General features: G+C 67.2%; 57 protein-coding genes and 1 pseudogene (1 of these 58 only partly in view). 26 read left to right on the forward strand and 32 right to left on the reverse strand.

What is annotated here, in order from left to right:
- From GC106_RS41885 to GC106_RS41900, 4 genes are all read left to right on the forward strand, one after another.
- Positions 1-1299, forward strand: a 1299-nt coding sequence (locus GC106_RS41885; RefSeq protein ID WP_246368047.1) for a glycogen debranching protein, incomplete at its 5' end; no start/stop codon positions are given.
- 37 nt (positions 1300-1336) lie between these two features.
- Positions 1337-1516, forward strand: a complete 180-nt coding sequence (locus GC106_RS41890; RefSeq protein ID WP_173141755.1) for a hypothetical protein — start codon at positions 1337-1339, stop codon at positions 1514-1516.
- Positions 1517-1525: 9 nt separating this feature from the next.
- Positions 1526-2338 carry an MBL fold metallo-hydrolase gene (locus GC106_RS41895; RefSeq protein WP_173141756.1) on the forward strand — a complete coding sequence of 271 codons (813 nt, stop codon included), beginning with the start codon at positions 1526-1528 and terminating at the stop codon, positions 2336-2338.
- Between the two features lie 247 nt (positions 2339-2585).
- Positions 2586-3080, forward strand: coding sequence for an ATP-binding protein (locus GC106_RS41900; RefSeq protein WP_173141757.1), 495 nt, complete (start codon positions 2586-2588; stop codon positions 3078-3080).
- A 6-nt stretch (positions 3081-3086) separates the two neighbouring features.
- Here GC106_RS41900 and GC106_RS41905 read toward each other — a convergent pair whose 3' ends face one another.
- Together GC106_RS41905 and GC106_RS41910 are read right to left on the reverse strand one after the other, a co-directional pair.
- The gene (locus tag GC106_RS41905; RefSeq protein WP_246368049.1) at positions 3087-3584 is read right to left on the reverse strand and encodes a DUF6098 family protein; all 498 of its coding nucleotides are present in this window, start codon (positions 3582-3584) and stop codon (positions 3087-3089) included.
- A gap of 31 nt (positions 3585-3615) precedes the next feature.
- Positions 3616-4143, reverse strand: a complete 528-nt coding sequence (locus tag GC106_RS41910) for a hypothetical protein (RefSeq protein ID WP_173141758.1) — start codon at positions 4141-4143, stop codon at positions 3616-3618.
- 182 nt (positions 4144-4325) lie between these two features.
- Here GC106_RS41910 and GC106_RS41915 point away from each other — a divergent pair, with 182 nt between their 5' ends.
- The 3 genes from GC106_RS41915 (at position 4326) to GC106_RS41925 (ending at position 6778) form a co-directional block, all read left to right on the forward strand.
- Complete coding sequence (locus GC106_RS41915; RefSeq protein WP_173141759.1) at positions 4326-5150, forward strand: glycerophosphodiester phosphodiesterase family protein; 825 nt, start codon at positions 4326-4328, stop codon at positions 5148-5150.
- A gap of 79 nt (positions 5151-5229) precedes the next feature.
- Positions 5230-5790, forward strand: coding sequence for a hypothetical protein (locus GC106_RS41920; RefSeq protein ID WP_376777820.1), 561 nt, complete (start codon positions 5230-5232; stop codon positions 5788-5790).
- Between the two features lie 70 nt (positions 5791-5860).
- On the forward strand, positions 5861-6778 hold the full coding sequence (locus GC106_RS41925) for a ribonuclease Z (protein ID WP_173141760.1): 918 nt from the start codon (positions 5861-5863) through the stop codon (positions 6776-6778).
- A gap of 341 nt (positions 6779-7119) precedes the next feature.
- Here the strand turns inward: GC106_RS41925 and GC106_RS41930 are convergent, their stop codons facing one another.
- From GC106_RS41930 to GC106_RS41945, 4 genes are all read right to left on the reverse strand, one after another.
- A complete protein-coding gene (locus GC106_RS41930) occupies positions 7120-7335 on the reverse strand; it encodes a threonine/serine exporter family protein (protein WP_173141761.1) in 216 nt (71 codons plus the stop codon).
- Between the two features lie 10 nt (positions 7336-7345).
- Complete coding sequence (locus GC106_RS41935; RefSeq protein WP_173141762.1) at positions 7346-7888, reverse strand: hypothetical protein; 543 nt, start codon at positions 7886-7888, stop codon at positions 7346-7348.
- 94 nt (positions 7889-7982) lie between these two features.
- Positions 7983-9347, reverse strand: a complete 1365-nt coding sequence (locus tag GC106_RS41940; protein WP_173141763.1) for an ATP-binding protein — start codon at positions 9345-9347, stop codon at positions 7983-7985.
- Positions 9334-10041 (reverse strand): response regulator, encoded by a 708-nt coding sequence (locus GC106_RS41945; RefSeq protein WP_173141764.1) that lies wholly within the window; start codon positions 10039-10041, stop codon positions 9334-9336. Before GC106_RS41945 ends, GC106_RS41940 begins: the two co-directional genes overlap by 14 nt.
- A gap of 145 nt (positions 10042-10186) precedes the next feature.
- On the opposite strand from GC106_RS41945, the gene GC106_RS41950 reads away from it, so the two are divergent.
- Positions 10187-10567, forward strand: coding sequence for an SPW repeat domain-containing protein (locus GC106_RS41950; RefSeq protein ID WP_173141765.1), 381 nt, complete (start codon positions 10187-10189; stop codon positions 10565-10567).
- A 784-nt stretch (positions 10568-11351) separates the two neighbouring features.
- Positions 11352-11840 carry a MarR family winged helix-turn-helix transcriptional regulator gene (locus GC106_RS41955; protein ID WP_173141766.1) on the forward strand — a complete coding sequence of 163 codons (489 nt, stop codon included), beginning with the start codon at positions 11352-11354 and terminating at the stop codon, positions 11838-11840.
- A gap of 268 nt (positions 11841-12108) precedes the next feature.
- Here GC106_RS41955 and GC106_RS41960 read toward each other — a convergent pair whose 3' ends face one another.
- On the reverse strand, positions 12109-12540 hold the full coding sequence (locus GC106_RS41960; RefSeq protein ID WP_173141767.1) for an SRPBCC family protein: 432 nt from the start codon (positions 12538-12540) through the stop codon (positions 12109-12111).
- 165 nt (positions 12541-12705) lie between these two features.
- Positions 12706-13308: a TetR/AcrR family transcriptional regulator gene (locus tag GC106_RS41965; protein WP_173141768.1), complete on the reverse strand. Its 603-nt coding sequence runs from the start codon at positions 13306-13308 to the stop codon at positions 12706-12708.
- A 35-nt stretch (positions 13309-13343) separates the two neighbouring features.
- Here GC106_RS41965 and GC106_RS41970 point away from each other — a divergent pair, with 35 nt between their 5' ends.
- Positions 13344-14654 (forward strand): MFS transporter, encoded by a 1311-nt coding sequence (locus tag GC106_RS41970; RefSeq protein WP_376777821.1) that lies wholly within the window; start codon positions 13344-13346, stop codon positions 14652-14654.
- A gap of 31 nt (positions 14655-14685) precedes the next feature.
- On the opposite strand, the gene GC106_RS41975 is transcribed toward GC106_RS41970, so the two are convergent.
- Complete coding sequence (locus GC106_RS41975) at positions 14686-14895, reverse strand: STAS domain-containing protein (protein WP_173141769.1); 210 nt, start codon at positions 14893-14895, stop codon at positions 14686-14688.
- A 20-nt stretch (positions 14896-14915) separates the two neighbouring features.
- Here GC106_RS41975 and GC106_RS41980 point away from each other — a divergent pair, with 20 nt between their 5' ends.
- Positions 14916-15323, forward strand: coding sequence for a MerR family transcriptional regulator (locus tag GC106_RS41980; protein WP_312873318.1), 408 nt, complete (start codon positions 14916-14918; stop codon positions 15321-15323).
- Between the two features lie 117 nt (positions 15324-15440).
- Here GC106_RS41980 and GC106_RS41985 read toward each other — a convergent pair whose 3' ends face one another.
- The gene (locus GC106_RS41985) at positions 15441-15896 is read right to left on the reverse strand and encodes a GbsR/MarR family transcriptional regulator (protein WP_173141770.1); all 456 of its coding nucleotides are present in this window, start codon (positions 15894-15896) and stop codon (positions 15441-15443) included.
- Positions 15897-15976: 80 nt separating this feature from the next.
- On the opposite strand from GC106_RS41985, the gene GC106_RS41990 reads away from it, so the two are divergent.
- From GC106_RS41990 to GC106_RS47230, 3 genes are read left to right on the forward strand one after another with little or no spacing between them, the layout of a single operon-like run.
- Positions 15977-16840: an ABC transporter ATP-binding protein gene (locus tag GC106_RS41990; protein ID WP_173141771.1), complete on the forward strand. Its 864-nt coding sequence runs from the start codon at positions 15977-15979 to the stop codon at positions 16838-16840.
- Positions 16837-17547, forward strand: coding sequence for a fluoroquinolone export ABC transporter permease subunit (locus tag GC106_RS41995; protein WP_173141772.1), 711 nt, complete (start codon positions 16837-16839; stop codon positions 17545-17547). The genes GC106_RS41990 and GC106_RS41995 overlap by 4 nt, the downstream gene beginning before the upstream one ends.
- Position 17548: 1 nt before the next feature.
- The gene (locus tag GC106_RS47230) at positions 17549-18277 is read left to right on the forward strand and encodes an Rv2686c family ABC transporter permease subunit (protein WP_217281627.1); all 729 of its coding nucleotides are present in this window, start codon (positions 17549-17551) and stop codon (positions 18275-18277) included.
- A gap of 42 nt (positions 18278-18319) precedes the next feature.
- Here the strand turns inward: GC106_RS47230 and GC106_RS42000 are convergent.
- The 7 genes and pseudogenes from GC106_RS42000 to GC106_RS42030 all read right to left on the reverse strand — a co-directional run.
- Positions 18320-19222, reverse strand: a pseudogene (locus GC106_RS42000) (UDP-glucuronic acid decarboxylase family protein); the annotation flags it as partial.
- 26 nt (positions 19223-19248) lie between these two features.
- Positions 19249-20289 (reverse strand): phosphotransferase enzyme family protein, encoded by a 1041-nt coding sequence (locus tag GC106_RS42005; protein ID WP_173141773.1) that lies wholly within the window; start codon positions 20287-20289, stop codon positions 19249-19251.
- A gap of 25 nt (positions 20290-20314) precedes the next feature.
- Positions 20315-22060 carry a B12-binding domain-containing radical SAM protein gene (locus GC106_RS42010; protein ID WP_173141774.1) on the reverse strand — a complete coding sequence of 582 codons (1746 nt, stop codon included), beginning with the start codon at positions 22058-22060 and terminating at the stop codon, positions 20315-20317.
- A gap of 206 nt (positions 22061-22266) precedes the next feature.
- Positions 22267-23547 (reverse strand): glycosyltransferase family 2 protein, encoded by a 1281-nt coding sequence (locus tag GC106_RS42015; RefSeq protein ID WP_312873319.1) that lies wholly within the window; start codon positions 23545-23547, stop codon positions 22267-22269.
- Entirely contained in the window at positions 23484-24011 is a 528-nt protein-coding gene (locus GC106_RS42020) for a phosphoribosyltransferase (RefSeq protein ID WP_173141776.1), read from the reverse strand. The genes GC106_RS42015 and GC106_RS42020 overlap by 64 nt, the downstream gene beginning before the upstream one ends.
- 3 nt (positions 24012-24014) lie before the next feature.
- Complete coding sequence (locus tag GC106_RS42025) at positions 24015-25145, reverse strand: radical SAM protein (RefSeq protein WP_173141777.1); 1131 nt, start codon at positions 25143-25145, stop codon at positions 24015-24017.
- A gap of 439 nt (positions 25146-25584) precedes the next feature.
- Positions 25585-26556: an aldo/keto reductase gene (locus GC106_RS42030; protein WP_173141778.1), complete on the reverse strand. Its 972-nt coding sequence runs from the start codon at positions 26554-26556 to the stop codon at positions 25585-25587.
- A gap of 55 nt (positions 26557-26611) precedes the next feature.
- On the opposite strand from GC106_RS42030, the gene GC106_RS42035 reads away from it, so the two are divergent.
- Positions 26612-27454, forward strand: a complete 843-nt coding sequence (locus GC106_RS42035) for a TauD/TfdA family dioxygenase (RefSeq protein ID WP_173141779.1) — start codon at positions 26612-26614, stop codon at positions 27452-27454.
- A gap of 26 nt (positions 27455-27480) precedes the next feature.
- Here the strand turns inward: GC106_RS42035 and GC106_RS42040 are convergent, their stop codons facing one another.
- On the reverse strand, positions 27481-28290 hold the full coding sequence (locus tag GC106_RS42040; protein ID WP_173141780.1) for a tetratricopeptide repeat protein: 810 nt from the start codon (positions 28288-28290) through the stop codon (positions 27481-27483).
- A 133-nt stretch (positions 28291-28423) separates the two neighbouring features.
- Here GC106_RS42040 and GC106_RS42045 point away from each other — a divergent pair, with 133 nt between their 5' ends.
- The 3 genes from GC106_RS42045 (at position 28424) to GC106_RS42055 (ending at position 31111) form a co-directional block, all read left to right on the forward strand.
- A complete protein-coding gene (locus GC106_RS42045) occupies positions 28424-29248 on the forward strand; it encodes a sulfotransferase family protein (protein ID WP_173141781.1) in 825 nt (274 codons plus the stop codon).
- 78 nt (positions 29249-29326) lie between these two features.
- A complete protein-coding gene (locus GC106_RS42050) occupies positions 29327-29980 on the forward strand; it encodes a TylF/MycF/NovP-related O-methyltransferase (RefSeq protein WP_173141782.1) in 654 nt (217 codons plus the stop codon).
- Between the two features lie 117 nt (positions 29981-30097).
- Complete coding sequence (locus tag GC106_RS42055) at positions 30098-31111, forward strand: TerC family protein (protein ID WP_173141783.1); 1014 nt, start codon at positions 30098-30100, stop codon at positions 31109-31111.
- Between the two features lie 57 nt (positions 31112-31168).
- Here the strand turns inward: GC106_RS42055 and GC106_RS42060 are convergent, their stop codons facing one another.
- Positions 31169-32020, reverse strand: coding sequence for an MmyB family transcriptional regulator (locus tag GC106_RS42060; protein ID WP_173141784.1), 852 nt, complete (start codon positions 32018-32020; stop codon positions 31169-31171).
- Between the two features lie 126 nt (positions 32021-32146).
- Between GC106_RS42060 and GC106_RS42065 the strand changes: the two genes are divergently transcribed.
- The 3 genes from GC106_RS42065 (at position 32147) to GC106_RS42075 (ending at position 34435) form a co-directional block, all read left to right on the forward strand.
- Positions 32147-32887 carry an SDR family oxidoreductase gene (locus GC106_RS42065; RefSeq protein WP_173141785.1) on the forward strand — a complete coding sequence of 247 codons (741 nt, stop codon included), beginning with the start codon at positions 32147-32149 and terminating at the stop codon, positions 32885-32887.
- Between the two features lie 132 nt (positions 32888-33019).
- Positions 33020-33229: a tautomerase family protein gene (locus tag GC106_RS42070; RefSeq protein ID WP_173141786.1), complete on the forward strand. Its 210-nt coding sequence runs from the start codon at positions 33020-33022 to the stop codon at positions 33227-33229.
- Positions 33230-33376: 147 nt separating this feature from the next.
- Positions 33377-34435, forward strand: coding sequence for a Kelch repeat-containing protein (locus GC106_RS42075; protein ID WP_173141787.1), 1059 nt, complete (start codon positions 33377-33379; stop codon positions 34433-34435).
- Positions 34436-34580: 145 nt separating this feature from the next.
- Here the strand turns inward: GC106_RS42075 and GC106_RS42080 are convergent, their stop codons facing one another.
- From GC106_RS42080 to GC106_RS42095, 4 genes are all read right to left on the reverse strand, one after another.
- Positions 34581-35600, reverse strand: a complete 1020-nt coding sequence (locus GC106_RS42080; RefSeq protein ID WP_173141788.1) for an NADPH:quinone reductase — start codon at positions 35598-35600, stop codon at positions 34581-34583.
- Between the two features lie 43 nt (positions 35601-35643).
- The gene (locus GC106_RS42085) at positions 35644-36537 is read right to left on the reverse strand and encodes an aldo/keto reductase (protein WP_173141789.1); all 894 of its coding nucleotides are present in this window, start codon (positions 36535-36537) and stop codon (positions 35644-35646) included.
- Positions 36534-37091: a TetR/AcrR family transcriptional regulator gene (locus tag GC106_RS42090; RefSeq protein ID WP_173141790.1), complete on the reverse strand. Its 558-nt coding sequence runs from the start codon at positions 37089-37091 to the stop codon at positions 36534-36536. Before GC106_RS42090 ends, GC106_RS42085 begins: the two co-directional genes overlap by 4 nt.
- Before the next feature lie 217 nt (positions 37092-37308).
- The gene (locus GC106_RS42095; RefSeq protein WP_173141823.1) at positions 37309-38151 is read right to left on the reverse strand and encodes a helix-turn-helix transcriptional regulator; all 843 of its coding nucleotides are present in this window, start codon (positions 38149-38151) and stop codon (positions 37309-37311) included.
- A 104-nt stretch (positions 38152-38255) separates the two neighbouring features.
- On the opposite strand from GC106_RS42095, the gene GC106_RS42100 reads away from it, so the two are divergent.
- Positions 38256-39749, forward strand: coding sequence for an MFS transporter (locus GC106_RS42100; RefSeq protein WP_173141791.1), 1494 nt, complete (start codon positions 38256-38258; stop codon positions 39747-39749).
- Between the two features lie 9 nt (positions 39750-39758).
- Here GC106_RS42100 and cysC read toward each other — a convergent pair whose 3' ends face one another.
- From cysC to GC106_RS42120, 4 genes are all read right to left on the reverse strand, one after another.
- The gene (cysC, locus tag GC106_RS42105) at positions 39759-40310 is read right to left on the reverse strand and encodes an adenylyl-sulfate kinase (RefSeq protein ID WP_173141824.1); all 552 of its coding nucleotides are present in this window, start codon (positions 40308-40310) and stop codon (positions 39759-39761) included.
- A gap of 5 nt (positions 40311-40315) precedes the next feature.
- Complete coding sequence (locus GC106_RS42110) at positions 40316-41581, reverse strand: MFS transporter (protein ID WP_173141792.1); 1266 nt, start codon at positions 41579-41581, stop codon at positions 40316-40318.
- 28 nt (positions 41582-41609) lie between these two features.
- The gene (locus tag GC106_RS42115) at positions 41610-43358 is read right to left on the reverse strand and encodes a condensation domain-containing protein (protein ID WP_173141793.1); all 1749 of its coding nucleotides are present in this window, start codon (positions 43356-43358) and stop codon (positions 41610-41612) included.
- Between the two features lie 142 nt (positions 43359-43500).
- On the reverse strand, positions 43501-44805 hold the full coding sequence (locus GC106_RS42120; protein WP_173141794.1) for a helix-turn-helix domain-containing protein: 1305 nt from the start codon (positions 44803-44805) through the stop codon (positions 43501-43503).
- Between the two features lie 112 nt (positions 44806-44917).
- Between GC106_RS42120 and GC106_RS42125 the strand changes: the two genes are divergently transcribed.
- The gene (locus GC106_RS42125; protein ID WP_173141795.1) at positions 44918-45499 is read left to right on the forward strand and encodes a GNAT family N-acetyltransferase; all 582 of its coding nucleotides are present in this window, start codon (positions 44918-44920) and stop codon (positions 45497-45499) included.
- Here the strand turns inward: GC106_RS42125 and dpgD are convergent, their stop codons facing one another.
- Genes dpgD through GC106_RS42150 form a run of 5 tightly spaced genes read right to left on the reverse strand, consistent with a single transcriptional unit; the run spans position 45500 to position 50204 of the window.
- The gene (gene dpgD, locus GC106_RS42130; RefSeq protein ID WP_312873320.1) at positions 45500-46288 is read right to left on the reverse strand and encodes an enoyl-CoA-hydratase DpgD; all 789 of its coding nucleotides are present in this window, start codon (positions 46286-46288) and stop codon (positions 45500-45502) included.
- A complete protein-coding gene (gene dpgC / locus GC106_RS42135) occupies positions 46281-47609 on the reverse strand; it encodes a (3,5-dihydroxyphenyl)acetyl-CoA 1,2-dioxygenase DpgC (RefSeq protein WP_173141797.1) in 1329 nt (442 codons plus the stop codon). Before dpgC ends, dpgD begins: the two co-directional genes overlap by 8 nt.
- Before the next feature lie 4 nt (positions 47610-47613).
- Positions 47614-48288 (reverse strand): enoyl-CoA-hydratase DpgB, encoded by a 675-nt coding sequence (dpgB, locus tag GC106_RS42140; RefSeq protein ID WP_173141798.1) that lies wholly within the window; start codon positions 48286-48288, stop codon positions 47614-47616.
- Between the two features lie 54 nt (positions 48289-48342).
- Positions 48343-49398: a 3,5-dihydroxyphenylacetyl-CoA synthase DpgA gene (gene dpgA, locus GC106_RS42145; RefSeq protein ID WP_312873321.1), complete on the reverse strand. Its 1056-nt coding sequence runs from the start codon at positions 49396-49398 to the stop codon at positions 48343-48345.
- A gap of 56 nt (positions 49399-49454) precedes the next feature.
- A complete protein-coding gene (locus GC106_RS42150) occupies positions 49455-50204 on the reverse strand; it encodes a HalD/BesD family halogenase (RefSeq protein ID WP_415830218.1) in 750 nt (249 codons plus the stop codon).
- A 324-nt stretch (positions 50205-50528) separates the two neighbouring features.
- Between GC106_RS42150 and GC106_RS42155 the strand changes: the two genes are divergently transcribed.
- The 3 genes in view from GC106_RS42155 to GC106_RS42165 are tightly spaced (at most 54 nt apart) and all read left to right on the forward strand, a layout consistent with a single transcriptional unit that may run on beyond the window.
- Complete coding sequence (locus GC106_RS42155) at positions 50529-54197, forward strand: non-ribosomal peptide synthetase (RefSeq protein WP_173141801.1); 3669 nt, start codon at positions 50529-50531, stop codon at positions 54195-54197.
- A gap of 14 nt (positions 54198-54211) precedes the next feature.
- Positions 54212-55660: a condensation domain-containing protein gene (locus tag GC106_RS42160; protein WP_173141802.1), complete on the forward strand. Its 1449-nt coding sequence runs from the start codon at positions 54212-54214 to the stop codon at positions 55658-55660.
- A gap of 54 nt (positions 55661-55714) precedes the next feature.
- Positions 55715-56466, forward strand: the 5' portion of a protein-coding gene (locus GC106_RS42165; RefSeq protein ID WP_173141803.1) for an AfsR/SARP family transcriptional regulator. It continues 85 nt past the right edge of the window; the window shows 752 of its 837 coding nt (coding positions 1-752); its start codon is at positions 55715-55717; its stop codon lies beyond the right edge, outside the window.

Consider the following 56466-nt stretch of genomic DNA (forward strand, 5'->3'; position numbering starts at 1 on the left):
TACTACCGGCTGGTGGACGACGACCGCCGGTTCTACATGGACTACACCGGCACCGGCAACTCGCTCAACGTCCGCAACCCGCACACCCTCCAGCTGATCATGGACTCGCTGCGGTACTGGGTGACCGAGATGCACGTCGACGGGTTCCGTTTCGACCTCGCCGCCACGCTGGCGCGTGAGTTCTACGACGTGGACCGGCTGAGCGCGTTCTTCGACATCGTCCAGCAGGACCCGGTGATCAGCCAGGTCAAGCTGATCGCCGAGCCGTGGGACGTCGGCCCTGGCGGCTACCAGGTGGGCAACTTCCCTCCACTGTGGACCGAGTGGAACGGCAAGTTCCGGGACACCGTCCGGGACTTCTGGCGCGGTGAACCGGCGACGCTGGGCGAGTTCGCGTCCCGCATCACCGGTTCGTCGGACCTGTACCAGGACGACGGCCGCAGGCCGTTCGCGTCGATCAACTTCGTCACCGCGCACGACGGCTTCACGTTGAACGACCTGGTGTCGTACAACGACAAGCACAACGAGGCCAACGGCGAGCAGAACCGTGACGGCGCCAACGACAACCGGTCGTGGAACTGCGGAGCCGAAGGACCGACCGACGATCCCGAGGTGCTGGCCCTGCGGGCCCGGCAGCGCCGCAACATGATCGCCACGCTGATGCTGTCGCAGGGCGTGCCGATGCTGCTGCACGGTGACGAGATCGGCCGCACCCAGAACGGCAACAACAACGCCTACTGCCAGGACAACGAGCTGTCCTGGGTGGACTGGTCGGCGCTGGACGAGCACCGCGACCTGCTCGACTTCACCGCCGCGGTCATCGATCTGCGACACAGCCACCCCGTGTTCCGTCGTCGCCGGTTCTTCGCCGGGCGGCCGATCCGCAAAGGGGAGGAACTGCGCGACATCGCCTGGTTCACGCCGTCCGGCGAGGAGATGACCGAACAGGACTGGGAGTCCGGGTTCGGGCGGAGCATCATGGTGTTCCTCAACGGTGACGCGATCCCCGACCTGGACGCCCGCGGGCTACAGGTGCGGGACGACTCTTTCCTGCTGTGTTTCAACGCCCACGACGGCGAAATCGCGATGACCGTCCCCGGCGACAGCTACGGCCACGAGTGGTCCGTCGTCCTCGACACCCACACGGGTGAAGTATTCGCTGACTCGGCCAGTGGTGTGCTGATCGACGTCGTGGCCGACGAGCAGCTCACGACGCCCCGCACGCTGACCGGCGGCGAAAAGCTCACAGTTCCCGAGCGTTCGCTGATCGTGCTGCAGCGTACACAGAACGGCGAATGACTCGGTTTTGATCAACCCGTGCGGGGTAGCCGAGCGCATGGACGACAAGACTCGGCGCGACGACAGCGACCAGGATCTGACGGCTTCCCTGGCCGAGGACAGCGACGACCCGACGGAGGAGAACACCACTCCGGGACGTGCGCAGGTGATGGGCGACACCGGCCGAGAGGCCAATCCCACCGGCACCATCGGCCAGAACGACTACCCGGTGGAGTAGGCACAGGCCATGGGACACCGGATAGCCGACGAGTCGTTGTTCTTCGTGGGCAACGCGACCGCGGTGCTGAGGCTCGGGCCGTTCACTGTGCTGACCGACCCGAACTTCCTGCACCGCGGCCAGTGGACCCACATCGGTCAGGGCGTGGTCTCCCGCAGGCGCACCGAACCGGCGATCCAGATCGGTCAACTGCCCGGCCTGGACGCCGTGGTGCTGTCGCACATGCACGGCGACCACTTCGACCGGATCGCCAGCCGCGAACTGGACCGTGATCTGCCGATCCTCACCACACCGCACGCAGCACGACGACTGACCAAACGCGGCTTCCGTGCGCCTGTGTCCCTGCGGACGTGGTCGGACTTCACGATGACGAAGGACGGTGCGACGCTCACCGTGACCTCGCTGCCGGGCAAGCACGCGCTGGGCTTCGCGGCACGGGTGCTGCCGCCTGTGATGGGCAGCATGGTGGAGTACCAGGCCGCCGGCGACCCGGGCCCGCCGTTGCGCATCTACCTCAGCGGCGACACCCTGGTGCACAACGAACTACGCGAGATCCGGGAACGCTACCCGCGGATCGACCTGGCCATCGTCCATCTCGGCGGCACGAAGGTGCTCGGCCTGTTGCTCACCATGGACGCCAAGCAAGGGGTGGATCTGGTGGAACTGCTGGCGCCCCGGCACGTGATCCCGGTGCACTACGACGACTACGGCGTGATGAAGTCGCCGCTGTCGGACTTCGTGGTCGAGATGACCGAACGGCGGCCGTCCGCCGAGGTGACATACCTCTACCGCGGTGACTCGTTTCCCTGGGCCCGGCTCTGACCGGCCGACCACGGCGGACAGTTCACCGGCTGGCCGGGCGCGGTGACCGTTACGTTGCCGCACACGAGGGTTCCCGTCGGTCCATCGTCCGAACAGGACTGTGCGCCGCCCGGAACCGACCGAGCACCCACGCCGGCATACCGCGCCGTCACGCTTCGAAACATCGTTCGGAAACAGCATAGGGACACCGGCCACGGGTATCCGATGACTGGCCAGCGGACCGAAATGGTGACCGGGGATCGAGCCAATGCAGAGGCACGAACACGGAGGACCACTTCCGGCACCCCTGCGGGCGTGGGCGGCCACCCTGCCCGATCTCGCCGGGGACGTCGTCACCGACGCCGACTTGTCCGAACCGTACCTGCACCTGTCGGCACCGGCGACGCCATCCCAGCTCGCGCCGATCCGCGACCGTGTTCTGGAATGGACTTATGCGGTCCGCCTGCTCGAGGACGAGCGCCAGGACATCGTGATGGCCACGGACGAAGCCGTGTCCAACGCCGTCCGGCACGCCTATCATCACGAGAGCGGCATGGTCACCGTGTTCGCCGCGTGTGATCGCCTGGCACGCGCTGTGCACGTGGTCGTCTCGGACGACGGCACCTGGTCGGCGCCGTCCGGCACGGGCAACGGCGGGCGTGGACTGGAGATGATGGACGCGCTGTCCGACGTGTTCGACCTGCACCATGACGCCCGAGGGACCACAGTGGTACTGCGCTGGGCTCGACGCGCCAACGCCTGAGCGGGATCAACGCCGGTCCATCGGTCCCCATTCGGGTGAGTTCTGCTCTTCCACCAGGCGTTCGGCCGCATGCAGGACCGTGTCGGCGACCCAGGCCACGGGCCGGTCGCACTTCACCAGCGGTTCGTTGTCCGGTCCACGCGCCACCTCGATGCCGCGCAGCACCCATGGACGGACGCCAGGGCCGCGCAGCTCAGGCAAGTGACGGTAGTCGTACAACCGCCTGGCCAGCCACAGCCGCAATGACCGATCCCACCACGGCTCGACACGCAGCGAACTCGCCGACAGCCCGGGCAGGGCGACACCGGTCAGCCCGTCCCGGCTGGACTGACCGTGGGCGAGGTCGACGTCCGGCCCCAACGACCAACGGACGTACAGGTCCCCGCCGTTCTCGGCCGCCACCAGCGCGGCGAGTTCGTCCAGACTGACGATCGTCCGGGTCAGCGAAGCGTCATCCGGTGCGCGGTCCACACCACTCGAATGCCCGGTCCGCGTGGGGTTCATGCGGCCCGCCGCACTGTCCATCCTGGATGAATCAGCCCGAGGCCGTCTCGACCTTGAGCGGCAGGTCCTGGAGCTGCACGACGGTGGCCTCCGGGCTGTCCGGTACCACCAGGTCCACCGGCGCCCCGAGCCGGCAGTGTTCCCCGCGCGGCGGGAAATGGTCCAGATGCGCCCACAGCCGCATCGGCTGGGCGGAACCGAGCTCGATCGTGCCGCCGGGCTGACGGACCGTCGCGACGATGTCGGCGACGAGCAGCATGTCGAACTGCGACGACGACGCCCGCAGGTGGCCGATCGACTTCGCCTCGGTGTCCTTCAGGCGCACTTCGATGGTGCCGCCGTCCTCGGCGCCGCCCGCGTCCGGCAGCTCCGCCTTCAAGGCTAAGGACGGGAGTTCCAGCGTGATCCCGTCCGCCGTCTCCCGGGCGCCGGCCCGCACCGTGCAGTCGCCGGTGAAACGCACCCGCACCGGCCTGGCCCGCAGGGTGAGCTCCGCGTCGGGCGCGTCACACCGGATCCGGAACTCGTCGCCTTCGGACGGAAGCGTCGTACTCGGCATGGTTCTCCCTCACTGCGATCTTTCCTCACCGCGCTGTTCTCACAGCGTTCTTTCTCACTGCGAAACGGGCCAGCGCGACCACACCTCGATATACCCAGACGCCGTCGATCCAATCGCCGGCGCCGAGCGACTGTGATCTTGTAGTTTTCGTTCCCTGTAGTCAGACCGAAGGAAGGACACCTATGGTCACGCGCCCGGCCGTTGTCCGGCTCGCGCTCGCCGTCGTACTGCTGCCGACACTCGCCGTGCCGGCCGCGGCGCAGGACAGCGCCCTGCCCGCATGCCCCGCTGTGTTCGCACACGGCGGCTATCCGACCGGGCCGAACGCATGGGAACGCGATCAGGTGCGGCAGCCCAACAACCCGACTGCGTTACAGGACTACAAGAACAAGGGCGCGAGCGGTGTCGAGGCCGATCTGCAGCTGACCAAGAACGGCACGAAAGCCGTTATGTGGCACAACACCTCCACCCTCCGGCTGACCGGCTCGAAGGCCGACGTCAACACGCTGTGGTGGAACACCGGCAGCGACAAGCTGAACGGCCGCACCATCGAGGTCGGCCCGTACAAGGGCGAGCGTGTGCACACCTTCCGCGAGTTCCTCGACGCCGCCAGGAGAATCGGCATGGTTCCGCTGGTGGAGATCAAGGGGGAGGCCAAACAGTCGCTGCTCAACGCCGACCCGGCGATCAGGAACACCGGGTGGGCCGAGGTGATCGCCCCGGTCCGGGAGCGCGTCGCGACCCAGGAAATCATGGTCTACACCCATGACGCGGCGTTGAAACCAGAGCTGACCACCCGCTTCACCAACGCGGGACTGGCGGCGGTGATCGCGGGCGGTGCGCACCGGCCGGTCTGGCCGGACACCGTCGCGTGGGAGGAGCCCCCGCCGTCGTGGACCGGTAACCAGGCGTCCTGGCAGGCCGCGCTGGACAAAGGCCCGCGGCGCATGGCGACCAGCTGGCCGCAGCAGATGCGAACCTGGCTGAACGGCCGCTGCACGGCCTGAATGTGCTAGCTTCCGGTGAATGCGCACAGCTTCGACGCGACGTCGTGGAACTGTCCCATTCACCGGCATATTCGCTGTGGTGCTCGTGTTCTCACTGCTCGGTTCCGGGCCGGTCGCCCAGGCCTCGCAGGGTCGCGAGTGCGAGACCCCGTCGATCGATCGCCTCCAACAGTGGATCGCCAGCGGCGAGGGCACCACGGTACCGCCGACCGGCAGCCTGCTTGTCCGCGAAGGCAAGCGGTACGCGGCGAAGGTGACGTTCCTCAACGCCGAGTGGCACGTGGTGGTCGTGTGGCTCGCGAACCAGTTCGAGGCCCAGGCCGACTTGTCGAAGTCGTCCGGTTTCTGGATGACCTACAGCTCGACGGACGACGTCTACGTCCAGCTGCGCCCGGCGTCGCACTGGAGCGGCGGCGACAAGTGGCTGACGCTGGTGCCGTCGACGGGCGGCAAGCTCGTCCGGAAGTTCTTCAGCTTCTCCCCCAGGAACTGGACCTCACTTCCCGAACTGGGCACGCCGTCGTACCCGTTCGCCACGGCGTTGCGGGAGGCACGCGGCCTGGTTTTCGTCGGCAAGACGCCGAACAAGCTGGAGTTCCGCGGCCTGCGCATCGACGGCTACCGGCCACCGTGCCTGTGAGCCGGACGACCACTCCACTTCGGACGCACCTAATCAGTCGTGTGAGTCGACCGGGCCGTATGGTTCCGGTGTGTCGCTGCGAGAGCTCGTCGTGCTGGGAACCGCCAGTCAAGTACCGACCAGGCAACGCAACCACAACGGCTATCTGTTGCGCTGGGACGGCGAAGGCATTCTGTTCGATCCGGGCGAAGGTACACAGCGGCAGATGCTGATGGCGGGTGTCGCGGCGAACGACATCACCCGCATCTGCCTCACGCACTTCCACGGCGACCACTGCCTTGGCGTACCAGGCGTTGTGCAACGCCTGTCCTTGGACGGCGTGCGCCACAGGGTTTTCGCGCACTACCCGGCGTCCGGCCGGCAGTACTTCGACCGGCTACGGCACGCCTGTCCGTTCCATGAAGTGGCCGAGATCCACGAGGAACCGGTGGATCGGGATGGCCCAGTCGCGGCGGGTGCGTTCGGCGTGCTCGAAGCACGTCGGCTGGACCACACCATGGAGGCGTTCGGCTACCGGCTGGTCGAACCCGACGGCAGGCGTATGGTGCCCGAACGTCTGGACGCGTTCGGCGTGACCGGTCCGGCCGTGGGCGAACTGCAGCGCAACGGTGTCCTGGACGTCGACGGCCGTACCGTGCGAGTGGAAGACGTCAGCGTGCCGAGGCGGGGACAACGATTCGCCTTCGTGATGGACACCCGCCTGTGCGACGCGGTCCACGAACTGGCCGAGGGTGTCGACATGCTGGTGATCGAAGCGACCTTCCTCGCCGAGGACACGTCGTTGGCGACCGAGTACGGACACATGACCGCGGCGCAGGCAGGCCGCGTCGCCCAGGAAAGCGGTGTCCGGCAGCTCGTACTGACCCATTTCTCCCAGCGGTACGACGAGCCCGCGCGGTTCCACGCCGAAGCCGCCGAGGTGTTCGACGGCGACATCGTCGTGGCTGAGGACCTGATGCGGATTCCCGTGCCGAAGCGCCGCCCGTGACGCCCGTCGAGCCCGTGGTCACATGTTTACCCGTTCGGGTGGCCTCAGCGGGCGTTCAAGTGGGTACTTGACATGGCGCCGAAGGGAGGTAGCGATGGGAAGGCACCGATTCGACGAGAACGACGAGGCAAAGTGGGGCGGACCGGATCTCGTCGCCCATGAACGCCAGCAGTCCGTCACACATTCAGGCACCGGCCGGAACCTGTCCTCCTGGCGACCGGCCGCACATGACGATCAAAGCAGTGCCGACACCGACCCACCTGCAGGCACCCCCTCGTGAGTGTTTATCAGGGTTAGAACACTGATAAACACTCACGAGGGCTGACCAGCGCGAAGGGGGATCACCAGCGCGTGTGCCGGTGACGCACCGGCCGCTGGGGTGGCGTGCGCTCGCGCCGGTTTACCCACGAGTCGAACGCGACAAGCAGGCCGGTGAGGACAGCGGCCACCAGGCCCCACAGCACCACGCCGTTGAGAAGAAGCACGATCGCCACGCTTCCCAAGGCCGCCGCCGGCAACGTGACGTACGGGTCGATCGGTCCGAAGAAGTTGCTCACCACGACCTCGTCAGCAGACCGCTTCGTTGACCGCCGCCGCCACGGCCTCGAGTTCCGCGGACGGTGGGCAGCTGATCAGCACGAGTTTGGTCAGCGCGTCGCGGATGTCGGTGCGTGGGGTCAACGTGCCGGAGTGACGCTGCGTCGTGATCGCGACGGTGCCGCCCCGGGCGAGCAGGTCGAGTGCGTTGAGCACCGACCTGGCCGGCAGGATGATGTCGACATCGAACCGGACCGGCGCCTTGGCCCGGACGGACAGTTCGAGCAAGGCGTGCCGGGGATCGATGATCGTCCAGTGACACCGGGCCTGCACGACCGAGATGCGATCGAGGTGCTCGGGCCGCTCCAGCAGTTCGTACAGCGGCAGGACACCCGGGTCCTCGTCAGGTTCGCGCTCGCCGAGGACCACCGCGAACACCGGCCAGAGGTCTGCTTCCTGGACCGTGGCGGCGGAGACCGCGACCCGTCGGGGCCACAACAGCAGTGCCTCACGCGCCACCAGGTTGGGCCGGACGGTGATCTGTCCGTGGTCCGCGTCCATGGTTGTCGGCATGTCATCCATCCGTGGGGGTGGTTGCTTGCTGCCCCACAGCTTGGTCAGCTCATGTTGAGACGACCTTGGTGCCTTCTTTGCGGTTGTATGACGCTCAGTCGTCGATGCACGGCAGCGTGACGGTGAACCGCGCTCCGCCGCCGGGACGATCTGTGCACCGCACCCGGCCCTCATGGGCGGCGACCGTCTCCGCGACCAGGGCCAGCCCCAGTCCGGTGCCGGACGTGCCGCCCCGGGCGGTGTGTCCGGTGGCGAAACGCTCGAACACCCGCTCGCGTTCGTCCACGGGAACACCGCGGCCCGCGTCGTCGACATGGATCACCACGTCGCGGCCGACTCGCTGAACGGTCACTCCGACCAGTCCACCGCCGTGACGGTCCGCATTGTCCATCAGGTTGACGAACGCGCGCTCCAAAGCGAGCTTGCGGCCGTTCACCCTGCAGTCGGCCGCCACCACCAGCAGCTCGCCCGAGCGGTTCGAGTCCGCCATGGTGTGCGCCAGCAGTTCACCCATGGACAACGGCTCCGGCGGATCATGGTGCAGGCCGGCCTCGGTCCGAGCCAAAGCCAGCAGGTCGTCGAGCAGACGGCGGAGGTGGTCGACCTCGTTGACGACCAACCGCAGCGCACGCTGCGAGCGCTCCGGCATGTCGTCGCTGTACCGGTCAAGCACGCCGACACCGGTCACGAGCGTGGTCAACGGGGTGCGCAGTTCGTGGCTGACGTCGCCGAAGAACCGGCGTTCGCGTTCGATGCGTCGCTGCAGCGAGTCGACCATGCTGTTGAACGATTCGGTGATGGTGGCCAGGTCACGGTCATGGGTCCGCTCCAGCCTGGTGTCCAGTTCTCCCCCGGCGATCTGCGCCGCGGTACCGGCGACGTCTCGCAACGGTTGCAGGACCCGGCGGCTGGCCCACATGCCCAACGCGGCCGCGCCGAGAGTGGCCGCGATGCCGCACGCCGCCAGGACCGTGCGCAGAATCGCGAGGGTGGTCTGGAGCTCTTCGAGCGGCGCGATCTCGAACAGGCCCGAGCCACCGGGCAGCGGGATGCCCACGGCAAGGAAAGGCCGCCCGTCGTGGTTGAGCGGCAGCGTCGTCTGGGTGCCCGATGTGACGGCAGGTACCAGGTCGGCGGGCAGATCGCCTGGCCCGACCGAAGCCTGCGAGGTGAACCACTCCCCCTCCCACCGCAACAACAACGCCGTGTTGGCCGGCGGGTCCAGCGCCGTCAGCACCTCCTGTGCCGACGCGCCCGGCATTGCCAGCCGTCCCCGCATGAAGTCCGCGTCGGCTGATGCCTGCCGCTCGGCCGAGCGCTGCCGTTGCACGTCCAGGTAGCCCCGGCTGATGGTGTAGACCGACACCGCCAGCACCAGGGAGACCAGGCCCGCGCCGAGGGCGAAGGTCAGGATCACCCGGCCGCGCAGGCCAAGACCGAGGCGCTTAACGCTGGGCATCGAGCCGGTAACCGAGCCCGCGCACGGTCACCACGATCCGGGGATCGGACGGATCCCGCTCGATCTTGGTACGCAACCTGCGGATATGGACGTCGACGATGCGGTCGTCGCCGAAGAAACCGCGGTCCCAGACCCGCTCAAGCAGGCTGCTGCGGCTCAGCACCCGGCCCGGCTCGCTCGCCAGTTCGCACAGCAGCCGGAACTCCGTCAGGGTCAGGTGCAGTTCCTGGTCCCCACGCCGCACCGTGCCACCGGCCGGTGACAGCACCAACGGACGTTGCGGATCGGCGTCAAGCAGCATGTCCCGCGGTTCCTGCGGTCCAGGCGTGCGGGCTCGCCGCCGCAACGCCCGCAGGCGAGCGGTGATCTCCTTGATCTGGAACGGCTTGGTGACGTAGTCGTCGGCGCCCGCCTCAAGGGCCGCGACGATGTCGTGGGTGTCGTCTCGGGCGCTGACCACGATGATCGGCACGTCGTGGTCGTAACGGACCTGCCGGATGCAGCTGAAGCCGTCCATCTCGCCCAGCATCAGGTCCACGATCATCACGTCCGGCGGTCCGTGGCGGCGCAGGCCGGCCAGCGCCGACTCGGCGTCCGGCGCCTCGGCCACGTCGTAGCCCTCATCCTCCAGCGCCAGCCGCAATGCCGCTCGAACCCGATCATCGTCCTCAACGACAAGCAGTTTCGCGCCCACGGGGTCTCATGCTGCCAAACGCCCCGGGCGCCCGCCGGGCAGGCGCGGCGAGTCGTCACACAACCGCAAAGTGACAGCCAGTCCCACCTCAACGTCGGACGGTCATCGTGAACCCGCGGACCACGCCAATCCGGGGAGTTACTGCATGTCAGCGGCCACGCACCGACAAGGCTTCCAGCCGCCCGGCCGCCGGTACCTGCCCGGCGCCGGCCTGGTCATGGCGGCCGGAGTGTGGCTGGTGATCGTTTCGGCCAGCTGGACCTACGGCGACGTCGACAGTTGGCTCGACGCGCGATGGAACGACGCCGCCGCCGGATCGGTCCTCGCTGTGGTGGGTATGGTCCGAATCGTCCGGCCGGTGCTGACGAACGCGGCACGGCTGCTGTCGATTCTCGTCGGCAGCTGGCTGATCATCGCGCCTTTTGTCGTGGGTTACGGCTTCGGCGCCGACTCCACCCCGGCAACGGCCAACGACGTGCTGATCGGGGCGGTGATCACCGGCATGGCCGTCTTCGGACGGATATGACAACAGTTGGTTCGGGCACTGTTCCGTGGCTTGTGGATCATGCGGTTCGCCTGGCGAATGTGAGGCCCGAACGACACGGCCACACTGTTGGCCAACGCAAGAGTTGCGCATGCCATGTTTTTTGGCGATGATGCCGCCTCGGTCCCCGCGACACCCGGAACAAGGTGGCACTGCATCGAATGACTGCGATCCCCCCACACGATGACGTGTCGAAGCTGACCTTGGTCTGCGACGGGTGTGGCGACAGCGTGTCGGAAAACAAGCCGTCCGCCGACTATCGAGCCGCGTGGTTACTGCTGTGGCAACAGGCTGTGCACGCTTCATGGAAGGGCAACGCGCGGCCGATCGGCCCACACTACTGCCCGGAATGCGAAGCCTGAACTTGATCTTTCCGGGTGTCTCCCGAACAGAGGCAACTGTTGCATCGCGCAAGATTAGCCAGTTGAATTGCCGGACCGTGCGACGCGACGACTATCGAGAAGGACATGACGGCACAGCCCAAAAACCATCACTCGGACTCACGGCTCGCCCTGGTCTGCGACAGCTGTCAGACCACGCGCAGCACCTCGACCGAATACCTGACCTTTCGCGGCGCGTGGCTGCAACTGTGGCAGCACGCGACCAACGAAGGATGGCACGGCACCGATCAGCCGACCGGACCACACCGCTGTCCCTCATGCGTTTCACGGTGACCGAGGTGGACAAACGCCACGCCGGATCGCGCAGGCCGACGTTCCGGCGGTGTGCCGAGCCACGGGGAGCCGGATGAGGTACAACTACACATATGGCTCGCGTTCTGCCCACCTCCCAGGCTCCTGACGACGTCGACGCCGTCACCGACGCGGTGTTGGCCGCGTCCCGGCTGTTGGTGACCGTCTCGGCTCGGTCGATCGCGGCGGTTGACGACACCATCACGATCCCGCAGTTCCGGCTCCTGGTAGTGCTGGGCAGCGAAGGCCCGCAGAAACTCACCTCGGTGGCCCAGGCTCTGGGAGTCAACCCGTCGACCGCCACGCGCATGGTCGACCGTTTGGTCACGGCGGGCCTGATCGACCGGCAGCCCAATCCGGCCTCTCGGCGTGAACTGGTGGTCGCCCTCACCAGACGGGGCCGGACGGTCGTCAGCAACGTCACCAAGCGCCGGCGCGCCCAGATCGAACAGATCGTCGGGCAGATGTCCCCGACCTCCCGGCGCGGACTGGTACGGGCACTGTCGGCGTTCGCCGCCGCAGGCGGGGAATCGACCGGCAACACCGAGATCTTCTGGGTCTAGGCTCCAGCGCGCAGGCCGGAATCCGGCCGGTGTTCCGGTCCCATGCCGGGTATCACTGCATTGGGCACGTATCCGCGCCCAGCTTGGTCATCCCGAGTGACCACGGCCGTCAGTATGGGTCAGTTGGGATGCGCGTATGTAGAGGTACTTCTGCTCAGGAAGACTGGCGGTCAGCCGGGCCGCGCGGAGGTAGTCCTCTTGGGCTTCCCGGTTCCTGCCGGCCATCTCCACTGGTCGGAGCGACACGGGTCTGGCGGACATGCCGTGTTCACGTCTCCAGGCAGCGGCGGAGCCGGTCAAGGTCGGCGCTGATGTTCTTGTGCACCTGTTTGGCCAGCAGAGGCGTCGCCCATCGGAAAAACCACCCGGGCCGGCCCGTGGCGTGGATCGCGACCTCGGTCCCGCCCTCGACGTCGGCCAGTTCGTAGCGAACGGTCATCGGAAACGGTCGCTCGACCTGAAGCTCGACCAGCCGGTCGGGCTCGTGCTTGGTGACAACGTATCGGTACGTGAACGAGCGGCCCAGAAAACGCGCCGTGCGCTCGACCTTCGCACCGGTGACGAGCAGTCCTGGTCGAGCGGGAACACTGGAGGTGATCCCACCCGTCCAGCGCATGTCGTTCGCCGGATCGAACATGAACGCCGCGACATCCGCCCTCGTTCGGCGGACGCGCACCACGGGACGGACATCGACAGCCATATCGGCTCCCTCCACACGGACTCGTGCGGGATCAGTCCATCACGAGAGGTCTCTTCGCGCAGCTGGAAACCCTCACGAGAGCCGACGGACCGCACGTCCCGGGGAACGCGGTCTCGGGGGCAGGAAAGCCCAGCAAGGTGCCGTCGCGACGCAGGGAGATGGCCGTTAATCATGGAACGTACGGTCGAGGTGATAGCCCAGCACCGCAATGGCTTCCGCCGGCGTGCGTTGTCCGACCAGGACACCAGTACCGAGTCCATGGCTCACCGCGAGCAGGCGTGCCGCTTCGGTCGGAGCATCGAGATCGGCGGGCAACTCGCCTGTCGCCTGCGCCCGAGCCAGCACATCGCCGAGTTGTCGTTCCAGTCGTTTCGGACCCTCGACGAACGGTTGCTCAGCCAGTTCCCGGTCGGTCATCGCCAGTACCGCGTACGACGTCCACATCAAGTGGAACGTGCGACTTCGCTCGTCGGTCGGCAGAGCCTCGGCCAGCAGCGCCTCGACGAGAACACGCGCTGGCACCGGATCTGGCAGTTCGGCCAGCCGCGCGGCCCACCGGTCGCGGCTCTCACACTCCAGATACTCGAGCGTGGCGTGCATCAGACGCGCTTTGGACTGAAAGTAGTGCTGAACCAACCGCAGAGAGACCTCCGTCTCCGCGGCCACTGCTCGCATGGTCACCGCATGCAAGCCCTCCCGCACGGCCACCCGCAGCAGACCTTCGATGATCTGCTTCCGGCGAACAGCGTGATCGACGACCTTCGGCACGTTTTTATGATACACGTGTATAACAAAAAAAGGGGGTGCTTCCCGTGGTACTGGCGCTGGCGTGCGTGGCGCAGTTCATGGTGGTGCTGGATGTGTCGATCGTGAACGTGGCGTTGCCGTCGATCCAGCGCGTGCTCGGCCTCGGTGAGTCGGGCCCGCAGTGGGTGGTGAACGCTTACGCGCTGGTGTTCGCCGGCTTTCTGTTGCTCGGTGGGCGGTTGGCTGACCTGTACGGGCTGCGGCGGGTGTTTCTGTCCGGCCTCGTCCTGTTCGGCGGAGCCAGCCTGGCCGGCGGTCTGGCCGACGACGCCGGCCTGCTCATCGCGGCACGTGCCGCACAGGGCCTGGGTGCCGCGATCCTCGCCCCCGCGACGGTGACCGCACTCACCACCACGTTCCGGGAAGGACCAGAGCGAACTCGCGCGTTGGCGATCTGGACCGCGGTCGGCCTGGCGGGCGGCACGGCGGGCAACCTGATCGGCGGAGTGCTGACCGAGTACCTGTCATGGCGGTCGACGTTGCTGATCAACGTCCCCCTGTGTGCACTGGCTGTCCCTCTTGTCCTGCGCGGTCTCGCCCCTGCTCCTGTTCGTCGAACCCGGTCCCGCTTGGATCTTCCCGGCGCGGTGCTCGCCACGAGTGGACTGGCGGCACTGGCCTACGGGTTCGCGCACAACCCGGCCGCGCTCGCGATCGGCGTCGCTGCTCTTGCGTCATTCGTTGTGGTGGAAGCGAGATCCACGGCCGTGCCGCTGTTCCCGTTACGCTTGCTGCGGTCCCCGGCAATCCGGGTGGGCAACATCGCCATGCTGCTCGCCGGAGCGTGCCTCAACCCGATGTGGTACTTCCTCACCCTGACCATGCAGAACCTCCTGCACTACCCGGCTTTGCTCACCGGACTTGGCTTTCTGCCGCACACCGTGGTCTCGATCGCCGTCGGGATGTTCCTCACACCAAGACTCATGCGACACGTGGACAGCCGCATCCTGGTCAGCGTCGGCGCACTGATCGGCGCGGCCGGATTCTGGTGGCAGAGCCGAATCTCCCCGGACAGCGACTACCTGTCCGGCATTCTCGGCCCAGCAGTGATCATCTCGTTCGGCGGCGGACTGCTCAACACACCGATCACCACCATCGTCACCTCAGGTGTCAACGCGGCGGATGCCGGTGCGGCGTCAGGCTTGATGAACACGACCAAACAGATCGGCGGCGCGCTGGGCCTCGCCGTTCTGGTGACTGCCACGGACACGTACGCCGAGGCGTTTCTCGCGATCGGCGCGGTCCTCGTGGTCGTCGCCATATTCGGTCGTGTGCTGCCCGCACGCCGCTGCGACGAGAAAGCGTAACTGTTTGTGTCTCGTCGCCCGAAGCCGTATGTCAATGCGCGTCGGCGAGCCGTCCGGACAGCTTGCTGTGCAGCTTTTCGCTGTGCGGGTTCAGGCCGGTGATCTCCGCCGCGATGCCGCGGGAGGCGAACTTCGCCGTGACCACGTCCAGTGTGGCCACTGCGGAACTGTCCCAGACGTGGGCGCCGGACAGGTCGATGACGACCTTCGAGACGGATTCGGAGTAGTTGAACGAATGCATGACGAAGGCGAGGGCATCGCGTGGGCGAGCACATGCAGATCGGCGAAGTGGCCGAACGCACCGGCCTGTCCCTGCGCACCATCCGGTACTACGAAGAAGTCGGCCTCGCGGTCCCCAGCGCCCGCAGCCAAGGCGGATTCCGGCTCTACACACAGTCGGAGTTGGACCGGCTGAACCTGATCAAGCGCATGAAACCCCTTGGCTTCCACCTGGAGGAAATGCGGGACCTGCTCGCCGTCCTCGACCCTGACAAGGCCTCCGGCAAGCGGCTGACCGCCGGTCAGCGCCGTGCACGACTGCGCGAGTACACCGAAACCGCCGAGGAACGGTGCACAGAACTTCGAGCAACCCTCGCCACAGCCGAGGAGTTCGCCGACATGCTCCGCGCCCGCCTGCACGATACGGAACCCGTGAACAACGGCAAGTAGGGCGTTCTCTTCCCTGGTCGGCAGATGCGGCCGGCGCCGTTCGCTGCTCACTCCCGGCTGACCTGGGACACCTACCTTGACCAGCGGACCTGGTCGAAACGTGCCAATCGGCGTTCCTCACCCGTTCCCACTCCGGGCATGCCACCGGTCGATCACCGCGGGCAGCTCGTTCATCAGGTACGTGTAGAAGTCGCGCATCTCGACCAGGCGCTGACCGGCGACACTGTGCTCGCCGACCGCGTCGATCCCCTCGTTGGCCGCTTCCTGCATGACCTTGACGATCTCGTTCTGACTGGACATCAGGATGGCCCAGGCGCCGGGCCGGAACCGGAAGTGTTCCCGCCTGCTGCCCGGGGCGGGCACCCGCTCGATCAGCCCGACCGCCGTGAGCGACTTGATCGCCGTGGACACCGTGCCCGGGCTGATGGTGAGCCATTCGGACAGCTCGCCCGCGGTCACCGTCTCCTGCTCGGCGAACAGCAGAGCACACATCACCCGCGCGGTCATCCGCTGCATCCCACCAGTGGTCAGCGTCAGCGCGAGCCGCTCAGCCGCCTCCATCCGCCCGTCCATCGGTCTCCTTCCCAGATCCTGACGCGATCTTAACAGTACCGAATCTTTGCAAATCTGCGAAAACTCGATACTGTTCTGGCATGACCGTCATCGAGGTCGACGACCTCACCTTCACCTATCCCGGCAGCGCCGAACCGGCCGTGCGCGGCATGGACTTCACCGTCGGCACGGGCGAGATCTTCGGGTTCCTCGGCCCCAGCGGCGCGGGCAAGTCGACCACCCAGAAGATCCTCATCGGCCTGCTGACCGGCCACGGCGGCACAGTGTCGGTGTGGGGCAAGGACCCGGCCGCCTGGGGACAGGACTACTACCAGCGCGTCGGTGTGTCCTTCGAACTGCCCAACCACTACCAGAAACTCACCGCACTGGAGAACCTCCAGTTCTTCGCATCCCTGTACGACAAGTCCACACTGGACCCGATGGAGCTGCTCGACTCCGTCGGCCTCGCCGAGGACGCCCACACTCGCGTCGGCAGGTTCTCCAAGGGAATGCAGATGCGGCTGGTGTTCGTCCGCGCCCTGCTGCACGACCCCGACCTGCTGTTCCTCGACGAACCCACCTCCGGGCTCGACCCGGTCAACGCCCGCAAGGTCAAAGACATCGTGCTGCGCGAGAAAGCCCGCGGCAAAACCATCTTCCTGACCACCCACGACATGGCCACCGCCGACCAGCTCTGCGACCGCGTCGCGTTCGTCGTCGACGGCCGGATCGCCGCGATGGATTCGCCCCGTGAGCTCAAAGTCGCCCGTAGCCAGCGCGAAGTGCGCGTCGAGTACCGCAACGAGTCGGAATCGTTGACCGCCACGGACTTCCCGCTCGACGGACTGGCCGACAACCCGGACTTCCTCGCCGTGCTGCGTACCGAACGCGTGGAAACCCTGCACAGCCAAGAAGCGAGCCTGGACGACGTGTTCGTCGAGGCCACCGGCCGGAGCCTGACATGAGCCGCCTGACGGCCGCGCTGAAGCTGGAGATCACCCTCCAGCGCCGGTACAAGTTCCTGCACGCCGCGGTGTTCTCCGGTGTGCTGTGGCTCGCCCTGCTGCTGCCCATGCCCAGCGACCTGCGCTCCACAGCGGAGCCCTACGTCATCCTCGGCGATCTGATGATCGTCGGCTTCTTCTTCGTCGCCGCCGCCGTCTTCTTCGAGAAAGGCGAACGAACCCTGCACGCACTGGTCGCCACACCATTGCGGTTCCGGGAATACCTCGCGTCCAAAGTAGTCACACTGACCACGTTATCCGTTGTGCTCGCGGTGTTCGTGGCCACCACCACACACGGCGTGCACTACGACCTGCCGTTGCTCGTGCTCGGCGCCACACTGGGAACCATCTTGATGCTCCTGCTCGGCTTCCTCACCGCACTGCCGTTCACGTCCGTCAGCGACTGGTTCATGCCCTCGGTGCTCCCGATCGCGCTGTTCAACCTGCCGATCTTCCACTACTCAGGACTGTCGGACGCGGCCTGGTTCTTCCTGATTCCCACCCAGGGACCGCTCATGGTCCTCGGTGCCGCCTTCGACCAGAAAACCCTGACCGCGTGGCAGTTCGCCTACAGCGTGGGCTATCCAGTGCTGTTCGCGGCCGGGATGTGGCTGCTGGCCCACCGGATGTTCGACAAGTACCTCGTGGCCAAGACCGGAGGAGCCTGACATGACCAACGCCTTCGCCGCATTCGGCCGCAACGACCTGCGTGGCGTCGGTCGCGATACCCTGCTGGCCGGCATGTTCCTCGCACCGCTGGTCTGGATCGCCATGGTCCGGTTCGCCACCCCACCGGTCACCCGCCTACTGGCTGAGAACCAGGTCGACCTGAGGCCGTACTACCCACTGATCCTCGTCGGCTTCCTGTTGCTCACCAGCGCGATCATCGTCGGCGGCGTCACCGCGCTGATCGTGCTGGAAGAGCGGGACGCCAACACCCTGGCCGCGGTGCGGATCACCCCGGCGTCCCTGGGCCGCTACATCGGCTACCGGGCGATCATCGCCGTCCTCCTCACGACGGTCTACGTCATCGGCACGATCACCGCCAGCGGCCTGTTCCCCGCCCGTCACCTACCCGCGCTGATCCCGATCGGCCTGCTGACCGGCTTGTCCGCGCTCGTGATCGCACTGGCCATCCTGGCCGTCGCCAAGAACAAGGTCGAAGGGATCGCCGCGATCCGCGCACTGGGCATCGTCGTCGCCGGACTGCCCCTGCTGCCCGCGTTCATCGATTCGAACTGGCAGCTGGCCTTCGGAGTGCTGCCCACCTACTGGCCCGCCCAAGCGTTCCTGACCGCGAGCGACGGCGGCACGTGGTGGCCGTACCTCATCGGAGGCATCGCCTACCACGCACTCGTCGTGTGGCCGCTGTACCGCCGCTTCATCCGCGCGCGTTAGCCGGAGTTGCGCGTCGAACCAAGCAACAGTCCTTTGTAGACCCCGGTGGAGCGGGATCTGGGGAACCCACCGAAGCACTTGCTGGGCGCGAGTGATGTCGGGACGCCGGACCGAAGGGTCGTCCACGGGCCGGTCGACGAACCGAATCGAACTGCGGCACCGGGTCAGGTCGCGGATCGTATGGGCCAGTTCGAGGATACTGGTCTCCGCTGTGTTGCCGATGTTGATCGGCCCGCTGTCGCCTGAGGCGGCGAACAACAGGATTCCGTCCACTGTGTCGTCGACAAAGCAGACCGAGCGAGTTTGACTGCCGTCCCCGGTCACTGTGAGAGGCTGGTTTGTCAGCGCCTGACGGACCAAAGTGGGGATGACACGCCCGTCGTCCAGACGCATGCGAGGTCCATAGGTGTTGAAGAGGCGCGCGATTCCGGTATTGACGTCGTACGTTCGGCGATACGCCATTGTGAGAGCCTCGGCGAAGCGTTTCGCCTCGTCGTACACGCTCCGCGGACCGACCGGGTTGACGTTGCCCCAGTACGTCTCCGGTTGTGGGTGGACCAGTGGATCTCCGTAGACCTCGGAGGTGGAAGCCAGGATGAAGCGTGCCCGTTTTGTCCTGGCCAGGCCGAGGGCGTTCAGCGTCCCGATCGATCCCGCCTTGAGGGTGTGCACCGGCAGCCGCAGATAATCCACGGGAGACGCCGGTGAAGCGAGATGAAATACCAGGTCCACCCGCCCGGGAATCCCTATCCGATCGGTCACGTCATGTCTGATGAGCTGGAACCGCGGGTTGGCCAGCAAGTCGCCGACGTTCGCCGCGGTCCCGGTGAGGAAGTTGTCCAGGCAGATCACTTCCGCCTGCCGGCCCAGTAACCGTTCGCACAGGTGCGAGCCGAGGAAACCCGCACCTCCGGTGACCACGACACGCCCTACCGAATCAGCCATCGTCACACTCTTCCCTCGACGAGCAGTCACACGCACTCGGCGATGACCGTCGGAATGCACGCCGCCAGGTCGTCCAGGAGATCACATCGCCCTGCCACTTCCGCGGGCAACTCGAACGACAACGACAGTTCGCGCAGCACCACCCAGTACATCGCTGGTTCAAGGATTTCACGCCGCAAGCCGCCGCACCCGGCTTTCCTGGCCGCCTGGTTATATGCGGCGACGAACCGTATGCAGCGCGCCCACTCGCGAGGACCGGCAAACCACGGCGGGCCCGAGAAGTAGAGCGCGGCGTAGGCCACGTCCTCTTCCGGCCAGCCAGGTCTCATGAAGTCGAAATCATGCACCAGGCGAATCTCGTCGCGGATCACCAGGACGTTCTCGGGCCGGAAGTCCCCATGCAGCACGGTTGCGTCCTGGTCCGCCGGCGCGAAGAAGCCCGGAAAGCGGCGGGCGATCTCATGCGACGTTTCTTGGGCTTTCTGAAGCCTGTCCCGTGTGTCGGGCGAGTCGGTCGTTCGAATCGACTTCTGCCAGAGCTGGTCCGACTGAGCGATCCACCGTGCCGGCGACTGTCTGCGGACGAGTGAACTGTCCGCCGCTCCGTTGCTCTCAGCAAGGATGGCCTGCCCGACGCGGTGCAGTTCACAGAGGACATCAGGCCCATGGTCCGCGAAGGCCGAGTGCGGGTCCGTTGCGCTCGCACTGGCGAAGTCGCTGCACCACGGGTACACCATGACGGTATAGCCCGCGCAGCGCGCGGCATAGCGTCCTTCGTGCAGTCGCACTGGCGGGAGTACATAGGGGTAGCCGCGCATTTTGAGGGCGGCGAGAGTCCGGCCGATGACGTCGAGTTCGTCCAGTGTCCACCGTACGGCCACAGTGGCCTCATTCATCACCTTGACGCAGTGGGATCCCACGCGAAGCAGGGCGTTCCACGACGAGGTCGTCACCGGCTGGACAGTGGAGACGTCGATGTCGTGGGGTAGCTCGCGACAGATGGCCGCCGCGTTCGACGTGACGCCACGCTTCCACTCCGACAGCGTGGGAGCGTCCGGTGTGGACATCCGCGTTCATCCTTCCGGCCGGCTTTCAGCAGTCCCCGGACACTCCGAGGGGTGCCGCCGACATGGCCGCCTGGCTTCGTGGAGGAACTCCGATCTCCTGGCCAGGCCCGCTGAACGCGGCGTACTTGAACGCGGAGAAGCGGCCCACGATGTGCGCGGGGAAGGCTTGCAGCGTCGAGACCATCTCCCGCGCGCGGCGTGCGGACGTCCTGTAGTGATCAGTCACCAAGTCGCTCACCTTCGCCAGGTCGCCTTCGCTGCCCGCAGCCAGTGCGCGGACGAAGAAGTCGTAACCGTCACGGTTCTGGCTCATGATCTTCGTCTCGACCGCCGCGTTGATCTCGTCGGCGATCTCCTCCGGGTGGTTGCGGTACACGGCGGGTACGTCGATCATGCGCAGCCTGCGGAAGAAGTCGTCGACCTCGACCCATTGCTTGTCGCCTGCCTTGTGGAGGACGTCAGCGAGTTCTCCGATGCGCGGCTCCTCGTAGCGGTACTCGCGATACCCCGACTTGTAGTTGAAGTCGGACGGCAGCAAGCCCTTCTCGATGAGCTGGCTCGCGATCGGCGTTCCCGGATAGGCATACAGGACCTGGGACATGTTGGTGTAGAGGTAGGTCTCCTCGATGTCCTGGAGGAAGTCGGCGTCGATCCGGAGGTCCTCCCAGGAGGTGAACGGGTCGAACATGATGAAGCCGACCTGCAGGCCGATGCGGTACTTGCGGACCAGCGAGACCGCCCGCCGGTACACGTCGGGATTGGTGTGTTTGTCGAGGTACTCCAGCCGCCTGGGGGAACCGGACTCCAGTCCCATGTAGGCACACGTCAGGCCGCTGTCGGCCAGCGCCTTCATCAGTTCTTCCTGCCCGTCCACGGAGTCCGCCCGCATCAGGACTCGGTAGGTCACGCCCAGCTTCGCCTCACGCAGGACTTCGGCCAGCTCGAGGGCCCGGAACCGGCTGCGCCTCGACGGCAGGGTGAAGTTGTCGTCGCTGAACCAGAAGTGGTCGATACCGAACTCGTCACGCAGGTACTTGATCTCCTCGACGATCTTGTCCGCGGACCGGTCACGCCAGCGGCGAAGGTAGCCCAGAGCGGGGTACACGCAGAAGGTGCACCGGAACGGGCAGCCTCTGCTCGTGTAGATGCGTGCGTCCTTGATGGCGACGTCCCGGTCGAGGAGCTCCCGCAGGGTGTCCCTGGCGGGGAAGGGAAGGTCGTCGATATCCGGCTCGGGCGGGTTGGACGTGAGCCTGATCTGCAGCAGCGGCAACATCCCCGCGGACTCGTCGACGTCCCGGTACCACAGTCCGGGCACAGTGGACAGCGGTTCGCCGCGCTCCAGGGCCTCGATCAGTCTGAGCATCGGTATCTCACCGTCGCCCGCGACGATCGTGTCCACATAGGGCTCTCGGCGCAGGATTTCCTCCGCGCAACTGGCGGCCTGATGACTGCCCCAGCACACATGCAGGTGGGGTTTGCGTTGCTTGATGGCGGTGGTCACGGTCAGCGCCTGGCCTATGGTGAGGCCGGTGACGGAGATTCCCACGATCTCGGGGTCGTAGCGCAGGATCCGCTCGGTCACCTCCTCCGGCGTGCAGACCGCGTCGAAGACCGAGTCCTCGACCTGGAAGTTGAGTATCGTGACCTCGTGCCCGAATTGCCGTAGATAGGCCGCGATCGATCCAAGCCCGAGATGTTCGCCACCAGCCAAAGAGGTGGGGGACGAATTCCGATATCCACTGCCCGGAAGCACGAGAGCGACGCGCATATGATCACCTCTTGTGTGAGCGCGGCTTGGACGAGCGGGCCCTGCGAGGACTCTAACAGAGTGGTGGATGACAGGCATACGCACCAAATTGGTGAACGTGACGCCGCATGCTCACTGAATGTGTTCCCAACTCCGGGCTCCGCACACGCGATCGATCAATTGCCCACCAGAAGACGCGCGCAGGCACCGTACCCATGATGGCGCGTTCAGTTCCGGCGAAACAACAGGACACTGCTGAAGAAGGCTTTTCGCTTGACGACCAGCAGGCCGACGGCGGCGAACAGCGCGGTGGTGATGATGCTCGGAAACAGCGCGCAGTGCGCAGCAATTCCCGGCACCGAGTTCTTGTAGTGGTTACGTGTGAGAACCGCCGACCGGACGATCTGCAGGACGTACAACACGTAAGGGGCGAGAAACACCGGCCACACCGTGCCCTGCCACGGCGCGAGCATCGCTGCGATCACCATCACGTAGTACTGGAACTCCCACATCACGTGGTACGAGTAGATCGATATCTTCTCGTTCCAGTCTTTCCTCGATCTCGCCGTTCTGACCTGCATCGGGATATGCTGAATCGTGCCGAGGGTCCACCGGACGCGCTGCAGGAACAAGCCCCGGATCGTCTGGCGCTCGACTTCGCGGGCGAGTACCCGGGGAAGAATCCGAACCTGACTCCCCTCGCTGACCGCGCGGTACGTGGCGGTCAGGTCCTCCAGGAACCCGTGTTCGAGCAGATCACGGTATTTCTTGTAGTCGACCAGTTGCAGTCCGCCGGGAAAGTTCGACATCCCGAACCGGTTCCTGACGCTCTGCAGAACGCTCTGCCGATACAGGCGGTTGTTGCAGACGACATGGGAGACGAGAGTTCCTCGCCGCTCCTGAAGCGGCAGAATGAGGCACGCCGTGAAATCGGCGTTCGACTCCTGGTGGAATGTCCACAGCTCCTGCAAGGCTGTTGGTTCGAGCACGATATCGGCGTCCAGGAGCAGCGCCGTTTTGGTGTCGATCTTGGAGCCGCCGTACAGCAGGCCGGCGACCTTTCCGGAGGTGTCGGCAGGCAGGTGCTCGACCGCCATCTCGACGCCTGCCGCGGCGAAAGTATCGACGAACGACTTGGCGATCAGCTCCGAGTCGTCGGTACACCTGTCCAGCACGACCACGACCTTCGCACAAGAACACAGGTCGCTCTGGCTCAGCGAGTGCAGACAACGGTAAAGGGTTCTCCCCTCGTTGAACACGGGGATCACCACCGAGATCTGTCGTTGCGACAGGGTGGGCTGCCCGGTGCGGACAGCGGGCCGGGGATCTGTCCGCACGCCGAACGAGTGGATCAGATAGAAGAGCTGGAAGAAGGCGATACAGCCGACGGGCGGCAGGAGAACCCAGCCGATAATGCTCAGACCGGTCACCTGCGTACCTCCGCTCAGGGTTGTCGTGCGACGGCCAGTCTCGACTCCATCTGGCGGAGCTCCTCTCCGGACATCCACGGATAGAACAGCCAGTTCGACCGTTCTTCGACGTAGAAATCCGGTTTCATCGGCGAATATGTCTTGACCTGGAGAGTCGCCACCCGCACCGCGGCGGCGCCCGCCCTGAAGACTTCCTCGACGACCACACTGATGCTCGCCCCGGAGTCCAGGACGTCGTCCACGACCAGCACGCGCTTGTCCTGGAGGTCCACCGCGTTGAGCGGAACGACCACCGTGGCGGGTTCGGCCTCGTAGGCCCCGTTGCCCTGCCCGGCCCCCGTCACCTGCCCCGCTTGGACGACCTTGATGCCGAGGACGATGTCGATGGCGAGAGCGTTGGCCAACACGACTCCCGGCACGGCGCCTCCGCGCAGCACGCAGACCACCGAGTCGAACACCTCGCCTGAGTCACGGACAATGCCGGCAAGACGCGCGCAGAGCTGGTCGACGTCTTCCCAGGTGTACACATCGATGTCCGGCATCGATCACTCCAGATAGCCGTTGTGGACTTCCCAGTCGATCGTGTTCCGCATGCTGACGTCGTAGATCGTGCCGGCGTCCGGATACTTCCGGTAAAGCTTCCCCTCGTATTCGGCCAACGCTGTGATATCGGCGACGGACGGCTGTGGGCGACGCGCCATGGCGGTTCCCGGATCGGCATGGAAGACGTTGGTCGCGAGACCGATCCGGCGATCGAGAATATCCTCCATGCCTTCCATACTGCTTTCCACGGGTTCCAGGCCCCAGATGATGCCGCAGTACACCTGGTAGTCGCCGAACACATCCCGCGCGTACGCGAGCGCGTCCCACCATTTGTCGTAGCCGTACAGCCTGTCCTTTCCCGGACAGATCGAGGAGAACAGCTTCCGGTCGTAGATCTCGATGTTGAAGGCGATCGAGGACACCCCTACCCGCTTGAATTCCTCGATGATCGAGAAATCCTGCGGCGGATGGGTGAGCAGATGCATCTTGATCTTCGGATCACAGGCGTCGTGGATGGCCTTCAGCGGTTCGAGGATCGTATGCCTGATATCCTCGTCGTCCACCGGCGTGCCGGTGGTGTTGGTGATCATCGGGATATGCCACCCGGAGTTCTGAATGTGACGAGTCGCCTCCATGATCCGCCGCCGCGGGAAATCGGTGACCAACGGCTTGGCGATGGTGCTCCGGGCCGCCCGCAGCGAACAGAAACGGCATTGCGCCCCTTTGTCGAAGTAGTGGCAGTCCGGGTAGAGGAAGAACCCCGGCGTGACCGCGCCGTAGGCCGAGATGACGTCATCGGTACGGACTCCGTCGGTGAGCGTCTTGCCGAAGAAGGGAAGCGCCTCGGGCAGGCCGACGGACTGACGCCACTCGCCGTCGTAATAGAGGTTGAGCTCGTCACCGTCGTACCGGAGGGTCCACGGCGAGTTGTCTCGCCGGAGAACCGAGACGACAAGCTCGTCGCCGAGAAGCAGGACCTGCGGCAGGCGATGCCGACGCTGCGCGCCACGATTGGTAATACAGTATCCATAGGTATTCTCGTAATACCTTTCCGCGCTCGACTCGAACATGTCCAAGTCGAACCGCAATCCATGCGAGATGATGGATATCTTGTTCACCAAGGAGCTGCGCACACTGTTCTCCTTACCGGCCCGGAACGCCAGCCAGGCAGGCCGATCCGCCTAAGAACAGAAAATAGTCTTCCCACGGAGAGTACTCGCGGCCCGTTGAATGGTTCAAGGTGCCGGTTGGGTGAACGATCCTGATGTTCACCCGGACGGTGGACGTGACATCCAGAGGCTTGCCCGCCCCTCAAGAAGTGGCTTTACTCGACAGACGGCCTTGCCCGGCTTTCGTGCGGAGATGATGATGCGACAAGATCCGATTGACGAGGCACCGGCGCGTGCAAACGCGCCGCCGAACACTGTCTGATTCTCTCGGAGTCGCAGGCCTGCGAGATGCGTTGATCCTAATGGTACGACGCCGTCAGAGTGGCGCCACCGGATTTCTTGCCGCCCGGCTGTCATGGTGAAGACCGTCGGGCGTACGGGCGATCCTCGTGGTCCGAACAGGTCAGCTTTGCCGGTGCCGAAATATGCGCGAGATGCGGGCCATCACCTCTTCGGAGAGCAGCGGGACGACAGCGACCGCATCCAGGTTCTGCCTGAGTTGCAGCGGATCGCTCGCCCCGGTGATCACGGTGGACACCGTCTTGTTCGCCGCGCACCAGGCGATGGCCAGCTGCGCCGTCGTGCAGCCGAGGTCTGCTGCCACCACGGACAGTTCATCGACCTGCCGCGCCGAGTCGCCGTCCGTCAGCTTGCCCAGGAACGATTCGTGGCCGGCCAAGGCGGCCCGGGATCGGGACGACACCCCGTCCCGGTACTTGCCGGTCAGCATTCCCGAGGCGAGTGGGCTCCACGTGGTCAACCCGATTCCCAGCTCGCTGACCAAGGCGTGATACTCCTCGTCCACCCAGCGTGTCGTGAACAGGTTGTACTCCGGTTGCTCCACCACAGGCTTACGCAAGCCGTACCGGTCGGCGATCGACCACGCCGCGCGTACCTCGCTCGCCGACCACTTGGAGGTTCCCCAGTAGAGCGCCTTTCCGGCCCCGATGATGTCCGACATGGTCCAGACGATCTCCTCCACGGTCGTGTCGGGATCAGGACGGTGGCAGAACAGCAGATCCACGAATCCGGTCCGCAGCCGCGTGAGACAGCCGTCGATCGCGTGCAGAAGATACTTGCGGTTCAGCGTACGCCGCAGGTTCACCTCATCGTGGATACCCCAGTAGAGCTTGGTGGACAGCACGTAGGTCTCCCGGCTCCAGCCCAAGTCCTCGATCGCCGCCCCCAGCACCGACTCCGACCTGCCGTTGCCGTACACCTCCGCGGAGTCGAAGAAGTTCACGCCGGCCTGCCGCGCCACCTCCAGGCACTCCCTCGCCGCCGCACTGTCCATCTGGTCCGAAAAGGTCACCCAAGTGCCGTAGGACAGCACGCTGAGCTTGAGCCCGGCACGGCCAAGCCTTCGGTACTCCATGTCCCCTCCTCCGTCTGCGAGGAATCAGCCTGGTCCACCCGAGGAGGAATGTGAAGTGGGGACTCTGCCCATAGTCCATTCACCCTGGAGCGCACGGGAAGCACGAACCCTGGCCAGAGAGGGCTTCTCGAAGGAGGGGCACGCCTTCCGGGCCGCCGTCCTCGGCGCGCTGCGGTCCCCGGCGTGCTGTTGCCTGCTGCGAACCACCGGTTTCCACGAGTTCGGCGACCCGGCGGACACCCAGGCCTTCGTCACGGCGCTCACCGGCTTGCTCGGCCAGGTGTCCGACGACAACCGCGGCACCACGGGAAACTACGTCGACAGGGTGGAGCCCACTGACCCCGACGGGTCCGACATCACCGTAGGGCTGGGCGAATGCGAAGCACATTCGGACGAAAGCTCGAAGCTGCTCCCCGAGGACATCGTGATCCTGTGGTGCGTCCGGCAAGCAAGCGCCGGGGGCGCGAGCCGGATCTGGGCCTCTCCCCGCCTTCGGCCACACCTGGGCGACGCCGAGGCCACGCTGCGAGAACCGGAGTTCCTCTTCGGCGGCAACGGCCGGGTGCCCGGGCGGGTCGTCAAGGCACCGGTCCTCTATGGATCGGACGGAATCCGCTTTCGCCTGGGCGCACTCCGGTCAGGGCACGAGGTCTGCCACCGTCCACTTCGTCCAGACCAGGAACAGGCCGTACAGCGCCTCATCGAGGCGTTCACCAAGGTCCAGCCGACCGAACTGCTGCTCCAGCCAGGCGAGGCACTGGTCATGCTCAACCGTAGAGTCCTGCACGCGCGCACGTCGTTCTCCGACCGAAGACGGCTCCTGCTGCGGACCCGCTGCTTCAATCCGGAGATGTCCAACAGCCAGCACGACCAAGCACGGTGGTACCGGTCTGGATGAGGTCGATGCGAGGTCGTCGCCGGACTTCAGGTGCTGCACTTCTCCCGGATGCGGGCGGCCCGGACTGTGTCGGGGTGCTCCTCGCCGAGGGCGAGGCGCATCCGCGTCCAGGTCTCGTCGGCCAGTTGACGGGCGTGGGTCGGCTGTCCCGCCTCATGGAGTGTGATCGCCAGGTGGTAGGCCGCACGCAGAGTGTCCCGGTGATTCACGCCCAGGACGTGACGGCAGCGGGAGAACGCGGCTTCGCCCAGCACGCCGGCACGTTCGTAACGTCCGAGGGCACGGAGTGTCGCCCCGAACTGGTAGGCCGAGATCAGAGTGTGGGGGTGTTCTTCACCCAGGACACGCCGCTGGTGGATCAGCGTGGCCAGACCCAGGTCATATGCCTGTTCGCACTTTCCCGTTTCCCGATGGACGACTGCCAGGATGTAAGCGGTTCGCAGCGTACGAGGATGGTGCTCGCCCATCACCCGACGCATGCGGACGAGTGTGTCCTCGGCCAGCTCTCGCGCCCGGTCGTGCTGGTGCAACTCGCGCAGGTACACACTGACGCAGTAGGCCGCGCGCAAGGTGTCGGGGTGATCGGCGCCCAAGGCCTGCCGTTGCCCGACGAGCGTCTCCGCGCCGAGGTCGAGTGCCTGGTCGTAGTGCCCCAGTTCACGGTAGGAAAGCGCGAGGACGAAGGCGATGCGCAACGTGTCGGGATGTGCGTCGCCGAGATCTCTTTTCATGCGAATGAGAAGGCCGTCAGCCAGCGCCCTGGCACGCTCGTAATGACCTGCCTCCCACAGGGTGTAAGCCTGATCGACAGCGGTTTTGTAGTGGTGTCCGTCCACGGTCCCAGCGTCTCAGGCAGGCCCGAGTCCGAGTACACCTCCATGCGAGAGTTACCCGTTCGGTCGACGAAAAAGCGTTGCCCAGACCATCTCCGCCCAGGTTGGGCGGCGGAACCGGATGAAACGAGTTGCCATGGCCAGCAGTGTCGCCGAAGCCGACGACAGCCTGTCGCCCATAGTGATCCTGGCATCAGGTCCTCGATGTGGAAGTACGCTGCTGCAACGGTTGTTGTGTTCGCACTCCCGTGTCCTGGTGTGGGGCGAACAGGACGGCGCCCTCCGCAGTCTGTTCGGTTTCGTGCGCCGCTTCAACGACTGGAAGTGCAGGTGGTCCGAACGAGTCGACCGGGAGATCACCGACTTCGGCTACGACGGGTTCATCGCCAACCTGATGCCCCCGACGGAAGCGCTCCACGATGGGGTCCGGGCGCTGATGCTGCGCCTGTTCGCCGAGCCGGCGGCCGCCCTCGGAAGACCGCGATGGGGCCTGAAGGAGATTCGGTACGGCCAAGCCGAATACCAGGACATGCTGTCACTTTTCCCTGCCGCGAAAGCCGTTCATCTCACCCGTGATCCCCGTCGCGTGCTCACCTCCCTGGCCGGCTGGCAGCGCGGCCACGCGTGGACGGTCGAAGCCGCCCGGACGGCGATGCGACGCTGGGTCGACATCAACGAGAGCTTCATCCGCACACCGATGCCGTCGTGCCTCACCATCCGATATGAGACCTTGATCGCCGAACCGCATGCGGGCCTCCGCCGAATCGCCCACTGGTTCGACATCGATCCCGCCGAGCTCGACCACAGTGTTTTCGACCGCCGGGTTCACCAGATCGGCGGCGCGGGGAAGGGCGCGCGCGACCTGGTGACGTTCACCGAGCTGCACCCTGACATCCGCCGGCTCGTCGCCGACGATCACCTGGCCGAGATCGCGCACTACTTCGGTTACGGCACCGCATGAACCTCCTGCGCGGCCTATGAGCAGAAGTTCGCCGGTTGCGCCCTGCCGGAACAGTCGAGACCACACCTGGAGGCACGAATGGAACCGAAGGTGCTCCTGCGGCTCGCCGAAGAGAACCGCAAGATGTCCTCTTTGGACCGTCTAATCCACATCCACTGGGTGGTACGGCACCTGCTCACCTGTGGCATTCCTGGGCATCTGGTCGAAGTGGGCTGCCACGCGGGCGGCACCAGCGTGTACCTCAAGATGCTGATCGACGAGTTCGACCCGACCAGGGAGTTGCACCTGTACGATTCGTTCCAGGGCATGCCGACACCCTCCGGAATGGACAGCCGACTGTCCGAAGGAGACTATCGAAGCAGTGTGGACGACGTCCGTGCGGTGTTCGCGCGATGGGAGGTCGAGCTGCCGTCGGTGCACGCCGGATGGTTCGAGGACACGCTGCCGCGCGAACTGCCGGACAAGATCGCTTTCGCCTACCTCGACAGCGACTTCTACGACTCCATCGGCGTGAGCCTCGCAGAGGTCTGGCCACGCGTGGTCGCCGGCGGCATGGTGCTCGTCGACGACTACGGGGACCGCAGCCGCAACCCGCACTCATGGGAAGGACTTCCCGGGGTCAGGAAGGCGGTCGACGAGTTCTTCGCCGACCGCGTCGAGAAGCCGTTCATGCTCGCCGGTACAAGCGCTCTCTCCATGGTGTGCGTCGAAAAGAAGGCGGTCGCGATGTGACCGGCAGGACCGCGGCCACGGCATCACCGGTGTTCGCCGAAAGTGACCGGCAGTCCTGCGGCGACAGCGCCTGTCGACTACGGTGATCAGCGTCAAACCGGACAAAACGGAGGTAGTGTGCTCGAGATCAGCGGACTGACCTGGGCGATCACTATCGGCCTGATCGTCGTGTTGCTGGCTGTGGATCTCATCCTCGCCACTGTCCGGCCACATCGGGTCGGCTTCCGGGAGGCGAGCCTGTGGTCGGTGTTCTACGTCCTGGTCGCGGTCGCCTTCGGCGTCTGGTTCGCGGCGGTGTACGGCGGCGGAGCCGGGGCGGAGTACTTCGCCGGATACATCGTCGAGAAGAGCCTGTCGGTCGACAACCTCTTCGTCTTCGTCATCATCATGACCACGTTCGCCGTGCCGGAGGAGCACCAGCACAAGGTGCTGACGTTCGGCATCGTCCTCGCCCTGATCATGCGAGCGATCTTCATCGCGCTCGGTGCCACGCTGCTCGCGTTGTTCTCGTTCATGTTCCTGCTGTTCGGCCTGCTGCTGATCTACACGGCCGTCCAGTTGTTCCGGCACCGCGACGAGGACCCCGACATCGAGAACAACGTCGTCGTGAACACCGCCCGCAGGGTCGTGCCGGTCACCGACGAGTACGTCGGCAGCAGGATCTTCACCCGTGCCGACGGCCGCAGGGTGGCCACGCCCCTGTTCATCGTGCTGGTCGCCATCGGCGGCGTCGACCTGCTGTTCGCGCTGGACTCCATTCCGGCGGTGTTCGGCGTGACCGAAGAACCCTACATCGTCTTCGCCGCCAACGCCTTCGCCCTGCTCGGCCTGCGCGCCTTGTTCTTCCTCGTCAAAGGCCTGCTCGACCGGCTGGTGTACCTCTCGACCGGGCTTTCGGTGATCCTGGCCTTCATCGGCGTGAAACTGATCCTGCACTGGGCCCACGTCGACATCGACGAGCGGGTACCGGAAGTACCCACCCCGCTCAGTCTCGGCGTCATCATCGGCATCCTGGCGATTGCGACCGTGGCCAGCCTCGTCAAGACCAGCCGCGATCCCTCGGCCAAAGCCCATGCGGGCTCGCTACGAGCCCACCACCCGGGCAAACCCCAGGACACCGCCAACGAGTGACTTCGGCGCGCTCAGCAGGCCAGCAGTCCCCGTTTTTCCCGTCCTGGGGCACAAACGTCAGGTGGGTTCGACGGTGAGGTCCTGGGTGCCGAGGACGGCGAGCAGTTCCAGCTGCTCGACGGAATCCGTGCCGACAACGGGAGTGAACCACAGCAGCCGCTGCCTGCCGTCTTCGGTGAACAGGCTGAGGCAGTTGACCTCGATCACGCCCAGGCTGGGATGCACGATGCGCTTCCGGTCGCTGCGCCTGACCGCCACGTGGTGTTCTTCCCACAGCTCGGTGAACTCGGGGCTCTGCCGCAGCAGTTCGGCGACCAGCGCGTTGGCCTCCTGGTCGTCGCCGCCACGCCGGGCGACGGCGGCGCGCAGGTCGGCGACGAAGGTCCGGGAGTGGTAGGCGTGGTCCGCGTCCGGGTACATGGAGCGCGTCGCCGGTTCGGCGAACCAGCGGTAGACCAGGCTCGCCCGCATGCCGGTCGTCGCGGGCGGAGCGCCGCACAGGGCGACGGCGAGGGGGTTCTGCACGAGCGTGACGTGCAGGTCGGTGATCACCTGGGCGGGTGTGGTGGTGAGGCGGCTGAGCAGGTCGAGCATGCCGGGGTGGACGTGTGTCGCGGCGCTGCCCGGGCGCGGGAGCGGGCGCCCCGCCAAGTGGTAGAGGTGGTCGCGCTCGTCCAGGCTGAGCCGCAGCGCGCGGGCCAGGGCTGCCAGCATCTGCTCCGAGGGCTGTGCGCCGCTGCCGCGTTCGAGCTCGATGTAGTAGTCCACGGATGCGCCCGCGAGCTGGGCGACCTCGTCACGGCGCAGCCCGGGAACCCGTCTGCGCGGGCCGTGCGGCAATCCGACGGTGGCCGGCCGGATCCGGTCCCGCCGTGATTTGAGGAACGCGCCCAGTTCAGTCAGGTTCACCCGGCCAGTGTCCACCTGGGCGCCCCTGCCCAGCCAGGGGATGATGTCCCCCCGGTCAGCAGCATCTGGTTGCCCCCGCCCGCCGGTCGCACAGTGGAGTCCTCACTGAAGGACTGGAGTTCCACGATGACCGGAGCACAACCCAGGGTCGCCGTCGTGACGGGCGGTTCGCGCGGCATCGGCCGCGCGATCGTCACGCGGCTCGCCGCCGACGGCTGTGCTGTCGTGGTCGGCTACGCCGGGCACGGAGATCTCGCCGACGAGGCGGCCGCAGCGGTACAGGCGGCGGGCGGCCAAGCTGTCGCGGTACGCGCCGACGTCACCGACGAGCGCGCGGTCGCCACCCTGTTCGACACCGCCCGCGAGACGTTCGGCGGCGTCGACGTCGTGGCGCACGCTGCCGGGCAGCTGAGGCTGTCCCCCGTGGCCGATCTCGATCTCACCGCCCTCGACGAGCTGTACCGGACCAACATCCGCGGCACGTTCGCCGTCGCCCAGCAGGCCACCCGCGTGCTGCGCCCCGGCGGCGCGCTGATCACGTTCTCGACCTCGGTGGTCGGCCTCGCCTTCCCCCACTACGGCGCCTACAGCGCCACCAAGGGCGCGGTCGAGGCACTGACGATGGTGCTCGCGCGCGAGTTGCGCGGCCGGGACGTCACCGTCAACGCGGTCGCCCCTGGCCCGACCGCGACCGACATGTTCCTCGACGGCAAGGACGAGCAGACGATCGCCCGGCTGGCCGCACAGCCGCCGCTCGAACGCCTCGGCACACCCGCCGACATCGCCGAGGTGGTGGCTTTCCTGGCCGGGCCCCACGGGCGCTGGGTCAACGGTCAGGTCGTCCGCGCCAACGGCGGGATCATCTGATGGAGGCCGCGGTGCCGGCGACCAGAACGTCACCAGCGCCTCCGCGGCGACAAAAGCGTTACCCGACCGGCCTTCCGCACCCACATCGGTCCACTTTGACCTGAGGACCACAACCACAAGGAGAAAAACGCCATGCCGTTCGCCAACTTCAAGGTACCCGCGGGCACCCTGACCGCCGAGCATAAGGAAACCATCGTCCACCGCACCACCGAGCTCTACGTCGAGATCTACGGCGAGCGTGCCCGCCCCACCACGATGGTCCTCGTCGAGGAGGTCCCCGACGGCGGCTGGGGAATCGGCGACCACGTGCTCACCCTCGCCGAACTCCAGAACAACGGATGACCGGAACCCGATGACCAGCGCGCGGTCCGCGGTTGGTGAGCGGACCGCGTGTGGCACAGGAACATCCAGCGCTTGGCGACCTGCTCGCCGTGCCCAGGCAAGACCTTCGACGGATTCGTCCCCGCTGAGCTGAGTGTGGAGCAAAGCATGTACCACAAACGATTTGTCGCCGCTCTGTTGGCGGCCGCGCTGGCCGTGCCGACCGGCGTCGCGCACGCGCACCCTGGCCACGGAGGCCCCGCCACCGAAGCGCCCGCGGTGAATCCGCTGTACGGCAATGGATGGCAGCGACTCGCTCCGATCGCGGGCGGCCCGCGTCAGGAGCACAGCGTCGCCGCGATCGGTAAGCACGTGTACGTGATCGGCGGCATCCGCCCGGACGGCAACGGCGGTTTTGTCACCGTGCCGGATGTCGAGGTCTACGACACCATCAGGAACACGTGGCGGCACGCCGCCCCGCTGCCGGTTCCGATGAACCATCCCAACGCCGTCGCCGTGGGAGGGAAGCTGTACGTCCTGGGCGGGCTGTCAGGCGGCGCGTCGTGGCAGGCATTGCGCGACAGCTTCGTCTACAACCCGGTGACCGACAGGTGGACCGCCCTGCCGCCGATGCCGGTCGGCATCGAACGGGGCAGCGCCGCGATGGGTGCGTTCGGCCGGCGAATCTACCTCGCGGGTGGCATGCGCACCCTCACGCCCGGCCCTGGCGGCCTCCAGGACACCGTCGCATCAGTCCATTCCTACGATGTGCTCACCCGTCGCTGGACCACGCTGCCCGATCTGCCGGAGGCTCGTGACCACGTCGGCGGCGCGGTTGTCGGCCGCACCTTCTACGTGCTCGGCGGCCGTGACCGGGGACAGGTCAACGTGCGGGACACCACCTACGCCATGGATCTGCCCAGTGGCAAGTGGACCGAACGCGCACCGATGCCCACGCCGCGCGGAGGCATCGCCGCGGCCGCGGTCGGTTCCAAGATCTACACGTTCGGCGGCGAAGGCAAGATCGTGAACGGTGCGAACACCGTCTTCAGCGAGACCGAGGCCTACGACGTCCGCAGTGACCGCTGGGAGAAGCTGGCACCGATGCCGATCCCCCGGCACGGCACAGCCGCCATCGCGGTCGGCGGCACGATCTACATCCCTGGTGGCGGAAATCTCGGTGGTGGCGCGCCGCTGGACGTTCACGACGCCTTCCGGGCGAAGTGAACGGGTAACCCGCCCGCGGTCCGAACCATTCGCCCAGCGAGCGTGATCAATGTGCTGATCAGCTCACAGGAGCCTGCAACAGTTTGCCTCGGCACTGTTGCAGGCTCCTGCCGAGGTGCCGGCCAACACGGCGATCCGGCGGACGTCACGCCGTGACGTCGACCAGGACCTTGCCGACGGCGCCGCTCTCCACCGCTCGGTGCGCGTCGGCGGTGCGGTCGAGCGGAAAGCGGACCAGCGGCAGACCGTGCTCCTCGCCGACCGGCAGCGCGCCGTCGCGGATCGCGGCGACGACGTCCTCGACGGCCGCGGCGATCAGCTCCGGACCGACCGTGTAGAGCACCAGGAACTGCAAGCGCGTGTTGAGCACCATGTTCTGCAGTACGTCCAGTTCGACCGGCTTGCCACCGTCGTTGGCGTAGATCGAGATCGTGCCGCGCGTCCGCAGCACGGCCATGTCCAGTGCGAGGTTCGCGCCGAGCGCCACCTCGGCGATGATGTCGACACCGTCCGGGGCGATCTTGCGGATCTCGGCGGCCGGGTCACCCTCGCGATAGTTGATCACGTGGTGGGCCCCGGCGGCAGTGGCCAGCCTGCCCTTCTCGGGACCGCTGACCGTGCTGATCACGGTGGCGCCGGCCCATCGGGCGAGCTGGATCACCGCGTGCCCGACCGCCCCGGCCCCACCCGCGGCGAGCACCACCTTGCCTTCGAGCGTCCCGGGCCGCAGACGGCGCGGCCCGTCCTCCGCAACGGTGAGCGCGCGGTGAGCGGTGATCGCGGGGACGCCGAGTGAGGCGCCGATGTCGAAACTCGCCTCGTCGGGCAGCGGCGCGACCCGTTCGGCGGGCACGACGGTGAACTCGGCGGCGGTACCGGTGGGCCGCCCGGCGGCGGCGAGGTACAACCAGACCCGCTCACCGACCCGGCTCTGGTCGATCCCCGCACCGACGGCGTCGATCGTGCCTGCGCCGTCGTGGTGCGGGGTGACCTCGGGGAACTGCTTGGGTTGGCCGGCGCCGGAGCGGGCCTTCCAGTCGGTCGGGTTGACGCCGGACACGGCGACCCGGACGCGAACCTCGCCCGGGCCGGGCTCCGGCAGGTCACGGTCGACGAGCCGGAGAACGTCGGGGCCGCCGTTGTCGCGGTAGGTGATGGCCTTCATGATCCGTCCTTGGAGCCTGCTGAAGAAGGGTGCCGGGCGTGGGTCAGCCGATGGAGATTTCGCTGGAGCGGGACTCGATGGCATCCAGCTTGGCGAGGGTCGCGGCGTCAAAGCTGATCTTGCCTGCCGCCACGTTGTCCTCGAGGTGGGCGGCGTCGGCGGTGCCGGGGATGAGCAGCACGTTGGGGGCGTGGTGCAGCAGCCAGGCGAGGCCGACCTGGGTCGGTGTGACGCCCAGCGACTCGGCCACGGCGTGCACGGCCGGCTCGTCAGTCGCCTTGGGCAGTCCCGGGAAGGCCCCGCCGAGCGGGAAGTACGGTACCCAGGGGATGCCTTCGGCCAGGCACAACCGCAGCATGTCCTCGTCGGCGCGGGAGACGACGCTGTAGGCGTTCTGCACGCAGGCGATCCCCGCAGGCAGAGCGCGGCGCAGGCCGTCGAGGGTGACGCTGCTCAGGCCGATCGCGCCGATCTTGCCCTCGTCGCGCAGGGCGATCATCGCCGCGAGCTGGTCGTCGAGGTCGACCACTTGGTCGCCCTCAGGACGCAGGCCGGGGCCGGAGTCGAGGCGGCGGAGGTTGACCACCGCGAGCTGGTCGACGCCGAGGCTGCGCAGGTTGTCCTCGACGCTGGCGCGTAGCTGCTCGGGCCGTTGCGCCGGACGCAGTGGCAACCGCCCGCCCGGGTTGGGGTCGGCACCGACCTTGGTGACGACCAGGACGCCGTCCTCGGGGCGCAGCGTCTCGCGGATCACGTCGTTGGCGAATCCGAAGCCGTAGAACTCGGCGGTGTCCACGTGGTCGACGCCCAGCTCGACCGCGCGGCGCAGCAGTGCGACCGCCTCGCTGCGACGGTCGTGCAGGCGTTCGAGCTGTAACGCGCCGTAGCCCACCCGGGACACGGTGCGGTCGGCGAACGTAGCGGTCAGGGCGGTCATGATGCTGTCTCCTCAGTCGGTGATCGCAAGGCGGCGTGTAGCAGTTCGGCGAGGTAGAGGGCCGACACGCGGTCAGCGATCGGGGTGGCCTGTTCCCGGGCCTCGGCGGGATCGTGGTGCTCGACCTTGACCAGCCACGCTGTGACGCAGTCGTGCAGCATCGCACGCATCCGGTCGATCATGTCGACGACGACGCCGCGGATGACCGGGTCGGTCGTCGCCTCACCCCAGGTCTGCACACCGACCCGCGCTTCGACGGGGTTGATGTTGGCGATCAGCCGGGCCAGCAGTTCGTCGGGATCGGGCGGAGTGTCGCCGGCGGCGTACTCGCCGAGGACTTCGGCGCGCTTGGCGAGCACCGCGCCGGCGGCGGCCCGGACCAGGTCGGCCTTGCTGCTGTAGTGCGTGTAGATCGATCCAGTCGAGAGGCCGGACTCGGCCGTGATGTCGGCGATCGAGGTCCGCTCCAGGCCGTTGCGGCCGAAGCAGCGGACGGCGGCGTCGGTGATCTGGGCGCGCCGGAGTTCCTTGCGCGCGTCGGTGAGTCGCGGCACCACACCCCACAAAAAGAATCGCCGTTCTGCTTGTGGCTCACACTAACAGAATCGTGATTCTGTTTGCTGTCTGATGTGCGGCACGCTGTCAGCCAGACGCAGGGCCGGTACGCCTGACCTGGGCCGTAGTACCGGAGGCGTGGCACATTTCAGCCATCCCGCATCCGAGTCGTCGCTCGGGTCTACGAGATGGCCACGTCAGCCGCCGACGGCCCTACTACGCCTCGAACTGCTGCGTCAGCAGTCGCAGTGCGTCCGCCGAACTCGCGTCGTTCGGTGTGTAGATCTCCAGCCGGTGGTCAGGGCTGTCGGGCTGCAGCCATACCTGGTAGTCGACGTTCAGCGCGCCGACAGTCGGGTGCTGCAACCGCATGGTCCCGATGGTGCAGTCGGCCACGTCCCCGGTCGCCCACATCGCCGCGAACTCGTCGCTGCGCATCGTGAGCTCACCGATCAGCTCGGCCAGGCGCGCGTCCGTGGGGTACCGGCCCGCGGTGAGCCGGAGGAAGGCGACGTGGATCCGGGCGACCTCGTCCCAGTTGCGGTGCAGGTCCCGAGTGAGCGGATCGAGGAAGAACATCCGCGGGATCGACGGCCGGTGCGCCGGATCTTGTGGCGCGTCGAAGGGAAGGTGCTCGGCCTTGAGCGCGTGTCCGGCACGGTTCCACGCGAGCACGTCGTCACGTCTGCCAAGCACGATCGCCGGTGTCCGGTCGCCCAGCGATTCCAGCAACGCGAGAACACGCGGGTGCGGATGCTCCCGCGGCGGCTCGGAAAGCCCGGGACTCGCGGGCTGCCGCGCGAGGTTGTGCAGGTGGACGGTCTCAATGTGATCGAGTCGCAGCACTCGCGCGAGAGCGTCGAGGACCTGCTCGGACGCGGTCTCGGCCTGTCCCTGCTCCAGCCGCGTGTAGTACCCCGCGCTGACGCCCGCGAGCTGGGCGAGCTCTTCCCGGCGCAGCCCAGGAACCCGGCGGGCGGTCCCGTAGGTGCGCAGTCCGATGTCGGCCGGGGTGATTCGATCACGACGGTTCTTCAAGAAGGCGCCAAGGCTCTCCACGACACCGAGCCTATGTCGCTCAACCACGTCGCTGGGTGTACCTGCTGGGTGTACCCACGGCTCGGGGATGGCTGGCGAACGCGTCCTGCCGGACTGTGCACGACATGTCTCGACAGCACTCCCCCGGCCTGCGGGCCTGGCTTGGCCTCCTGGTCCTCCTCGGTCCCGTCCTGCTGGTCTCGATGGACGGGTCGATCCTCTTCCTGGCGATGCCCCGGATCAGCCAGGCCCTCACCCCGACCGCCGGCCAAGCCCTGTGGATCCTGGACAGCTACGGTTTCGCCGTCGGTTCCCTGCTGATCGCGTTCGGCGCCATCGGCGACCGGTACGGCAGGCTGAGGCTGCTGATGGTCGGCGCGACGGTTTTCGGCATCGGCTCAGTCGCGGCGGCGTTCGCGCCGAGCGCGGAGTTTCTCATCGCCGCGCGTGCCCTGATGGGCGTCGCCGGCGCGACTCTCCTGCCGTCCGCGCTGGCGGTGTTGAGCGAGCTGTTCGCCGATCCGCGGCGACGGGCGCAGGCCATCGGTATCTTCGCGGCCGCGTTCGCCGCCGGGTTCGCCATCGGCCCGGTCGTCGGCGGTGTCCTGCTGCGGACGTTCTGGTGGGGTTCGGTTTTCCTGGTCAACCTGCCGGTGATCGCCTTGTTCCTGGTCCTCGCGCCGGTCCTGCTGCGTGAGGTCCGCGCGACGCGGCCAGGCCGAGTCGACCTCACCAGTGTCGTGCTGTCCGCGGTCGGCCTGTTGCTCGCGGTCTACGGCCTCAAACACGCGGCCACCGAGGGCCTGTCAGTCGACTCCGTTGTCATCGGGATCGCAGGCGTGATCCTGCTTGTGTGGTTCGCGCGACGGCAAAGGCGCCTCGAGCACCCGTTGATGGAGTTCTCGCTCTTCCGTGATCGTGTCTTCACGATCGCGATCATCACCGGGCTGTTGCCGTTGGCGGCGTGGTCGGCGACCGCGTACCTGGCGGGGATCTACCTCCAGTCCGTCCTTGGCTTGTCGGTCCTGGCCGCGGCGTTGCTCGCGCTTCCTGGCGCCGCGGTGCTCACCATCACCTGCATCGTCACGCCCTTCGTGGTCGACCGCGTCGGTAAGCGAACCTCGCTCGCCATCTGTCACCTCTCGATCGCGGCAGGCCTGCTGTTCCTGCTCGCCACCACGATCACGGGCGGGATCGGTTGGTACATCGCGTCCACAGCCGTCGCAGGTGTCGGCTACGGCATCTCCTTCGCGGTTGTCGCCGACACCGCGGTCGGTGCCGTGCCCGTTGAACGAGCCGGTTCGGCCGGAGCGATCGCCGAGACCAGCAACGAGATCGGCAACGCACTGGGCATCGCGTTGCTCGGTTCTCTTGCCGCCCTGGTGTTCCGGATTTCCGGACCGGACTTGGCCCCCACTCTCGACGAGACGCTCCAGCTCCCCGGCCTCGTGCCCGCGCTGGCCGAGGAAGCGAAGACAGCCTTCGTCACGGGCTTGCACGTGGTCGCCGCAACAGCCAGCGTCCTGCACACCGCGCTCGCCGTGCTTGCCCTGCGCTGGATACCGGTGCCGAGCCGGACCGTCCCAACCCGGACTCTGGGACCACAGGGACCACGGTGAGTGCAGACCTCAGTGCCAGACACTCCCGGCTGTCTCGGCGGCGCACATCACGTCCACCAACTGCCGCAACTCCGCCAAGCATTCGAGCACAGTGGTGTGGTCCGTGCGCAGGTGCAGTTCGGCAGCATCCGGCGGTTCGTACGGGTCGTCGATCCCGGTCAGTCCCCGCAGCTCGCCGCGGCGTGCCTTGGCGTACAGGCCTTTGACGTCGCGGTGCGCACACACCTCGACCGGGGCGTCCACCCACACTTCCGCATAACGCAGACCGGCGTCGATGTGCAGCTGCCGGACCCATTGGCGGGCGGATCGGTACGGCGCGATCACCGGGACCACCACGACAACTCCATGCGCGGCCAGCATCGCCGCGAGCCGACCGGCACGGCGGACGTTCTCGATCCGGTCCGCCCGTGAGAAACCCAGCTCGGGGAAGAAGTCCTTGCGCAGCAGATCACCGTCCAGCACCTCGGCCCGGTGGCCCAGCCGCGCGGCCAGCTCAGTGGCCAGTGTGGACTTCCCTGAGCTGGGCAGCCCGGTGAACCACAGCGTGCAGCCCGTCCGCATGCCGCTCACGCCTTCGCCGGCACCTTCGCGGATTCCTGGCCTTGCAGGTCACGCACCGCCCGCAAGGGGCTCAGCAGGATGCACAGCACCGAGACAGTCGCCATGACACCGGCGATGACGAGGCTCAACCGGACGCCGACGGTGCTGCCGAGCACACCGGCGAGCACGCCACCGAACGCCGCCATGCCCCACACCACCGACAGCGCCGCGCCGTTGACCCTGCCGAGCATCTCGACCGGCACCAAGGTCTGGACCAGGCTCAGCACGTGGATCTGGTAGACCGAGTAAGCGAAGCCGAGCAGGAACTGCGAGACGATCAACGCCACCAGCGCGAGGCTCACGCCGGCGATCGGCAGCACCAGGATGGCCACGCCGACCATCACGATGGAGAGCGCCAGCGCTCCGCTGACCGTCACGATCGCGGCCACCTTCTTGGCCAGCACGCCGCCGAGGATCATGCCGATGCCCGCGCCCGCGAACGCGATGCCCACCTCGACCTGGCTCAGCGAAGCCTCCTGGTACGCGTACAGCAGAACCAGCGGAGTCGCCACCCCGGACGCCAAGTTGACCAGCGTGGTCGACAGCATCAGGTTGCGCAGCCTGCCGTCACCGAGGACCGTGCCGAACCCGTCCCGCATTCCACCGAGCACGCCACCGCCCTTGGCCCCGGGCGTCTTCTCAGGCTCCGGCTCCCGGTGTTTGATCAGCACCACCGCGACCAAGGAGACCAGGAAGGACAACGCGTCCACCAGCACCGCGACGGCGTTGCCCACCGCCTGCATCAGGCCACCACCGGCCGCGGCGCCGCCGACGGTCGCCATGGATCGGCTGATCTGGAGCTTCTGGTTGCCTTCCATGATCGCGTCCCGCCCCACCAGGGAGGGCAGGTACGCCTGGTAGGCCACCTCGAAGAACACGGTCAGGATCGCGGTCAGGCCCGCGACGACGAACAGGTGGGCCATGCTGAGCACGTCCAGCCAGTACGCCACCGGCACGGTCGCCAGGACGACCAGCCGTCCGAGATCGGCGAGAATCAGCACGGACCGCCGGGAGACCCGGTCGATCCAGGCGCCCGCGATCGGGCTCAGCAGCAGGAAGGGCAACGCGCCGAGCAAAGCGAGCACGCCGACCTCGAAGGCCCCGCGGTGCAGGTCGACGATGGCGATGGTCGGCAGCGCGATCCGGGAGATCCGGTCGCCGAAGTTGCTGACCGTCTGCCCGAACCACAGCTTGGTGAAGTCCGAATGGCCGCGTAGCCGGCTCTCTGCCATGGCTGTCTCCGCTCGGTGGTGGTTGGTTTCAGTGGAGGCCGGAGAGTTTCCGCCCGACCTCGTCGTTGTCCATTGTGGATAGACGAGCGCGCAGCAGCCGCTCGACGTGTGCCGCCTGGCCCGCGACCGTGGGATGGGTGAAGAGGTCGGCCACCGAGACGGTCAGTCCGAAGACGGCCTCGAACTGGAAGGCGAGCTTGGCCACGGTCAGCGAATGGCCGCCGAGCGCGAACAGGTCGTCGTCCGACCGGACCGGGTCGTGGCCGAGTTCCCGCCACAGGTCGGCGATCTGCTCCTCGATCGCCCCGGTCGGTGGCCGGGTGGCCGGCTCGGCCGAACGCCGCTGATCCGGCCCGGAGCCGGCTGCCGGGCCGATGCCGGTCGGCGCGGGCAACTCACTCAGTGGCAGGTCCGGTTGCGCGACCGCCGCGGCCAGACACGCCTGGAATGCCCTGGCCAGACTGGCAACGGTGTCGCGGTCGATGATTTCGTCGTCGTACGCCCAGTGCACGGTCATCGCCGCGCCATCGCGGACGACCTTGACCTCCAGGTCGTTCTGGGACACCGCGAGCCCCAGGTCGACCTCGCTGACGACCAGCCCAGGGAACGGAGGAACCGACGATTCCGTTGGCTCGTAGGAGAAGACGACGTTGAGAAACGACATCGGCCGGGCCAGCCGGCGCGCCAGCAGCGCGTAGGGAAGGTCTTGGTGATCGTACGCCTCGACGACGGATTCCCTTTCGCCCGCCAGAAACCGGCGTACGGTCAGCGTGTCGTCGACAGGATGGCGCAGTACCACCATGTTGATCAGAAAACCGATGAGCGCCTGCGTCTCCGGACGGGTCCGGCCGGTCATCGGTGTGCCGACGAGCACGTCCCGCTCCCCTGTGCCGCGCCACAGGACGACCCGCAGGACGGCGAGCAACAGCATGAACGGTGTGACGCGTTCGATCTGGGCCAGCCCGAGCACTCCGGCGGACTGATCGGTGGTCAGTGGCGTGGCGAGGAACTCACCTCGAGTGGTACGCAACCGCGGCCGCGGCCGGGATCCCGGCAAGGTCAGCGGCCGAGGCGGCTCGGCCAGCCTGGCGTCCCAATAGGACAGCAGGCTCTCCAGTCGCTCGCCGGTGAGGTACTTCCGTTGCCACACAGCGAAGTCCGGGTACTGGACGGCGAGTTCGGGCAGGACGGCGGGTGTCCCGGTCACCTCGGACCGGTACAGCTCAGCCAGTTCGGCCAGGAACACGGCGTCCGACGAGGCATCGACGAGGATGTGGTGCCGTGCGACAAGCACGAACGTGTCGTCGGCCGCGCGGCGGTACACCCTCGTGCGCAGCATCGGACCGGTGCGCACGTCGAATCCTTTGGCCAACTCCTGGCGCGCCTGCTCAGCACATTCCTCTTCGCTGTGTCCCAAGAGGTCGACCACCGCGAAGTCCATGAACGGCGGTGGATGGACCTCCTGCATCGGCTCGCCGTCGACCATCGCGAAGGTCGTCCGCAACGCTTCGTGCCTGCCGATCAGGGCCGTGACCGCACGCCGCAGCGCCTCGGTGTCGACGGCGCCCTTGGCTCGCAGGAACAACGGCGCGGCGCCGACGACGGACGGGCCCAACAGCTGATCGACCAGCCACATCTGTTCCTGGGCATAAGACTGGGGAACGAAGACCTGGTCCGCGGACCGCGGCCGGAGAACCGGCGCCCCGGAACCGGACTCGGCACGGCCCGCCCGCATCTGGTCGACGAGAAGCCTACGTTCGGCCGACAGACGTCCCATCTGAACCATCGATCCTCAGCCCCCGTCCATCGGCAGTCATCCACGGACGTTCACTATAGTTATGGGGCTGATTACTCATGTCAAGACATAGTGGGCGCCAAGGCGGGATGTCGACGTTCTCGCCCGCGCGCCGATTGGAAGGTCAGGAGCGCGGACGGTCCGCCGACTCCCGCAGCTGATCGATCCGGCGCCAGGCTTCAGCGGCATGCCGGAAGCTACCCAGCCGCTCACTCTGCACGGCCGTCCTGCGCAACAGGTCAACAGCCTCGTCATACCGGCCAAGCTGGGCCAACGCATCGCTGTAACCGACCTGCGCCGTCACGAGGTCAAGCCCGGTCAGCGCGTTCTTTCCACTGGTGACCGCACCGAACAGCTCGGCAGCCGCCGCCGGGTTCCCCGACGCCAACTCGTACCGGGCACGTTCCCGGGCCGCGGCGGTCTGCTCGACCACTGACCCGGTCAGCCGGGCGGTCAGCTCGGTCACCTCGAGCCATTCCGCGGCCTGGGCGAGGTCGCCGGCGTCGAGCAGGATGGACACCGTCGAGCGGCAGAACCGCAGCCAGTCACTGGTCGGCATCGCCGCGTACGACAGCGTGGCACGGGCCCGCGCCAGGTGGTCACGGGCGAGGTCGAACTCGCCCATCCGGGCGTAGGCCATGCCCGCCGCCCAGTGCCCACGACCCAGCACACCCGGAGCGGCATCGGGGCCCAGACCGTCCGCGATGGCCAGCATCTCCGTGAGCAGGGGGCGTGCCGTGTCGAACTCGCCCAGCTCACACAGGATGGAGACGAGCACGCCCAGCAGGCGGACGTGGTCGGCGCCGCCTCGGATGTCCGACTGTTCCAGTACCGTCATCGTGCCGTAGCCGGCCACCCGGGCATCCCAGAGCCTGCCGAGTTCACGCAAGGTGGCGACCCGGTCGATGGCGAGCGACACCTGGATCTCGACCGCGGCCCGCACCTCCGGCAGCGCGGTCAGCTCGTCGAGCAGTTCCAGCCGCTCGGCCTGCATCGCCAAGGCGGCGAGCACGCCGGAGAGCTCGATCCCCAGTTCGAGGTACTGCTCCCGGTCGCCGGACTTGCCCAGCGCCGAGCGGCGCTCTTCCAGCATCTTCTTGGCCCGCGCGAAATCGCCCATCGCGACCAGCCTGCGAGCCTCGAACCGGTCGACGATCCGGTTGTGACCACCCTGTTTGGCCGGTGTGAGGCTGTCCCACGACTCGTCGCCGAGCAGGTCGCCGGGTGTCGTGTCGAGCGCGGCGGCGAGGTGGACGACGACGTCGAGCGTCGGCACCCGCTCACCGTTCTCCAGCAGCGAGATGTAGCTCGGGGCGACGACGCCGCCCGCGATGTCCTTTTGCGAGAGCCCACCGGCCATCCGCCGCGCACGCAGTCGCTTCCCGAACTCGGGCTGGTCCACCTTCACCGGATCCACGCTCGCTCTCAACAGAGTGAGTACACTGAAGTCACCATGTTGATGGTAACAGCAGAAAGATTGCAAGCGGGGACACGTGGGCCGGTTCTTTACTGGTGTGCACGTGGCTGCTAGCGTCACCGCCGTGTCTCTCGAGGTTCACCCGGCCACCGCCGACCGCTTCGACGATGTCGCGACGCTGCTGCGGCCGCGCCGAGAAGACGCGCCTGCCTGCTGGTGCCTCTACTACCGGCTGACGTCCAGCGAGTTCAACAAGCTCAAGGGCAAAGAGCGCCCGCAGCACATGCGGGACCTGTGCGAGCGGGAGCACTCTCCGGGCATGCTCGCCTACGTGGACGACACCGTTGTCGGCTGGTGCGCACTGGGACCGCGGACGGAGATGGGACGGCTACAGCGCTCCCGCACGATCCCCAAGCTGGACGACCGTCCTGTGTGGAGCATTGTGTGCTTCGTGGTACGGGCGGGCTACCGGCGCAAAGGCGTGGCCCGCGCTCTGCTGAACGGCGCCATCGACTACGCCCGTGACTGCGGGGTGGAGGCCCTCGAGTCCTATCCCGTCGACACCGACGGCGCACGGATCAACGGCTCGTTCGCCTACGTCGGCACCGTGGGAATGTTCGAAGCAGCGGGCTTCGAACGGGTGCTGGAGACTGCGTCCCGCCGCGCCAACCTGCCCCGCTGGCTCATGCGGCTCGAACTGTCCTGATCACTCCGCACGCCACCGCGGGTCACGTTTCTCGACGAACGCCCGCGGTCCCTCTTCGGCGTCCCGGCTGCGCATCCGGATGTCCTCCCAGGGGTACCGAGTCGTGAACGCCTGCGCCAGCGGCAGGTGCGCCGACGCCGCGGCGGCTTGCTTGATCGCCCGCACGGCCAGCGGAGCGCACCTCAGGATGTCGGTGACCCAGCCGGCCACGGCGGCGTCCAGTTCCTCTGCCGGAACGACTTCGTTGACCAGACCCAGGTCGTACGCCCGGCCGGCGCTCAACGACCGGCCGGTGATCAGGTGCCCGATGGCTGTCCGGTACGGCAACTGCCTGGTCAACCGGAAAACCCCGCCGGCGCCCGCGATCAGGCCAAGACGTGCCTCGGGCAGAGCGAACGTGGCGTCCGCCGAGGCGACGATGACATCGCAGGCCAGGGCGAGCTCGAACCCGCCGCCGAGCGCGTATCCGTTGACCCTGGCCACAACCGGCTTGGACAAGTCGAACCGCTCGGTCAGGCGTGGCCAGCCCGGCTTGCCGCGGCTGCCGAAGCTGGCGGCCGGGGTCCCGTTGCGGACCAGTTCCTTCAGGTCCTGCCCTACCGAGAAGGCACGGTCACCGGCCCCGGTCAGAACCGCCACCCACACGTCGTCGTCCCGCTCGAAGTCGTCCCAGATCTCCGCCAGTTCCTCGTGAGTACGCAAATCCATGGCGTTCAGCACGTGCGGGCGCGACAGCGTGACGTACCCGACTCGGTCCCGTTTCTCGTAACGGACACGCTTTTCAGCCACGTTCACCGTCCGCCTGGGACTGGAGGGCGAACCGTGCGGTCTTGGCAAGCACGTCCGCGTCGTGGATCCGCAACGCCTGGGCGAGCGCGAACTCCGCGAGGTACTCGCGGAATCTGTCGCCGGGTTCGGCCGCGAGCCGGAGCATCCGGCGATTGGCCACCACCGCGGGGCCGTTGAGCCGTCGCACACCCGATTCGATCGCGGCCCGCATGTCCTGGGGTTCCACGACTTCGTCGCAGAACAACCCGCCATCGGGTTCCTGCGCGTGAATCGTGCGGCCACCGAGAACGAGCTGCCGCGGCAACCGTCCCCAGCCGGACCGGGCCAGCCGCAGGTTGGCCAGGCCGGGGATGATTCCCTCGTTCGCGGCGGGCAGGCTGAAGAAGGCCCGTGACTCGGCGATGACGTGGTCGACGACCAGCAGCAGCTGCGCGCCACCGCCGATGGCGAACGAGTCGACCGCGGCGATCCACGGCTTCTCCAGTGCCGGCCGCGGCCAGGTGTCCGCCACCAGACCGCGAGCGATCTTGTTGAGCGGACCGAGTTCACGGCGGAGCAGGAAGTCCACAAAGGATATCCGGCCCGCGTTGAGGTGCTTGAGGTTGATGCCCGCGCTGAACACCCGCTTGCCCGCATGCCGGGGATGCGACATCTCGCCGCCGCGCAGGACCCCGACGCCGACCTCGTCGTCCAGCAGCACGAGGTCCACCGCTGTCTCCAGGTCTTCGGTGAGCCTGTTGTCCTCGGCGTTGAGGGTGTGGTGGTTGCGGAAAGTCACGTGCGCGGCGGCGTCGTGGCGCTCGATCAGGACCGTGCCCAGATCGAGCCGGCCGAAGCACTGGAAGTCGGCGAGCAGCGCCAGTGCCCGGGGCGTGGGCTTGCGCATCACGTCAACGAGATGCCGCCCCGGGCCTGGTGCCGCGAGCACGGCACGGAAGAAGATCGCCTGGTCGATCTCCCTGCCTTCCTTGCCCGCCTGGTCATGTCCGGCCTCCGCGGCCATCTGCGCGCGTGTCGGCACCAGGCCGGGAAAGGCATCGGCCACCGCGAAAACCAGCTCGGCCAACCGGAGATCGGCTGTCCTGCCGTCGGTCACGGTGTCGTACACGACCGTCGCATGGGCTTGCAGGAACCGGGCGCGTGCGGCACGGCAAGAGTGATGGATCCGATCGGCGCGATCCTGCTCCTGACGGCCGCGGCTGGGTTTGGCCGCCAGACCGGCCAGCAGTTCCTCCCCGGTGGTGACATGTCTCGTCAACGCGGTCAGGTCGGCGGTCAGCTCGCCGGTCACAGCAGGCTGGGCGAGGATCGTGTCGTCCATCGCGTCAGTCCGGACGGGTCTGTCGCAATGCCCGGTCACAGGCCGCGAGATGAGCGCCGAGGGCGTCCTCGAAGCTCATCGTCGCGGCGTCGAGCAGCAACCTGCGGCGTACCGCCACGTCCACGCCCGCGTCGCCACTGAGCGCCGCCGACCTGGTCCGCACCGCCTCGACCGCCGCGTCGCGATCGTCCACGAGTTCGTCGACCAGGCCGACCTCGAGCGCCCGCTGCGCGGAGAACGACTGCTCGAACAACAGCACAGCCCGGGACCGGGCCACCCCGAGCTGGTTGGCCAGCCGGTACAGGGCCATGCCCGGCCATGAGCCACCCGGACCGACCGGCACCGCCAAGCGCAGGTCACGCAGCCCGATCCGGTAGTCACCGGCGAGCAGCAGTTCCAGTGCCGGGCCGCCGCAGTTCCCGCCCGCCACGGCGATCGACGCCGGACCGAGCCGCTCCACCCGCCGCAACGCCTGCTCCCATTTGCCGACCAGGTGCACGTTCACCTCGCCGGGCCACGGCCGTCCGGCGCCGGGCTGGTCGGTGCCGTTGACGCGGAGCACCGCGACCAGACCGGCAGCGAGGTCCTCGACGCGGTCGCAGAACGCGTGCACTGCCGCCACCAGTTCAGGCGACAGCGACACGTCACTGTCCACGTCGAGGACGAACTCGGTGTCCATGCCGAGTGTCACTATCCACCGCCTCTGCCAACGAGCCGCGATGTCCCTGGCCGCTCAATAGCGCACCAGCGCGGCTTCGATCGTCGATCCGGGGCCCATCGTCAGGAAGACCCCGTGATCCCCTTCGTTGATCGCGCCCTCTTCGAGCAGCCGTTCGTAGGAGAACAGGAAAGATCCGCTGGAGAGGTTGCCGAAGTCCTCGAGGACGCCGACCGTGTGGCGCACGTCGTGCCGGCTCAGCCCGAGGTTCACCACCATCGAGTCGATGACTTTCCGGCCGCCGGAATGGATGGTCCAGTGCCGGATGTCGCTGCGCCGCAGGCCCGTGCCGTCCAGCAGCCGGTTGACGATTCCCTCGGCGTTCGAGCCGACCACGTAGGGAATGTCCCGGTCCAGGAAGAAACTCAGCTTCCCGTGGTCGTCGTCCCAGTCGAACCGCATCGCCTCGATGGCGTCGGGAATGAGGCAGCTGGCGAATTTCAGGATGGTGGCGCCGGGACCGGTGCGCTCCGGCCCGGCGACCAGGGCGACCGCCGCCGCCCCGTCGCCGAACAAGCTGTTCACCACGGCCGTGCGCATGGTTCCGTCGACCACGTACGCCGCTGAGCAGGCCTCGATGCACACCATGACGGCCACCTGGCCCGGGTGGGCGCGGGCCCACGAGGCGACCGCGCTCAGCCCGTTCAGCCCGGCGTTGCACCCCATTCCCACGATGTCGATGCGGCCGCAACCGTGCCAGAGACCAAGTTCGCGGATCAGCAACGCGCTGAATCCGGGAGTCAGAAACCCGGTCGACGAGACACAGCACAGGTACTGCACCGCGTCGAGGGTGAGTTCCGCGTCCTTCAGGCAGGCCTGAAGGGCCCTGGCGCCCATGTCGATACCGGAGTCGCGGTGTTTCCTGACCAGTTCTCCCTGGGTCTCCACATACCTCGTGCCGTCCGGTCCCGCACCGGGCAGGTTCAGATACCGGCGTTTGATCGCACTGTTGTGGAATACCGAACGGATCCGTTCGTCGTCGATCCGGTAGATGTCCAGCAACTCGTCCTGGGTGTAGGAGAACGCCGGAACCGCCGTGCCGACTCCGCGTATTCGCGGGGCCGTTGTCACCGCTGTGCCGTGACTGTCCACAACCACCCCTCGGCTCGATGGCGATGACACAGGCACTAGCTGAACATGGCTTCCATGGTCTCGTGGGTCTGCGTCTTGAGCCGGTCGGACTCGCTGCCCCAGCAGGTGTTGAGGATGATCCGCGTCTTCTCCTCGTTGAGCGGGACCGTCCGGTGCAGCGTGGTGTCCGAACGCAGGAAGTACAGGTCACCGGTCTGATGCGCGTACGTCTTGATCGGGTGGTTCACGAGGTACTCGTGTACCCGCGGGTTCTCCTTGTCCCAGTCGGTGTGCGGTACGCACTGCAACATGCCGCCGTACTCGAGCGCGGGCGCCTCGATGATCCAGATGACGGTGAACGAGAAGTCACCCCAGTGCCAGCCGTGCGTGTCGCCCTTCTTGTGCTGGCGGATGATGACGTACTTCTCGTCCTCCCACGGGCACTCGACCACCGGCTGGGCGGCCACCTGCGACAGGAAGCCGGTCAGCACCTCCGACTGGTACACCGCCGGGATGAGGTGGCCGTCCTCGGCGATGGACTTCTGGCTGACGGTGCTCATGTACCTCGGCGAGCTGCCGGTCTCCTTCATCAGCAGGTCGATCCGCCGGGCGTGCAGGTCGATCAGGCTGTAGACCTCGTCGGACACCTGCCTGAACAGGTCCTCCGGCACCAGGCCGGTGAGCTTGACGTAGCCCTCACGGCGGAAGTGCTGGGACAACGCGCGGACCGAGTTCGGATCGCGGTAGCGCTCGGCGATGTGCTCGGCGAGCCGGTCGTCGAGCTGGCTGGGTGTAATGGATTGCACGGACAACGTTGCCTCCACTGGTCCACGCCGCCTTGCCGCGTCCGTTGCCGGCCGCGGAGTCGGCGAAACTGATCACCGGCAACGTAAGTTCGCCGCAGTGACGAAGCGGTTATCACCGGCCGGGGCTCAACACATCGTTGACCAGGAGATCAGCGGCCGTGACGATGCACCGGACCTGCGGATCCACAACGCTGTTCCTCGTGGAATCACTGACATCTCCCGCTCCGCGCCCGATCGATCGCACCGACTGGCCCTGGTGACCGTCCCGCCCGGCGCCACCGGGCCGCGAACCACCCCATCGACGGCACCGGAAAGGTGACACCAGTGATCGTCTCCGGAACCTCGTACGGCCCGGAAGCACCCGCCACGGTGTTGCCTGCGCAGCTGGAGACCTGGTTCGCCGAACAGCTGGCCGGGACTACCGCGGTTTTCCACCGCGGCAAGGCTTTCCGGTTCCTCGGCCGGGTCGACGCCGACCGCCTCGCCGCGGCGATGACCCACGTCATGCGCAGGCATGAGGCGCTGCGGACGACGTTCGAGAGCGTGGACGGAGTCCCCCTGCCGCGCCGGTCCGACCTGAGGGCCGACGTCGTGGTGGTGGACACGGACGGGCTCACCGACCGGCAACGTGCCGCGTTGGCCCGTGCCCAGGTGTCGCACCCGTTCGACTTACCGCACGGTCCGCTGGTACGAATCCGGCTGTACCGGTCCGGCCCCGAGGACCATCTCCTTGTCCTTGTCGCGCATTCGATGGTGTGCGATCTCGAATCCCTCGACATCGTGCTGGCCGATCTGTGCGCCGCCTACACGTCGGCCTCTCCCGGGCTTGTCCGTCTGCCGGCTCCGGCCGGGCCGTCCTGGTCGGCGGCCGCGGCCGCGACCCGGGAATGGCTCGGCACCGGCGCGGCACTGGATTCGCTGTCGTACTGGCTGGCCCGGCTGGCCGGCGTGCCCGATCGGGTGGCGTGGCCACGGGCCCGGCCCGGTGGTCAGGCCGTCACCGTGTGCCGTCCGGTCGGCCCCGGCCTCGCGGCAGGCGTGGCCGGCCTGGCCGCACGGCACGGGACGACGTCGCAGACGGTACTGCTCACCGCGCTCCGGGTGCTGCTGAGTCGGTACACCGGTCAGCCGGACCTGCTCATCGCGACGCCGATGACCATGCGCACCGACCAGACGGCCGGTGTCGTGGGTCAGCTGGGCAATCTGGTGGTGCTGCGCAACGACCTCCGCGAGAATCCGAGCTTCGCCGAAGGGCTCGCGGACGAGCACCACGGCAGCAGCCGCGTGGGGCAGGCCGGGAAGTTCCCGTTCGCGTTGCTGGCCACTGCCCTGAAACCCAGCACCAGCCCGGCGTCCGGCTCCGTCGTGCAGGTCCACTTCCACGACGAGCCCGCGCCTTCGGCGGGCCCGGCATGGCCCGGCGTGCGGGTTGACCAGGTCGCCCTGGACCTGCCGACAACGATGTGCGATCTGTCCCTGACCGCACGCACGCATCACGACGGCACAGTCCGGGAACTGGTCTGGGCGAGCGCCACCGGCGAACTCGACGACGTGAGTGTGCGCGATCTCGCCGACCGGTTCGTGATCCTGCTTCAGGACGCGATCACCAACCCGGAGAAGCGAGTCGCCGAGCTGCGTGTGCTCTCCCCACGCGACGAGAGGGCGCTCGACCGGTACAGCAGCCCGGCCCCGTTGCCGGTGCCGGAGCAGGCGACACTGAGCCTGATCGACCTGGTGTACCACTGGGTCGGCCGTTCCCCGGACACCGTGGCGATCCGCTGCGGCACGGATGCCTTGACGTATCACGAGTTCGGTGCGCTGAGCAAACACATCGCCCAGCGAATCACCGACCTGCGCCTGCCACTGGAGACCCGGGTGGGGGTGTTGCTCAGCCGAAGTGCGGAACTTCCGGCCGTGTTGCTCGGGGTGGCGCAGGCAGGCTGCACGGTCGTGCCGCTCGATCCCACGCACCCACCAGACCGGCTGGCCTATGTGCTGCGCGACTCGGGCGCCCGGGTGCTGATCACCGACGGCATCGTGGACGGGCTGGTCATCGACGACAGCGTCCGGGTGCTGCCGTTGGCCGCGCTGCGCACCGGGATCACCGAGTCTGTCGACGGACCCATCACCTGGCCGGCGGATCTGCTCGACCGGGCGGCATATGTGCTGTACACGTCCGGCTCGACCGGGACGCCCAAAGGCATCGCGGTGACGCACCGAGGTCTGGCGAACTGTCTGCTGGCCACCCGTGAACTGCTCGGTTTCCAGCCCGGGCAGAGCCTGCTCGCGGTCACCACGATCTCGTTCGACATCGCCACGCTGGAGCTCTACCTTCCGCTGATCTCCGGCGGCCAGACGGTCGTCGCGGGCTCGTCGGCCGCCCGCGACGGCGACGCGCTCAAGGACCTGCTTGCGGCGGTCAGGCCGGACTTCATGCAAGCCACGCCGATGACCTGGCAGATGCTGTTCCTGTGCGGCTGGCCCGGCGACCCTGACCTGGTCGCGCACGTCGGTGGCGACCTCGTCACGCCGGAACTCGCGGCGCGGCTGACCGCCTGCACCAAAGCCATGTGGCACACGTACGGGCCGACCGAGGCGTCGATGTACATGGCCTGCGAACCTGTGCCGCGAGGACCACAGCCACCAGTCCTGCCCATCGGCAGGCCGATCGGGGGCGCCGGTGTCCTCATCGTCGACCGGTGGCTGCAGCCGGTGCCGCCGGGAACCGTGGGGGAACTCTGCATTCGCGGGGTGTGCCTGGCTCGCGGCTATCCCAGCATGCCGGGCTTCACCGCGACACGGTTCATCCCGGACCCGTTGCGCCCCGGCGAGCGCGTCTACCGCACCGGTGACCTCGCCATGCTGCGCCCGGACGGCCGCATCGAGTTGCGTGGACGCAACGACCGTCAGGTCAAGATCCGAGGACACCGCGCGGAGCCGGGCGAGGTCGAGACGATTCTCGGCAGGCACCCCGACGTGGCCATGGCCGCGGTGGTCATTTCGGGAACCGGTTCGGACAGCTACCGGATCGTCGCCTACCTCCAGCCCACGGAAGAGGCCGGCGAGTCCGTTGTGGACAACGTGAGGGAGTACGCGAGCCGCCTGCTGCCCGCGTTCCTGGTCCCGTCCTCCTATGTCGTGGTGAAGTCCATGCCCCTCAACCCGAACGGGAAGACCGACCGGGCCGTGCTCGCCCGGTTGTCGGCCTGGCCTCCCGCGGTCGACCACAGGCCTCGACGGCAGAGCCGGGAGGAGGAGTGGGTCACCACCACGTGGTCGGCCGTGCTCGGTACCGCCGAGGTGTCGGCCGCGAGCTTCTTCCGGCAGGGCGGTGACCTGGTGCGGGCCGCCAAAGTCGTGGCACGGGCCAAGCAGGAGCTCGGGATCGACCTCGCGCTGGAGACAGTGGTGGAATCGCCGACCATCCCGGCGCTGGCGCGCCGCATCCGGTGCGCCATGGTGCGTGGCGGCAGCCCTCGCGCGGACGTCACGAGTTCGTGGCTGGCCGAGTCCGCGGGCCGCCTGCCGCCGCTGGTGTTGCTGACCCGGCCGGACGATCCTTCGGACTACACCGGCCTCGCGGCGGCCTTGGAGCCCGGCCGCGGAATGTGCCGGATCGACGTACCCGACGAACACGGTCTAACCACCCGGGAACAGTTGTCAGGCCTGCTGACCGTGATCGGGTCCGACTCGGTCGTGCTCGCCGGACGCGGCGACGGCGGCAGGCCCGTGCTGCGCACGGCCTGTGCGCTGTACCAGGAAACCGGACTGCTGCCGCCGGTGCTGGTCCTCGGTGGCGCACCGCCCGACCGTGACGCGGTCGCGGGCTACCGGGGCTCGGTGTACTGGGTCGCCGACGTCCATTCGATCCGGACGACCGGCCGCGACCTCGGCCGCAGACCGTCGGTTGTCGCCCTTCCCGGCGGCCCCGAGGAGCTCTTGGGCGACGCGAACTGCACCCGTGTCGCGGGGGTCGTCGCCAGCATGACCTGACGGAGACGAGAGGCATGACCGACGACCTGTTGACCCGTTTCCTCGCCCTGTCCCCCGCTGACCGCCGCCAGTTGCTGTCCGGCGACGCCGGTCCGACCGGCCCGCGAGCCAGCCAGATCCCCGCGGCCCCGCGTGGACCATGGCCCGTCCGCTTGCCTGTCTCGCCCGGCCAGCAAGCACAGTGGATGATGTGGCGGATGGCGCCGGACAGCGTCACGTACCACGTGCCCGCGTGTTACGAGATCACCGGCCCGTTGGTGCCAGCACTGCTGATCAAGGCCGTCAACGCGGTCGTGGCCCGTCACGAGATCATGCGCACCACGTACGCCCAGGAAGGCGTGCGGGTGATGCAGGTGATCCACCGGGATCTGCCCGCCGACGTGCGGATTGGCACGGCGGGTTCGCGCGAGGAGGCAGTGGCGCTCGCGGCCGTGGCCGCCCGTGAGCCGTTCGACCTGCGTAACGGTCCCCTCGTACGGGTTCGGCTGTGGCGTTTCGCGCCGCGACGGCACTTGCTGCTGCTCTTGCTGCATCACATCACCGTCGACGAGCGTTCGTCGCGAATCCTGGAGCGCGAGCTCGCCGTCTATTACCGCGCCGCGGTGTGCGAACAGCCGGCGGCGCTTCCGCCGTTGCCGGTGCAGTACGGCGACTACGCGGTCTGGCAGCGCACCCTGGACTCGGACGCCGACCTGGTTTACTGGAGTAAACAGCTACGCGGCGCGAAGGACATGCGGCTGCCATCCGATCATCCGTGGCCTGCCGTGAGCACGTTGCCGGGCGCGACCGTGCAACTGCCGCTACCCCATGGCCGGGAGGCACTGGCCGACCTGTCCGCCCGGCTCGGTGGCACGCCCTTCACCGCGCTGGCCGCGGCGTTCGCCGTGTTCCTCGCCGGGGAGACCGGGACGGACGACGTCTTGTTCGGCTGCCCCGTGGCCTGCCGCACCGACAGCGCGATCGCCGAGTTGATCGGATACTTCATGAACTCCGTGGTGTTGCGGATTCGTACGGCGCCGTCAGTGACCTTCGCCGAGCTGGCGACCGAGGCCCGTGATGTGGTCGGTGGCGCGCTACGCCATCAGGCCGCGCAGTTCCACGACGTCGTCACCGCGGTCGGTGCCAAACCGGGCGCGTTCCACAATCCCTTGTTCGACGCCATGCTCGTGTTCCTGTCGGGCGACCAGACCGGCCACCACGCCTCGCTCGCGCCGGATCTGCCGATGCGGCCGGTCATCCTGCCCATGCCCAACGCGCACCGGTACATCACCTTCACCGTTGTGGAGGAGCCTTCGGCCGCGACGCTGACCGTGCATTACCCGAGCGAGGCCTACACGAGCAGCACCGTCGAACGCTGGGCAGGGCGGCTCAGCCGTGTCATCGCCCGCGCCGCGGCCGAGCCCACGAAGACGGTCGCCGACTTGGTCTCCTCGCCGGGGACCCTTGAGCACACCGGTCGATAACTATAGTGTGTTTACTGTAGTTATTTTGACGGCAGAGGTGTGCAGGGAGATGCCATGCTGCAGGACGGTGCACCACCAGACCAGGGCCGAGGCACCACGGTGAGAACCCTCGGCCAGTTCAGCGTCGTCATCAACGGCATCAGGATCGAGCGCTGGCGCGCGGGCCGGGCCCGCCAGTTGTTCCAGTGCCTGCTGACCGAGGCGGGAAAGCCGGTGTCCAAGGCGACCCTGATCGACTCGGTCTGGGGGGATTCGACCGCCCGGTCCCCTGACGTCTCCCTCAAGGTGGCCGTCTACCACCTGCGTAACCTGATCACCGACGCACATCGCCGCGGCCACGGCAGCGGGCGGCCCCAGTTGTGGATCGACCTGCACCGCAACGGTTACTCGTTGACCGCGAGCGAGGCCGTGATCGACGTCGACGATTTCGAACGCGCACTCGACGCCGGCGCTCGTGCGGCGAAGGCGGGCCGTGAACGCGAGGTCCGCAGGCACTACCGCACCGCCGTCGATCTCTACACCGGCTCCTATCTGCCGGAATGCCAGGACGTCTGGGCGATGGTGCGCCGTGAGCAACTGAAGGACCGCCTGCTCGGCGCCATCGACGAGCTGACCCTGCTGGCACGGCGGGACGGCGACCGGACCGTCATGCCCGAGCTGCACCAACGGATGCTGCAGATCGATCCGTGCCGCGAGGAGAGCTACCGGGAGCTGATGCGCTGGCACGCCGGGGCGAACCAGCCGTCACGCGTGATGCACTGGTACTTCACCTGCGCCAACCAGCTGCGCACCCAACTCGGCATCGA

Source organism: Kibdelosporangium persicum (assembly GCF_013280595.1).
In the GTDB taxonomy this organism is placed as follows: domain Bacteria; phylum Actinomycetota; class Actinomycetes; order Mycobacteriales; family Pseudonocardiaceae; genus Kibdelosporangium; species Kibdelosporangium persicum.

Excerpts from the sequence above, each read along its gene's own strand:
- GC106_RS41950 (WP_173141765.1), top strand. The coding sequence starts at position 10,187 with ATGTCAGCGGCCACGCACCGACAAGGCTTCCAGCCGCCCGGCCGCCGG.
- GC106_RS41895 (WP_173141756.1), top strand. The coding sequence starts at position 1,526 with ATGGGACACCGGATAGCCGACGAGTCGTTGTTCTTCGTGGGCAACGCG.
- GC106_RS42080 (WP_173141788.1), bottom strand. The coding sequence starts at position 35,600 with ATGAAGGCCATCACCTACCGCGACAACGGCGGCCCCGACGTTCTCCGG.
- GC106_RS42085 (WP_173141789.1), bottom strand. The coding sequence starts at position 36,537 with ATGACCGCCCTGACCGCTACGTTCGCCGACCGCACCGTGTCCCGGGTG.
- GC106_RS41935 (WP_173141762.1), bottom strand. The coding sequence starts at position 7,888 with ATGCCGACAACCATGGACGCGGACCACGGACAGATCACCGTCCGGCCC.
- GC106_RS41940 (WP_173141763.1), bottom strand. The coding sequence starts at position 9,347 with ATGCCCAGCGTTAAGCGCCTCGGTCTTGGCCTGCGCGGCCGGGTGATC.
- GC106_RS41905 (WP_246368049.1), bottom strand. The coding sequence starts at position 3,584 with ATGAACCCCACGCGGACCGGGCATTCGAGTGGTGTGGACCGCGCACCG.
- GC106_RS42005 (WP_173141773.1), bottom strand. The coding sequence starts at position 20,289 with ATGTCCACACCGGACGCTCCCACGCTGTCGGAGTGGAAGCGTGGCGTC.
- GC106_RS42050 (WP_173141782.1), top strand. The coding sequence starts at position 29,327 with ATGGAACCGAAGGTGCTCCTGCGGCTCGCCGAAGAGAACCGCAAGATG.
- GC106_RS42100 (WP_173141791.1), top strand. The coding sequence starts at position 38,256 with ATGTCTCGACAGCACTCCCCCGGCCTGCGGGCCTGGCTTGGCCTCCTG.
- GC106_RS41915 (WP_173141759.1), top strand. The coding sequence starts at position 4,326 with ATGGTCACGCGCCCGGCCGTTGTCCGGCTCGCGCTCGCCGTCGTACTG.
- GC106_RS41890 (WP_173141755.1), top strand. The coding sequence starts at position 1,337 with ATGGACGACAAGACTCGGCGCGACGACAGCGACCAGGATCTGACGGCT.
- GC106_RS41975 (WP_173141769.1), bottom strand. The coding sequence starts at position 14,895 with ATGCATTCGTTCAACTACTCCGAATCCGTCTCGAAGGTCGTCATCGAC.
- GC106_RS42020 (WP_173141776.1), bottom strand. The coding sequence starts at position 24,011 with ATGCCGGACATCGATGTGTACACCTGGGAAGACGTCGACCAGCTCTGC.
- GC106_RS42045 (WP_173141781.1), top strand. The coding sequence starts at position 28,424 with ATGGCCAGCAGTGTCGCCGAAGCCGACGACAGCCTGTCGCCCATAGTG.
- dpgC (WP_173141797.1), bottom strand. The coding sequence starts at position 47,609 with ATGGACGACACGATCCTCGCCCAGCCTGCTGTGACCGGCGAGCTGACC.
- GC106_RS42010 (WP_173141774.1), bottom strand. The coding sequence starts at position 22,060 with ATGCGCGTCGCTCTCGTGCTTCCGGGCAGTGGATATCGGAATTCGTCC.
- GC106_RS41955 (WP_173141766.1), top strand. The coding sequence starts at position 11,352 with ATGGCTCGCGTTCTGCCCACCTCCCAGGCTCCTGACGACGTCGACGCC.
- GC106_RS41985 (WP_173141770.1), bottom strand. The coding sequence starts at position 15,896 with ATGGACGGGCGGATGGAGGCGGCTGAGCGGCTCGCGCTGACGCTGACC.
- dpgB (WP_173141798.1), bottom strand. The coding sequence starts at position 48,288 with ATGGACACCGAGTTCGTCCTCGACGTGGACAGTGACGTGTCGCTGTCG.
- GC106_RS42065 (WP_173141785.1), top strand. The coding sequence starts at position 32,147 with ATGACCGGAGCACAACCCAGGGTCGCCGTCGTGACGGGCGGTTCGCGC.
- GC106_RS41900 (WP_173141757.1), top strand. The coding sequence starts at position 2,586 with ATGCAGAGGCACGAACACGGAGGACCACTTCCGGCACCCCTGCGGGCG.
- GC106_RS41990 (WP_173141771.1), top strand. The coding sequence starts at position 15,977 with ATGACCGTCATCGAGGTCGACGACCTCACCTTCACCTATCCCGGCAGC.
- GC106_RS42030 (WP_173141778.1), bottom strand. The coding sequence starts at position 26,556 with ATGGAGTACCGAAGGCTTGGCCGTGCCGGGCTCAAGCTCAGCGTGCTG.
- GC106_RS42070 (WP_173141786.1), top strand. The coding sequence starts at position 33,020 with ATGCCGTTCGCCAACTTCAAGGTACCCGCGGGCACCCTGACCGCCGAG.
- GC106_RS42160 (WP_173141802.1), top strand. The coding sequence starts at position 54,212 with ATGACCGACGACCTGTTGACCCGTTTCCTCGCCCTGTCCCCCGCTGAC.
- GC106_RS41910 (WP_173141758.1), bottom strand. The coding sequence starts at position 4,143 with ATGCCGAGTACGACGCTTCCGTCCGAAGGCGACGAGTTCCGGATCCGG.
- GC106_RS42110 (WP_173141792.1), bottom strand. The coding sequence starts at position 41,581 with ATGGCAGAGAGCCGGCTACGCGGCCATTCGGACTTCACCAAGCTGTGG.
- cysC (WP_173141824.1), bottom strand. The coding sequence starts at position 40,310 with ATGCGGACGGGCTGCACGCTGTGGTTCACCGGGCTGCCCAGCTCAGGG.
- GC106_RS41995 (WP_173141772.1), top strand. The coding sequence starts at position 16,837 with ATGAGCCGCCTGACGGCCGCGCTGAAGCTGGAGATCACCCTCCAGCGC.
- GC106_RS42115 (WP_173141793.1), bottom strand. The coding sequence starts at position 43,358 with ATGGGACGTCTGTCGGCCGAACGTAGGCTTCTCGTCGACCAGATGCGG.
- GC106_RS41960 (WP_173141767.1), bottom strand. The coding sequence starts at position 12,540 with ATGGCTGTCGATGTCCGTCCCGTGGTGCGCGTCCGCCGAACGAGGGCG.
- GC106_RS42075 (WP_173141787.1), top strand. The coding sequence starts at position 33,377 with ATGTACCACAAACGATTTGTCGCCGCTCTGTTGGCGGCCGCGCTGGCC.
- GC106_RS47230 (WP_217281627.1), top strand. The coding sequence starts at position 17,549 with ATGACCAACGCCTTCGCCGCATTCGGCCGCAACGACCTGCGTGGCGTC.